We start from the raw sequence: 57,671 nt of genomic DNA on the forward strand, positions 1-57,671 counted from the left end.
ATGAAAGATAAAGAAATGGTCGATCTTAGTTTCTCTGGAAGTTTTGTAGATGCTGATAGTAGTCACTCAGCTTCTGGTGATGTATTTACTGTAAATACAGATGATGGTGTATATTTACGTTTTGAAAATTTTGAAGCAACAAATGGTCCTGATTTATATGTCTATCTAGCTAAATCTGGTGAGGAAACTTCGGATGGTATTAGATTAGAGAAACTAAAGGGGAATGTTGGAGATCAGAACTACTTACTTCCAGCAGGGGTTGATTTAACTGAGTATGATAAAGTGGTTATATGGTGTAAAGCATTTGATGTAGATTTTGGTTATGCTGAATTATCCAAATCTTAATATTGGATGTGATATAAATGAAAAACAATTTTAATTGGTTTAAAATTCCTTATGGAAAAAAACTAAAAAATATTCATAAATGGAATGCTTGGGTTATATTGATTTTAGCCATCACCGGAGGGGTATTATATATCCCCTCCATCCGAGGTGATTTAGGGTTAGTTCGAACAATTCTCAAGGAGTTTCACATTTATATTGGGTTTATATCCATTTTGTTACTGGTGTTATATTTACCTTATCTATTTAAACATACAAAACAGCTAAGAAAAAAAATAAATCAGAAATTTAATTTAGCTGTTGTTTTATTTCTTATAATAGGATGGAGCATATCAGGATTAGTATTATGGCAATATAAAAATTTGCCGCCTGCATGGACAAATACAGCGTTGTTTTATCATGATTTATTAACTTGGGTTGGAATTCCATATGTGATCTATCATTCCATCACAAGGCTAAGATGGTTAAATAAAAAACGAACAATAACTAAGAAAGAAAATCAGGTTGTAAAATCAGATCAAGAAAATAAGGATTTGGATAATGATATTCAAAAACGCATTGCAGCTTGGTTAGAAAAATCCCCTATTTCTCGTCGCAGCTTCATAAGAGTCTCTGTAAGTACATTGTTAGTAATAGGAATTGGTCCATCCTTTTATCGTTGGATAAAAAAAACGTTGGACACAGGAGGTTCGGATTTAACTGAATTCAATGCTGGAGATGGTAATCGAATGCTACCAGCACCTAGACCACTACCTGATTCTCAGAAGGTAATTGGAGGAGGAAGTCAGGGGAATTACAGAGTTTATACGGTTACAGAAATTCCATCATTTTCATCAGATACATGGGCTTTTACAATAACAGGATTGGTTAATAAAGAACTTACATGGAACTGGGAACAGTTTCTGAAAATATCAAGAAAAGTCCAAGTGAGTGACTTCCACTGTATAACTGGATGGTCTGTTTACAACAATACATGGGAAGGGATACCACTATCTCAATTGTTAAATTTAGTAGGTGTAACTAAAAAAGCAAAATACGTCAAGTTATATTCAGGAGATGGAGTATATACAGATGCACTATCTTTAGAACAAGCTAGATTAGATGATGTGATGGTAGCTGTTTTATTGGATGGAAAACCAATTCCACAGAAATTAGGTGGTCCTGTGAGGTTAGTTGTTCCTCAAATGTATGCATACAAATCAGTGAAATGGCTTCAAACAATAGAATTAATAGAGGAAGAACATCTTGGATATTGGGAAGTAAGAGGATATGAAAATGACGCGTGGGTGAAGGGTATAACTTGATTTGTTTTTAAGTTATATCCTATTATTGTGGCATTTTTGTGATTCATGAAAATGACATGAGGTGATTTTCAAATCACAGAAATGCTATAATATTAAAATTGGAAGGTTTAAGAATGATGTGAATGATAAATAGAAAGGAGAGGATGTTTGTATTTTTGAAAAAAAACTACCCACGCAACCTCAGGAGCGATTGGTTATTTTAGACATTCTAAGAGGATTTGCTATTTTGGGGATATTAATTTCAAATATGCCTTATTTTCAATCTCCCCAACTATACAATGATTTATTAGTGGATCAAGTATGGACTCACGTTTTAGACCCATACATAGATAAAATATATGTTGTATTCATTCAAGGAAAGTTTTATACCATGTTCTCCTTTTTATTTGGAATAGGGTTTATAATATTTATGAATCGAGTAGAGCAATCAGCAAATAAACCAACACTTTTATATAGTCGAAGATTAATTGCTTTATTAGTGATTGGAATTATTCACGCTTTGTTTATTTGGTGGGGAGATATACTTGTTACATATGCCTTTCTTGGTTTTATATTATTGTTATTTAACAATCTGAAACCAAATCTATATTTGACATTTGGAATTGGTTTGGTAGCCGTTTTTAATTTTCTTATGTATTGGTCCGCTATGATTATGGGTCAATATGGAAATGGAAAAGGTGGAAGTGATTACTCATCATTAGAAATGATAGAAATTCAAAACAAGATCAGTACTTCAGTACTTCATTATGGAGAAGGTACGATTTACGAAATTATTTCACAAAATGTCTATGACTGGTTTTATGTTGCTCCATTAGGTATAATATCTTCATTATTTTTAATTTTCCCCATGTTCTTAATAGGGGCATATTTTGGCAAACAAAATATTTTTACTAAAATGAGTGATCATGTTAACCTTTTTAAAAAAATATGGATTTGGAGTTTCATATTTGGTTCTATATTACAGATTGTGAAGTTATGGGCATATCCTCATATCAATGAGTTGCCATTTTCTGTTTACACTTTCTGGTATTATTTAGGAATTTCGGTCGGTGACCCTTTATTTAGTTTCTTTTACCTAACATCTATTGTATTATTATTTCAGAGGAACTTTATTAAAAATATATGGATTCATTTAAGCAGAGTGGGACGAATGGCATTAAGTCATTATTTGTTTCAATCTGTTATTTGTGTCTTTATATTTTATAATGTTGGATTAGGTCTTTATGGAAAAATTGGATTTGCCCTGGGATTATTATTAGCAATTATCATATATAGCGTTCAGGTATGGTTAAGTGCAGTATGGTTCAAAAAATTTCGATATGGTCCATTCGAATGGATTTTGAGAATGTTTACTTATGGTAGTAAGATCACAATAAGAAGGGGAAAATAGGATTTTAAATGACCTAATATACTTACATAAGGAGGATTTTGTAAATGAGCTTTAAACGTATTTCATTAATTGTGTTGGATAGTGTTGGTATTGGAGAAATGCCAGATGCAGAACAATTTGGAGATAAGGGTGCACATACATTACAGCATATAGCAGAACAGGTGCCTTCTTTTTCCATACCTAATATGGAGAGGCTTGGTTTAGGGAACATCACTCAAATGGAAGGTATTCATGCAGTGTCAAACCCTTTGGCACATTACGGGAAAATGGAGGAAGCTTCCGTTGGTAAAGATACAATGACTGGACATTGGGAAATCATGGGTCTAAAAGTAACCATTCCTTTTAAAACATATCCAGATGGATTTCCAGAAGAATTGTTAAAACAATTTGAAGAAAAAACTGGCAGAAAAGTCATTGGGAACAAACCAGCTTCTGGTACAGAAATATTGGATGAGTTGGGCGAACAACAAATGAAGGAAGGGGCTTGGATCGTTTATACTTCTGCAGATAGTGTATTTCAAATTGCTGCTCATGAGGATGTAATCCCATTAGAGGAATTATACAAAGCATGTGAGATTGCAAGAGAGTTGACTTTACAAGATGAATTTGTAGTTGGAAGAGTCATTGCCCGTCCGTATATAGGTGAACCAGGGGATTTTAAACGTACTGCCAATCGTCACGACTATGCACTTAAACCACCTGCCCGTACAGTAATGAATGAGTTAAAAGATGCAAATAAAGACAGTATAGCGATTGGGAAAATAAATGATATTTTTTCTGGTGAAGGTGTGACCGAAACTTATCCAACTAAAAGCAATCTAGATGGTATTCAACGTACAATTGAAGTATTGAAAAAGGATTTTAATGGCATGGTCTTTACGAATTTAGTTGATTTTGATTCACTGTATGGTCATAGACGAGATCCTGCTGGTTATGCTAAGGCATTAGAAGAATTTGATACTTATTTACCAAAAATCATGGACGAAATTGGAGAAGAAGATTTGTTGATTATAACAGCAGATCATGGAAATGATCCTGTTCATCATGGTACTGATCATACTAGGGAATACGTACCATTACTAATATGGAATCCTACATTTACAGCTGGAAATTCACTAGGTATTCGCTCAACATTTTCTGATATTGGTGCTTTGGTAGCAGAGAATTTTAATGTTAAAAAACCAGAAAACGGAACATCATTTTTAAATGATTTGAAAGCTTAAAATAAAAATTTTGAAGAATTTGAGGGGGACGTAAGGTATGGGTAATGAAATAAGAAACTTTAGTAGTGAGTATATTAAAGAATCGGCAGAGTTTATCAAAGGAAAACTAAAGGATTCACCCGAAATCGGATTAATTTTAGGTTCTGGGTTAGGTGTGCTTGCAGATCAAATTGAGTCTGCGATTGAGATTCCATATGAAGAAATTCCTCATTTTCCTGTTTCAACAGTTGAAGGTCATGACGGTAAGTTAGTAATAGGTTTGCTGGAAGGGAAAAACGTCCTAATGATGAAAGGTCGCTTTCATTTATATGAAGGGTATACTGATGAAGTAGTTACATTTCCAATTAGAGTTATGAAAGCGTTGGGGATTAACACACTTGTTGTGACAAATGCTGCTGGGGGAGTTAACACTTCATTTGAACCAGGTAATCTTATGTTAATTGAAGATCATATTAACTTTACAGGTAAAAATCCGCTGATTGGACCAAATGATAATGAATTAGGGGCTCGATTCCCTGACATGTCTGAAGCTTATAGCAAGAGGTTAAGAGCGATTGCAGAATCAGTGGCAAGTAATTTACAAATTAATATACAACAAGGTGTTTACATCGGCTTACTTGGCCCTTCCTATGAAACTCCAGCTGAAATTCGCATGCTGCGTATATTAGGTGCTGACGCAGTTGGAATGTCCACAGTTCCAGAAGTGATAGCTGCTAAACATGCTGGCATTGAGGTGCTTGGTATTTCCTGTATTAGTAACATGGCTGCAGGAATCTTAGATCAACCATTATCCCATGATGAAGTAATGGAAACAACGGAAAAAGTAAAAGAGCAGTTTTTAGGCTTAGTTAAAGGCATCCTTCCTAAATTGTAATAAAGATAAAAATGATAAATTCCCTCAAAATGACCAAAAATAAAATTTAAATGCAACTTTTTACATGGAAAAATCGTACAACTATAATAAGTGAAATGATATTCATAAAATATGTAAACATAAAGATGCAATTACTAATGTAACCTGGTTATGGAGAGGGAAACAAATGAAAAATAAAGAAATTGAAGACAACAAGAATAAAGAGAAGGTCAAAAATAAAAAAAAATTTTATATTCTAATTTTAGCTTTAGTTTTCATTATTAGTTTAATTGGTTGGTGGTTATTTCCTACACAAGAAACAAAACCACCTCAAACTCAAACAGAAGATGAGGAAAGTCTAATGGGGACCCTTCCCCTACCTTTCCCTTTTCCAACAGGTGAACCTCTTCCAAACAACCACCCGATACAACCAGAACACAATTTAGATGTATTTGAATCAAGTAACATCATCTATGATGGGAGCGATACATATTTCAGGAATGAATTAGATGATTGGAAATTATACGTATTACATAATGGAGAGCAAGAGCCAGAAAAAGTAATGGATGAAGCAGTTTATTATATGACGAAAGTAGAAGAGAAAATACTTTATACGCAATCAAACGAGCTTGGTATCTTCATGATTGATACAGATGGATCGAATAAAGAACAAATTACAGGTGATTCTACTCATCAGTTTATCGTACAAGATTCATGGGTTTATTATGTGGATGCTTCAGATCGGAATAGATTAACCAAAGTTAAGTTAGATGGAACTGATAAAGTAGTATTATCAGATGATGAAATACACAGCTTTTTGATTCAAGAAAATTGTATCTATTATGTAAATCGTTCAAATGAATTAAATCTATATAAGATGAAAACGGATGGTTCATCTAGATTATTAGTGTCTAAGGATTCTGTAACAAATCTTAAAATTTTAGATGACTGGATTTATTATTTATTTGAAAACAATATTTATAAAATAAATAAGGATGGATTGGAGCTTGATATCGTTTCTAATGAATACATTCAGTTTTTCCAAATCTCCCAAGACTGGATTTATTATCGTACAGAAGGAATAGGGGGGAATTTATGGAGAATGAAGCTTGATGGTACCAATAAGGAGCAAATTTCCATTTCAGGATATGATCTTGATTTTATAGAAATTTGGGATGATTGGGTATTTTACTATAGTGCTTTCCTAAATAAAGAGCTGTATCATTTGGACGGAGAAACTAAAAAGATCTCAGAAAAAGACATAAGTAACTTGTTTGTACATAACAATTTGTTATTTTATTTAGACAACAATGATTTTAATAAGTTATATCAAATGGATTTAAACGGTGAAAATATAAACAAAATAGTTGATTCAACCGTTACAGAATATGAAATTTATGATAACAAGATCTACTACAGAAATGCACTTGATGAAAACAAGCTGTATGAGACGGAATTATTGGGTGAAAATAATGTAAGAGTAATTGATCAAAGGTTATTACAATATGAGATGTACAATGATCAGTTGTATTTTATTGAAGATAGTGATCAACAGAGATTGTTCCAATATGATATGGAAACTAAACAATTGACTAAAATTACAGATGAACAAGTTTACCAATTTTATATTTTAAATGAAAAAATATTTTATACTTCCCAAGAGGGTTCAAACATAGTTAATTTAGATGGAACTGATTTGCTTAAATTAACAAGTGACATAGAGAACCCTAAGATTTTAGGTGATTGGATTTATTATGTTGGATATGGTGAACATGAAAATTTATACCGTATAAAACAAGATGGAAGTGAGCAGACCAAACTCACTACAATAAACACAAATAATTACATGATTTTAAACGATTGGATTTATTATATTGAAGATTGGAAGCTCCATAAAATAAAACTGGATGGCTCAGAAAAAGTAAAAATAAGTGATAAATCTGTTAATTTACTATTATCAATAGAAAACGATTGGATATATGCTTCATCTTCCTTAAACGCAAGTCCTATCAGTGTTTACACTACAGTATTTAAAGTTAAAACAAATGGAAAATCATATGAAGAACTAATCAATGGGTACATTGAAGATTTAGAAATAACAGATAAAGGCATTTTGTTTACAGAAAATCAAGAAAGCTATCGAACATTTAAAGTTAATATAGATGGTTCTAACGAAAGTGTTTTATTTACACCAACACCATAACAAAGGAGATATACTAACATGAGAATGGTTGATTTAATTTCTAAAAAAAGAGAAGGTTTATCTTTAACTAGAGATGAAATTCAATACATGATAAAAGGGTATACGGATGGAACCATCCCTGATTATCAAATGTCAGCTTGGGCGATGGCCGTATTTTTTCAAGGATTAGATGCTAACGAAACTTCACAATTAACAATGGAAATGGCACGTTCTGGAGATCAAGTTGATTTGTCAGGAATAAAAGGAATTAAAGTGGATAAACATTCAACTGGTGGTGTAGGAGATAAAACAAGTTTAATCGTTGTTCCATTAGTAGCATCAGTAGGTGTTCCGGTTGCAAAAATGTCAGGCAGAGGACTTGGTCATACAGGAGGTACGGTTGATAAATTAGAGTCTATTGAAGGATTTAAGATCGAGTTGACTAAAGAGCAGTTTTTTAATAATGTAAATGATTTTAAAATGGCACTTGTTGGACAAAGTGGAAACTTAACACCAGCAGATAAAAAGTTATATGGATTAAGAGATGTTACAGGAACGGTGAACTCGATGCCTTTGATAGCAAGCTCCATCATGAGTAAAAAAATTGCCTCAGGTGCAGATGCTATTGTGTTAGATGTAAAGGTTGGAGCAGGTGCGTTCATGAAATCTTTAGAGGATGCCAAGGAATTAGCAAAAACGATGGTTTCTATTGGAAATCATTTAAACAGAAAAACGATAGCAGTAATCACCGATATGAATCAACCGTTAGGTTTTGAAATAGGAAATGCAAATGAAGTGAAAGAAGCAATTGAGGTTCTAAAAGGCAAAGGAGAAGAGAGATTAACAAAAGTTTGTTTGACACTTGCATCTTATATGGCTGTAGCCGGACAAGTATACCCTGATTTTAATACAGCTTATAAGCAGTTTGAAGAAGTATTAAAATCAGGACAAGCTGTTGAAACTTTTGCAAAATTTGTTGAAGCACAGGGTGGAGATTCAGAACTAGTTACTCAACCTGAAAAATTACCTCAGTCCAAGTATCATATCAATGTAATTGCGGAACAAGCAGGGTATATTCAAGACATTAATGCAGAATCTATAGGTTATGCGGCCATGTATCTGGGTGCTGGCAGAAAAACAAAAGAAGATCAAATTGATTATGCTGTTGGCATAACATTAAAGAAAAAAGTAGCCGATGAGGTTTCTATTGGTGAAGTAATTGCAGTGATACATAGCAATAATAAAGAAGTTCAAGATAGTTTAGACTTAATACAGCAGTCAGTGAAAATATCTGCAGCAAAAGTGGAAGAATTACCTATTATTTATGAGGTAATTGAATAACAAGAAATAATAAAGGAAAAGAAGGTTGTAATCTCTATAGAAATAAAATGCACCTTCTTTTTTTATTTTTTATAATTATATCAAATGAATAATTTAGAAAGATCCTGTAAAGGGGGTTCTAATCCCCGATAATATCTAATCTTACCTCTTAGAAAATATAATTCATCATCTGAACCCTCACTCAATATTGAAAATGGGAGTGTCAAAAATACGAAAACCATTATCATCCCTATTGCAACATATTTTTTCAAATAAGCCCTCCTAAACATCAATAAACCCGTAAAGAAAATCTATGGAATCCTACAGCATCTTAGATGTTTATATCTTAGATTGCTGTGAGTCGCTTGATTTTTAGGGATGATGAACTGTGGGAGTTAAAAAAAGAAATAAAATCACTAACTCTAGCATCTTGAGTAAATCGCTTTTCACGTATTTAATTTTATTTATATCACCTGTACTCCTCGAGCTGTTGGAAGTGCAAAATACATTCCATTCATTGAGAGAGCATTAGAAACGGTTTTTATGACTGGATTCTCTGCAATATCCCTAGCAACCCGATACTCAGGATTACTTATTCTTAAATCTTTTAAAAGATCATCAATCATCTGAATTAACATGTTAATAGCATGAACTTTTTCTTCATTCATAACTTTCTTTCCAACTTTCTTCAATATCGCCAAAACGGTCTTTTGCCGCAGCTATTATTAACTCCAGAGGTATACCTGAGTCCTCAATTGGTTTTATTTCGGATTCTACAATTTCTTCTATAATTTCCTCTGTTGTTTTATTCTGACTATCAATGTTGTACACTTTTGCTATTCTCTCTAACTCCTCAAAAGATAATTGGCTAAACCTCTCCTTGGAAGCAATTCGTGTTTCTTCTAAGAAATTTTCATATTCCACATCGGACATTTCTTCGATATCCAGTCCATCTATCCAAGTTTCAAATTGTTTTGTTTCAGCTTCTATAATCTCTCCTATAATTTCTTCCGTTGTTTTATTCTCACTATCAATGTTGTACACTTTTGCTATTCTCTCTAACTCCTCAGAAGACAATTGGTTGAGATGCTCTTCTGTGGAAGTTCGTTGTTTCTCTACGTATTTTTCTAATTTTTTATCTAGCGAATCGTTATTTATACTTTCAACTAAATCTGTATTAGTGATCCCTATTATTCCTACCCCTATTAATAGTGCTACTAGTGTAACTCCAATTATTATTTTTTTCATTGTGTATGCCTCCTTTTAAACTGAAATTTGAATTTCTCTCTCAACCCTATTCTAAGTTGTTTGATTAGACAAAAATAGTACTATCTTTTGCTAGTACCATTTCAAGGGCAGCTTGACATGGAACCTCTGCGGGCATAACTTTTACACGAAAGAGTGAAGCAGCAATAAACGAAATTTTATAATTTACATAAAATAAAATATTTTCTCTAAAGTTTATATAATAAGTAATTTTACAGGTACGTACCCCCCGAAAAAAAAGACTATAATTACAGATGTTCCTCAACGTACTTTAAGTAGAGTTATATCTTTTTTAAGAATAACGTAATAATGATCTCACACTAATAAAAATGTACTTATTTTAAAATAAAGTACATTTTTTCTGGTTATCAACATAATAATTATGATATAATATACTTATACTAAAAATAAGTATATTTTATGAATTTAAGGAGGAGAGATTGATGAGTGCAATTTCCACCAAGAATTTAACGAAGTATTATGGAAAACATAAAGGAGTTTCTAACATTAACTTAGATGTAAAGGAAGGAGAAATTTTTGGGTTTATTGGACCGAATGGAGCTGGAAAGTCTACTACAATTCGCATGTTAATGCAGTTGATAAAACCAACATCTGGTGAAATTAGTGTATTAAATAAACCACTTACTACTGAGCAGCATACTTTGAGGAATAAGATAGGGTATTTACCTTCAGAAATTAATTATTATAAAGATATGACAGGAAAACAAGTATTAGAATTTGCTGCTAGAGCGAACGATATTCAATTAAAAGATACTTCTACCAACCAATATGCTGAACTCTTAAATTTTGATATGTCTAAAAAAGTGAAATCCTATTCTATGGGTAACCGAAAAAAATTAGGGATTTTACAAACTTTATTGCACAAACCTAAGTTGTTGATTTTGGATGAACCGACATCAGGTCTAGATCCTTTAATGCAGCATTCCTTTTTTGATTTATTGAAAGAACTAAATAGATCAGGCATGACAATATTTTTCTCTACTCACGTTTTGTCTGAAGTGGAAAAAGTGTGTGATAGAGTTGCAATTATCCGAAATGGTGAAATTATTCGCACTTCCAAAGTGAGTGAAATTCAAGAATCAAAAAAACGCTCCATCGAGGTACAATTTATGGAATCAGGAAACTTGATTGAAAAATATGGTTTGCAGCAAATGGACTCTGCAGTAGGCTTTAAAAATGGGATTCATTATCTAACGGTACAAAAAGAAATTCATAACGTACTCAAGCACATTTCTCAATATCCTATACAAGATATTTCAATTCACAAGCCTACTTTAGAGGAGTTGTTTATGGAATATTACGAAAAAGAAGAAGGTGAAGAGCAATGAAAACAAACCTAATTAGAAACGAATTATTTTTAAATCGACGCAGCTTTTTAATCAGTGGAGCGGTTATTTTATTATTTAGTGCAATGTTTGCAGGAATGGCCGATATGTATCTTAGTAATGAACTTATGGTTGAATTGTTAAAAACGATGCCTCAAGGTTTGTTAGATGCTTTTGGTATGGATGCTGAATTAATGACTACATTTGAAGGATGGATGGCAGGAGAGCCATTTATGTTTACCGTTTTATTATTAGGTGCATTCTCGGGAATATGGGCTGCTTCCAGTATATCTAAAGAAAAAGATCAACAAACAGGTGAATTTTTATTTACTTTGCCATATAGCCGCACTAGTATTTTTTTGCATAAAGTATTAGCTCAATTTATTCAAATTACAATCATTTCCATCGTGAATTTACTCATAGTATTATTATTTGGTGCTTTATTTAGTGATATTGATTCAGTAAAAACGATCATGCTGTTAATGCTTGGTGCCTATTTCATTAGTTTAGCTTTTGCAGGTGTAGGATATGCTATAACTTCAATTTTATCTTCTGAACGTGCTGCCATTTCGTTAGGGGTAGGGATCGTACTTGTATCCTTTTTATTAAATATGCTTTCTTCGTTAAATGAAGAGTTGAATTGGATGGCAGACTTCAGCCTATTTTCAGTATTTGAAACGAAACAAATTGTGCTGGAATCAAGTTTGACAATGCCAGGCATATTGATTACATTAGGCATCTATTTTGTAGGTATTATATTAGGTAATATAATATTTGTACGAAGAGATATTACGATGTAACAACAAGAGAAAGTTAAAAGTCCCCTTTGAACACATAGTAATAGGAGGAAACCTTCATTGAGTCGTAAAAAAGATCAAATTCTTAAAACAGCAAAAGAGCTTTTTATGGTGCAGGGATTGCAAGAGACTAGCTTGGAACAAATTGCAGAAAAAGTTCCTGCTTCCAAAATGACTATATATAAATATTTTCTAAATAAAGAAGGTTTAATCGAGCAAGTATTAAACGAAATCGTTGATGAAATCATTCAGGATTTTTACACGATGCTTGATCATGCTAAAGATAATCCGTTAGAAGGCTTGATGGAATTACAGCAATATGAAGGTACAGACAAAATATCTCAAGTCTTCATTATGGATCTCGTCAAGTATTATCCACAACAATCTCAAAGATTACTAAGTTATCAAAGAGAAGAAATTATCCCAAGGTTTGAGCATTTTCTCTTTGAAGCACAGAAAAAAGGTCAGATTCGTAAAGACATTTCACCTCATGTGCTCACATTATTTATTATGAGTATTAAACAGTTTTTTGCAAAACCAGAAAATTTAGTTGGAGTCACTGATATCAACGCAATTAGAGATCAATTTATGACTTTATTATATTATGGGATTATTTCACCTGATCATAGAGAGGAATGATGTAATCACTTGAAACAAACTTTGTTAGAAATCAACCATCACTTTTTTATAAGAAGTGATGGTTTTTTTTGGAATAATTAAGAACTTAGGTACTACAAAAAGATAGTACTTATGAGCAAAAGCCTACTATGATAATATCATCCATAATACAAATTTGGTGTTTAAAATGATGTTAAAAGGATGATAGTTATGAAACATTTTTCTAAAAAAGAACGAAATGAAATATTTAATGAAGAATTAGACGTCTTACATGATGAAAAATATATTCAAGATGAGGTATATGAAAATGTGAAAAATGCTCATCAAAGATATGTTTCAACAGGTCATTTTAACAAACTAAACAAAACTACAGAAATGGGTTCAACTGACTTGGATAAAACTTTAGATTCTTCTGAATTAACAAATCATTCAGTTCAAGTTCAGCCAATCTCAAAACCACAAAAGCCTAAAAAAATAAAGACACCTGATCAAAAAAGAGATCAGAACATTACTTGGACATTAATCTTAGGTGTTATTTTACTACTGATAAGCGGATTATATGTAGCTACAAGCAATTGGAGTTTAATGGCGAGTTTTGTGAAAATGATGTCTATAGCCTTTGTATCGGTTTTGTTTTTTGTCATAAGTTGGTTTTCATATAGAGTCCTCAAAATTGAAAAAACTGCTTTTGCTTTTTTAACATTAGCCAGTTTGTTTATTCCAATTATTATCTTATCAGCAGGGTATTTTCAATTATTAAATGAGTGGTTTTCTTTAAAAGGGGAAGGTAAATATTTATTTCTTTTTACAGGTTCATTCCTTTGTATACCTCTTTATATTTTTCTTGCACAAAAATTTAAATCCAGGATGTTTGCATGGATTAGTTTTATCACTTCATCGTTATGTATTGGTTTCTTATTAGCTTCGTTTCAATTAACTAATGATGCTTTTTATTTTGGGATCATGCTGTATAATGCGATGTTATTATATGTATATCACAAATGGAACAAGCGAGACAAATATCGATTATTTGTTAAAGAACTGCCGAATTATGCTCAATTAAATTTAGTTTTAAGTACATTTTTGATGTTGATGATATTTGAGAATGCTATATTTTATAGTTTTAACGTGATATTAACTGCGGTTTTATATATATCTATGGTATTTGTATATCAAACCAAACAATATCATTTTGTATTTAGTGCCTTATTGGTTTATGGTTTATATCAATTCATTGAAAATTCTTTTTTACTACAATTTAATGTTATTTTCTTTGCACTCATAGGGTTTTTGTTTATTGGCTTACAGATTCTTTTAAAAGAAGATCAATACTTAAAGAAAATGTTTGAATATACGAGTGCGATGATTTCATTTTGTGCATTTATTTATATTAGTTTTCAAGGTATATTGCTTCAAATATACCAACCATCAGCATTTATGTTTTTGGCATATATACTAATTTCATTAAATTACTTGTTTCTTGCTTATAAGACGAAGCTGAAACTGTTTTCATATTTGACGTCTATATTTATTATTGTTGCTGGTTATGAATCATTTGAAATTGTATATGATCTTTTCTCTTTTAAGTATTTTGAGTGGTATATGTTTGGGTATGCCTGCTTAATATTTTCAGTTTTATATTTTTTTAATCAGTGGATTTTAGTTTCAACCATTAAAATAAGTAGCCTGATCATTTCTATTCTAACGATGATCATTGTGATGGGAGTGGATTTAGTTCAAGAAGATTTTACTGAATTATCTTTAATGTTGTTTATTTTTGGCTTCATCATATTTGCAGTCTATAAATCAAATCAAAATATACTTGTTTTAAAAACTACATCGTATATAGTCCCTTCTGTTTGGTTGTTAAGTGGGTTATTTAGTTATGATCTGTTGACTAATAAAATTGAAGAGTATGAACACATTTTGGGATACCCTTTTCATTTTAACTTTATTGCGATTGCTTTAATAATGATCCAATGGATTTGGAAAAATCTGAAGGAAAATGAATTAGGTTTTACTACATTTGTCTTCTCACAAATCTCATATACTATTGGGTTATTTTTGTTGCTCCATATAGAAGTAGAAGAGATGTTTATCAGACCTGTTATGTTATTCGTAGGTATAGGCATGTATATTTTATTAGCGATTAGATTGAAAAAAATAAAGGAGTTATGGTTGTTTTCTAGTGTTACAAGTGTACTCTTTTTGTTGTCATTGCTATCCACCTTTGATTTTAAAAACGGGTTATTTATATCCACATATTTATTGATGATTCCGATAATATTATTAAGTATTTACGAGTGGGCAGGGAGAAAATATGTTGTCATTCAACCTTATTATTTTTGGACAGCACAGCTTTATTTGCCAGTTGCTCTTATTGCAAGCATTCTGTTGTTAACCTTTAATCAATTAAATCCTAATGTGCTTTTCATAGGGATATTGGCTTATATTTATAGTACATTGACCTCTAAGAAAGAATGGACACGAAAGCTCTTTTTATATATGTCCTTTACCGTTGTTCTTTTACTTGTCGTTTGTAATATTATTTATTTTGACTTTTCAATTATTCCATTGGATTTTGCTCTCTTTATTACTAGTATGATGATTGGGGTTTCATGGTTGATCGCAAACATGGATTGGAGAAAGAGAATTGATTATTATCTAATCCCTATATCTATGATCGGAATTGTGACACTTATTGATGCAAACATGGAATTGCTTAACGTTGTGATTGGTATGATATATATTTTATTTACACTTTATTTGCTTCATCAACGAAAATGGACTTTATTAAATTTTATTCCATTACTGTTATCGGTTTTTATTTTAGTACAGTACAAGATACAGTTTAATGAGTCGATCATGATTGGTGTTTATGTCATTGGATTTGTATTATTAAAAACGATAGGAGAATTTTGTTACAAGAGGATCTTAATATTCAATGGGAATAAAGATATACGTTTAGATTGGTACACACTCATATCAGTATTTTATATTATTATGACTTATCAATTTATTAATTTTAATGATCCACTATGGATACAGTTAATACCAGCAATATTAACAGTCTATTGGGTCTTTTCTCAAAATAAAAGAGTGAATCTTATTCTTACAAAAAAAATAATAAAAACTTTGTCATTAGTAAGTCTTTTATATCCATATTACATTTTAATTCTAAATGTTAAACTTCCTAAAATAATTGAAATGGAATGTTATGTATTACCTTGGATCGTGTTGACTGTAGTATTATCTAAAATAACTTGGCAGCAAAATCATCACCATATGAAATGGGTTCAAACTATAACATTACTGATTGTATCTATTATTTTAGTAGTTGATGCTCAGTTAAGTTATACGATGAAAGACGCGATTATTTTAGGAACATTATCTCTCATTTCACTAATAGCTGGTTTACATTATAAAATGAAATCTTATTTTTTCATTGGAAGTGGAGTATTATTGTTAAATTTATTTATTCAAACAAAACCTTTGTGGGGGAACGCACCTTGGTGGGTCTATTTATTAGTAGCCGGTATGAGTCTTATTGGATTTGCCAGTTATTATGAATGGCAAAAGAAAAACAGAGGAAAAGATCGAAACTCAAACATGGGAAACATTAAAAAAATGGTAGATAAACTTAAAGAGTGGGACTAAAATAGTTTTTCTATCCCAACCCCAATTATGATTAAGGAACCTTAGATGGAGTAGAATCCTTTCTAAGGTTCAGGCTTTTTGAGTTCCCCCCTATGTAATAAGATCTTCTATTTGTTTAATGGAAACTTCTCATCCAACCTGGTTCCGTGTTTTTCAATATATTCATCAAGAATTCCTTGTGAGGTCTTGTTTTTAGTCCATTTCATTAGTGTATCTCTATCCCCGATATAATCCATGATTGGAACACCGAATCCACAGCTAGTTTGTACCGCTTCAATTTTAATTTTAAAAACCTGTCTTGCTGATTTTGGATCAATTTCTGGAAAATGGTTCTGTAATAAATTAGCGTATGTTTCTGTATGTTTTTCAAACACTTCACCATATCCGTAAATGCGTAATATCAATGGTTTTTGATCAAAACTATTCCACATGAGTGTAATTTTTTTATTGTCTTTTAAATGATTTGCTGTTTCGTTACCGCTCCCCGCATAATCCATGTAAATGATAGATTGGTTGTTTTCAATTTTTAAACAGTCATAACCTTTTGGTGATAAATTAATCCTCCCGTTGTCTGAAGGTGCAGTTGCAGTGAAAAACATATGTTGATTGTGAATAAATTTAATTAACTCTTCATTTAGTTCTGTTAGAAATTTGCCCATAGTTTCTCCTCCTATATAAAAACTATAATTAAAAACGCTATATACTATTTTAATTTATATTTATTATGTCTAATTATTCCTTAAATTTCAATAAACCTTTAACAAAATATGAAGTATAATATGCACGCTACTAGACTAGTTGAGATGATATGATTCTAAATATTTGATTAAATATTTATTTTTTAATGGAATAATTTGCATAAGATTAGTAAACACTGTATACAAGTAATTCATGCTAGGAGGAGACATGTAATGTACAGAAAACACCTAATCTATTTTTTAAGTACAGTATTAATTATAAGTTTGATATTTCCAACTCAATTGATTGCAAATGAACCTGAAGAACAACAGATAGATTTAGCGCCAAGTTCACATTCTGCCATTTTGATAGATGCAGATACGGGTACGATTATTTTTGAAAAAAATGCTCATGACCGTTTACCTCCCGCTAGTATTACAAAAGTGATGACCATGTTGCTTATAATGGAAGCACTTGATAGCGGAAAAATACAAAAAGATGAAATGGTTCGAACTAGTGAATACGCAGCATCCATGGGAGGATCACAAATCTTCTTAGAAGAAGGAGAAGAGATGAGTGTTGAAGATATGCTGAAAGGCATAGCGATGGCGTCAGGTAATGATGCATCTGTAGCCATGGCTGAAAAAATAGCAGGATCAGAAGAAATGTTTGTTCAGATGATGAATGATCGAGCAAAAGCACTTGGTTTAGAGAACACTCATTTTGAGAACAGTAATGGTTTACCTTCGTCAGAACATTATTCAAGTGCACATGATATTGCGATCATGTCAAAAGAGTTATTAAAGCATGAAATGATCACTCAATTCACAAGTAAGTATCAAGATTATTTACGTAAGGATACGGATGATCCTTTCTGGTTGGTGAACACGAATAAGTTAGTTAGATTTTATCAAGGCGCAGATGGACTGAAAACAGGATACACGAGTGAAGCCAAGTATTGCCTTGCAGCAACTGCAAAGAGAAATGATATGCGTGTGATTGCTGTTGTATTAGGAGAACCTACTACAAAATCCAGAAACTATGAAGTATCTAAGCTTTTTGATTATGCTTTTTCTCAATACACAAATTATCCTATTTTTAAACCTGGTGAAATGATCGGTACAATTCCTATTGAAAAAGGAGATGTGCGAAATATTGAGATTGTAGCAAAACAACAATACAGTGTGTTAATGAAAAAAGGGGAGTCCAAAGAAAATATTAAACATGAGATTGAATTAGAATCAGAAATAAAAGCACCAGTTGCATTAGGACAAACCGTTGGGAAATTAAAGATCTATCAAAATGAAGAAAAAATTAAAGAAATTGATCTTGATTCACCTATAGAAGTGAAGGAAGCAAGTTATTGGCAAATATTAAAAAGAACGATAGAAAAAGTACTATTTATTCAAAAAAAAGATGAACAGGAAACAGAAAACGAGTCAAATCATTTAGAAGAAAATTCACAAGAATAAAAAAGAAAATGTCAAATAAACGAAGTTCTCTTCTAGTTTTGTCGAAGAGCAGGAATTGTAAGATGTTATGTAGAAATGCTTCATCATCAGTTTATAAGGAGTGAAGAACTATGAGTCTGCACGTGCAGATATCTAATCAAGGTGAGGCATTGATTGTTAGACTTCAGGGTGAACTTGATCATCACACATCAGAACTGCTGCGAACAAAAATGGAGAGTGCAATAGAACAGGAAAACAGTAATCATATCGTTTTAGTACTTAAGGATCTATCTTTTATGGACAGCTCCGGTTTAGGGGTTATATTAGGACGATATAAACAAATTACAAATAGAGGTGGAAGGATGGTTGTTTGTAACGTCAACTCTTCAATCTATCGACTGTTTGAAATGTCAGGTTTGTTTAAAATACTAACTATTGAAGAAGATGAAGAACAAGCTCTTTCCAGTCTGGGGGTCGTATCATGAAAGTAAATAATTATATGGCTCTTCAATTTATGAGTAAATCAGAAAATGAAGCTTTTGCAAGAATTACAGTGGCAGCATTTGTCTCACAGTTAGATCCACAAGTAAACGAATTAACAGACATTAAAACAGTGGTTTCTGAAGCTGTTACGAATTCAATCATTCACGGTTATGAAAATAAACCAGAGGGTATGATTTCCATCACTGCAAAAATAGAAGAGGATACGGTTTATATTACTGTAGAGGATGAAGGTTTAGGCATTGAGAATTTAGACGAAGCTATACAGCCTCTATTTACATCTAAACCTGAATTAGAGAGGTCAGGTATGGGTTTTACAATTATGGAAAACTTTATGGATGAAGTTGAGATCAATTCTACCTTAGGAAAAGGAACTAAGGTAACAATGATGAAGCGGATTGAATCAAAAAAAGCTTTATACAATTAGGGGTATGAATATGGATGTGGATTTGAATAACAAGACACATAAATATCTAAAGGATAATGAAGTCAAAAGATTGATTGCTTTAAGTCAAACAGGTGATATGGTAGCACGAGATACTTTAGTGAATAATAATATTCGTTTAGTATGGTCTGTCGTACAGCGGTTTTTAAATCGAGGATATGAACCAGATGATTTGTTTCAAATTGGATGTATAGGATTATTAAAATCAGTTGATAAATTTGATCTATCTTACGATGTCAAATTTTCTACTTATGCAGTACCTATGATTATAGGTGAAATACAGCGTTTTCTCCGGGATGATGGAACCTTAAAAGTAAGTCGTTCCTTAAAAGAAATGGCAAATAAAGTGAGAAAAATAAAAGATGAACTTACTAAAAAATTAAATAGAATACCCACCATATCAGAAATAGCAGAAGAACTAGAAGTAACCCCAGAGGAAGTGGTATTTGCACTTGAAGCCAATAAACCTCCTTCATCCATCCATGAAACCGTCTTTGAGAATGATGGAGATCCGATTACACTCATGGATCAAATATCTGACGATTCACAGGATAAATGGTTTGAAAACATTGCATTAAATGAAGCTATTCAATCATTAAGTGAAAGAGAACAGCTCATCGTTTACTTAAGATATTATAAGGATCAAACCCAATCAGAGGTTGCACTTCGATTGGGAATATCACAAGTACAAGTATCCAGATTAGAAAAGAAAATATTACGAACGATTAAAGCTCAGATAGCATTATGACTATCTGAGCTTTTTTACGTACATACTATAAGGGATGTTTAGTAAAGTGAATGGAGCTTTTTTATATTGAATTATACGAGCCCCAAAGAAAAGTATTAGGATGTTACATCAATGAATGACTTCACTTTTTAAGGTACATAGGGGGTGGTGATGATGAATAACAATCAGCAGATATTATATTTAAGGTTAAGAAAATGCATAAAATTAACAAAAGGAAAACCGATTTATTTAGGACAAATTGCTCAAATTATCATTGATCCTGAATGGGAGATGAAATTAAAGAAACTATTGATTAAGCAACCAACAGATGAACGGAATTTAGTGATTGACTTAATGTTGATTGTAAAAAAAGTTAAGGAAGTCCTTCCAGATGTCACCATTGAATATTTTGGGGAGCCACATGTATTTGTTGAATTTGAGGAGAATAAACCTTCCCCTAATTTCATACTTATCGCTTTAGTATGGTTGTTATTATTTGTGGGTTCAGGTTTAGCCATTATGAACTTTCATGCCGATGTAAGTATGGAGGAAGTTCATCAAAAAATTTATACATTTGTGACTGGGGAAGAAACTGATTCACCCTTACTTCTGCAAATTCCATACTCACTTGGGTTAGGCATCGGGATGATATTATTTTTTAATCGGTTATTTAAGAAGAAGTTTAGTGAGGAGCCTTCACCCCTTGAATTAGAGATGTTCATGTACAAAGAAAGTTTAAATCAGTTTCAAATTACAAAACAATTTCAAAAAAATGAAAAAAGAAATGGTTCAGATGATGGATCTGTTTCTTAATATAATAGTTATTTTTATAGGGGTATCTGGAGGATTGGCAGTAGGTAGCGGTTTAGTTGCTTTTTTAACTGTCCTGGATGTTGTCCCGCGTTTAACACAGCTTACTAAATCCAATAAGTTTTTGTATTTATATGAATCAGCAGTTGTGATTGGAGCAGTATTCTGGACATTTACTGATTTTTATAAATGGAATTTTCACCTTTTCCCTTTAAGCAGTATAATTTTTGGGTTATTCGCTGGTGTTTTTATTGGTATGATAGCAGCTGGTTTAACTGAAGTTTTAAATGTTTTACCTATATTAGCGCAAAGAATGAATATGTCAAAGTACATTATTGCTTTATTAATGGCTATGGTTTTGGGGAAAATCATTGGATCACTTTTTCAATGGATAGTATATAGAACATTGTAAAGGCAGCATGAAAGGAAGTAGACAATGGCAGAAGGAAAAAAACATAAGTTACCTATTCCAAAGGATATAGAAAAAGTTAAAGAAGCTTTAAATGAACATATTGGATTAGATACTAGCTTTGATGTTTTGTTAAGGGAAATGGAATTTGGAAGAAAGAAGACTGGATTGTTATATATTAATGGCTTTGCCAAAGATGATGTGTTAACAGAAATTTTAAAAAGATTAAGTTATTTAAAACGGGAAGAGATAGTACCCAAAGTATTATCAAGCTTTTTAGATAAATATATTTCTCACATCCAAGTTGAGGTTGAAGATGATTTAACAAAAGCTATTAATAGTGTGCTCGCTGGAATGTGTGCATTTTTTATTGATGGAGAAACGAGTGCAATTGTCATTGATGCTAAAGTTTTTCCAATCAGAGGCATTGACGAACCTTCTTTAGAAAAAGTAGCACGTGGTTCTAGAGATGGTTTTGTTGAAACTATGCTTATCAATGTAACATTAGTTCGACGTAGATTACGTGATCCAAAATTGAAGTATGAAGTTATGAACGTTGGAAAAAGAACGAAAACAGATGTGTGCATTGGATACCTAGATGATATTGTTGATAAGAAGTTATTGGAATCAATTAGAGATAAAATAAAAAAAATCAAAGTTGATGGTATTCCAGTTGCAAATAAGCAGTTAGAAGAAATTATTTTTGGGAATGGTTGGAATCCATTTCCGATGGTCCGATATTCTGAACGTCCTGATGTAATAGCTGCACATTTATTAGATGGACATATTATTTTGTTTGTAGATACATCACCAAGTGCTATGATTTTGCCAGCTACCCTTTTTCATCATGTGCAGCATGCAGAAGAGTATACAGATGCACCTGTTGTAGGGACATATTTAAGATGGGTAAGGTTCCTTGCAATTTTTGCCTCGATTTTTGTATTGCCCATTTGGTTTTTATTTGTAGTTGAACCAGGTCTTAAACCAGAAGCTTTAGAATTTTTGGGTCCCAAAGAAACAGGTGAACTTCCAATTCTTTTGCAATTTTTCTTTGCAGAGATTGGTGCAGATCTCATGAGAATGGCGTCTATTCACACACCAACTCCTTTTGCAGTTGGACTAGGGTTAATATCAGCAATCATATTAGGAGAATTTGCTGTTCAGACAGGATTATTCGTTTACGAAGTCATCTTGTATTTATCATTGGCCATGATGGGTATGTATGCCACCCCAAGTTATGAATTAAGACTTGCCAACCGAATGACAAGATTAGTTTTATTAATCTTAGTTGCTTTGTTTAAAGTACCAGGGTTAATCATAGGTACAACAGTGATTATTATAATCTTAGCTTTCACAAGATCCTTTAATTCACCTTATTTATGGCCTTTTATTCCTTTTAATGCAAAAGCGTTTTTCACTATCGTACTAAGAAGACCCATTACAGAAGATAATAAAAGACCAAGCATCGCAAATCCTCGAGATCATACTAAGCAACCAACATAAAATAGGAATATAATACCAGATCATTATTGAACTGGTATTTTCTTTATTTTAACAGTTGAGGTAAACTTCTTAGACATATATCCTCATTTGCTAAGATTACAGTAATGCCGTATTGTTTTCTACTCCTTGATATGATAATTTATTATTAACCTTTATTATTTATATGATGATTTTATTTCAGAAGAGGGGAAAATAGACAATGTATTTACATGGTACAAGTAGAGTTAATAATAATGGACATTTAGAAATAGGTAGATGTGATACTACGGAATTAACTAAACAATTTGGCACACCTTTATATGTAGTAGATGAAGAACTAGTTCGACAAAGATGTCGTGAATATATGGATTCTTTTCGTGAATCTGGTTTAACATTTCAGGTTGCTTATGCAAGTAAAGCCTTTTGTGTGAAAGCAATTTGTCGTGTGATGGATGAAGAAGGTTTATCTTTAGATGTTGTGTCTGATGGTGAATTATATACTGCACTTGAAGCAGGTTTCCCTCCTGAAAGAATTCATTTCCACGGAAATAATAAAACACCTTTTGAAATTGAAATGGCACTCGATGCAAATATAGGTTGTTTCGTGGTGGATAATTTCGTGGAATTATATTTATTAAATGAGCTTGCTGGTCAAAAAGGAAAGAAAGTAAAAGCTTTATTCCGTGTAACACCTGGTGTTGAAGCTCATACTCATGAATTTATTTCAACTGGTCAAACTGATTCAAAATTTGGCTTTGACATAGGTAATGGTTCAGCTATAAAAGCGATGGAGGAAGCATCTAAACTTAATCATATTATTATTTTAGGAGTTCATTCTCATATTGGTTCTCAAATCTTTGAAGTTGAAGGGTTTAAATTAGCTGTTGAAAGAGTAGCAGATTTTGCCGTAGAAGTACGTAAACGATTAAATATAGAATATGATGTGATTAATCTAGGAGGAGGCTTCGGGATTCGTTATTCAAATGAAGATACACCTCTTCCAGTACCAGAATATGTAGAAGCAATCACAGATGCTATAAAAGACAACTTTACAAAAAATGAATATCCAATGCCTGAGATTTGGGTAGAACCGGGTAGAAGTATTGTAGGAGAGGCAGGTTCTACGTTATATACAGTAGGTACACAAAAAGATATACCTGGGGTAAGAAAGTATGTAGCTGTAGACGGTGGAATGACAGATAATATTAGACCTGCACTTTATAACTCTCCTTATGAAGCGATGTTAGCAAACCGTGCAAACGAGAAAAATGAAGAAGTTGTTTCCATTGCGGGAAAAGCATGTGAAAGTGGAGATATGTTGATCTGGGATTTGGAATTACCTAAAATAAATTCTGGTGATATTCTTGCAGTTTCATGTACAGGAGCATATAATTATGCAATGGCAAGTAATTATAATCGTATTCGCAGACCTGCTGTTGTTTTTGTTAAAGATGGTGAAGCGGATTTAGTTGTAAATAGAGAAAGCCATGAAGATATTGTTGGTAATGATGTGATTCCTGAACGTTTACGTAAACAAGAGGCGATCAAATCATAAATGTATGATTAATTTATAAAATAGGAGTGATATTAATGGACAAACAAGCAAAGATTAAAATGGAAGATGGTGCAGAGATTCTTATCGATTTATTTGAAAAGGATGCACCTAATACGGTAGCTAATTTTGAAAAACTAGCAAACGAAGGATTTTATAACGGCCTCACATTTCATCGGGTAATTCCTGGTTTTGTTGCACAAGGAGGTTGTCCAAATGGGACAGGTACAGGTGGCCCTGGATACCAAATTAATTGCGAAATTAATCCAAATAAACATGAACGTGGATCATTAGCTATGGCTCATGCTGGACGTAATACAGGTGGAAGTCAGTTTTATATTTGTTATCAACCTCAGCCTCACTTAGATGGACAACATACTGTTTTTGGAAAAGTATCAAAAGGTATGGAGTTTGTTGATGTTATTAAACAAGGTGATAAAATGGCTGAAGTAATGATTACTGAAAAGTAATAATAAATTTATAAAATAATCAAGCCCTATAAGAAGTTGGTGAAATTTCTTATAGGGCTTTTAGTCAGTAATGCTATATCCCACTTGTGTGATAAGGCTTCTAATGTTTGTATTTTATTCTTTGTTATTCATTCAGTGTTGAATTTAATTTACACTGGAAAATATTTTTTTTCTAAATTTTGAAGGTGAATATCCAGTAGATTTTTTAAAAACAGTTGAAAAATAAGCTGTGCTATTGAAACCATGGTTTAGAGCTATTTCAGTAATGGTTTGATTTGTATCCAACAGTGCCTCTCTTGCTTTCGTTAAACGGACTTCCTGTAAATATTCGAGTGGTGTCTTTCCTGTATGTTTTTTAAATGTGCGAAGCAAATGATAAGGGTCAATTGCGATTGCAGCTGCAATTTGATTTAGCTGGACCTCATCTTGGAAGTTTTGTTTTATAATAAAGATTGCTTTATTAGAAATTTCTTCTGATGAATCAACCCATGATCTATCAGTTGGACAACATCTTTTGCATGATCGAAATCCGTTTCGTTCAGCCTCCACAGCAGTTTTATAAATATGGACATTTTTTTGTATCGGAATTTTAGATTTACAGGATGGACGGCAAAAGATTCCTGTGCTCTTAACAGCATAGAAAAACACGCCGTCAAATGATTTGTCATTATTAATAATTGCATCCCAATATGAAGTTTCCATCATTGTATCCCACCTTTAAAGTAAGTATATCTTAATGGGAAAAATACTTAAAGAGATTGAAATTTAAAGTCAATATAATGAAATTAATCCTCAGAACAATTTCTTTATACATTTGAAGAAGTATAGAAATTATCTTTTTCAAGTTTCTTCCCTTGTTTTTTTAAAACAAGATGAACAAAACCAAACATTGCAGAGAAAATCAATAGAATTCCTGATAGAATATATATTAACTTAACACCTATTAGATCAGTTAAAATACCAACACCCATTATGGAAAAAATAAAAATTAATTGCACTAAAGAGGATTTTGCAGCAAGTACTTTTGTTAATGTTTTCTCGTCAGCACTATTTTGATACATTGTTTCCTGTGCTAAATCTCTAATCTGAAAAGAAGGTCCCATAATAACAACTAATAAAAGTGCTACATAAGCATTTGTATTTAGACCATAAACTATAGTTAAGATACCAAATATAAATGAACCCGTTAACATAAATGTTGTTAAATGCCCCTTCATAATATTTGATAGACGATAGACGAATAATCCCCCTATAAGCGTTCCGAAATAGTATCCGCCATTAATATACCCCCACCAAGCTTCTCCTTTTCCTAGAACTTCCTGTACAAAAGTTAAAGTGACAGCTCCTATCCAAATCGTACCTACCCATGATTCCATGATGTCCATTAAGACCAATACTCTTAACCCTTTATTTTTCAGTAAATATTTCCAACCATAAGTAAATGTTTTGAACAATTTTTTTTGTTCTTGTGTCTTTGTTATATGTTTTTCTACCCTAACTATAAATAAGCTGATCATCGATAATAAAGTGAGGAAAAAAGTAAACATTAAAGTTACTTCTTTTCCTAATAATGACAACATTAGTCCACCTAATGTCCAACCTGCAAATAAAAACGTTTGATCCACCGTTGCAATAAAGCTATTTGCTTTCACTCTGGTCGATTCTGGAACAATGGACCGGACGATAGAACTTTTTAAAGGAGAAAAAAAACCATTTAAGAAAGATATGCAAGCTAATAACAGAAAAAATAATATATAAATGCTAAAAGATAGTTTTTGAAAAAACAAACTATATAAACCTACTAATATAAAAATTTGAGCCAGCTGGGAAACCTTCAAAATCGTTGTTGATTTGTATTTATCAGATATTAAAGGTAAGTAGATGCTGCTAAACATATGAGCAGTTATACTAGTTAAAGTTACTGCTGCGGATAATGTTGTTGATCCTGTTTCATTATACAAATACATTACAACAGTCATTGTGTACAATGCAAAAGCAAGGTTTGTTGCTGTTTGACTTACCACTAAGGCATAAAAAGATCGATTCAATTTGTTTACCTACTTTCTAAATAAAAATGTATAATATGAGCTATGATTTTCATATTAATCCAATTCTTTTGTTTGCACATTAGACAATATCTTTAGATAGTCCTACAACTTTAGTTGTAAGAAGTTAAATATGAAACTTATGAAATAAGAAATGATAGAGAAAGTCATAAAATTCTCTCTATTGAATTTATTATAGTAATGAAATACTAAGTTAAAGCATTAATGCGTTATAAGCTATTGATTCGTGAATATGTTAACATGGTAATACTAGGAGGTGGTGACATTGTTAATGCTTACATTCTTCTTTCACCCAACATAAATAAGAGAGAAGATTGAATAGAATGTAATCATAATTAGACAATTATGGTTAATTAATTATGCTTTTTTATTTATATTTACTAGATTACACTTAATTGGAGGTTTATACATGTTAAAAAAGAAGTTATTCCCTCTTTGTATGTCAATGGCATTAGGTTTTAGTATTTTTGCAGGATCTGTTTCTCCTGGAGTGATTGCAACAGACGTACAAGACTTACATTCTACTTCCGGCGCTTTTGATATGTCAATTGCGGATGATGAGAGATTAATAGAAATGTTAAAAGATAATGGAACCATCCCTGAGGGTGCAAGTTCAAGTGAAGCTCAAAAAGCTTTATCATCTTATTTAAGCAAACGCTCTCAAGCTGCTAAAGATCAAGCGGGTGAGTTAGATGAATTTGAGAAAAAGCGTAATGCTACTTTAAAGAATAAAGCTTCAAAAAACGGATTGTTAAATGGAAAAGGAAATAAATTAGGTCAGCAAGTCCATGTTGATCCAGTTGAACTTGAAACTTGGGATGGAGAACAAAGAAAAGATAATGTTCTTATCCTACTTATAGATTTTCCAGACTTCCCACACAATAACATTCAACCAGAAGAAACAGATATGTATTATGAGGATTATAGTGTAGAACATTTTACAAATATGGCTTTTGGTGACAACGGATACGTTGGACCAAATGGAGAAACTTTAATCTCCATGAAGCAATTGTATGAACAGCAATCTGGTGGGAGTTATACAATTGATGGTCAGGTTGCAGGCTGGTATACTGCAAAAAATAATGCAGCATTTTATGGTGGTAATAATGCAAATGGTAATGATTCAAATCCACGAGAGTTGATAAGAGAAGCATTATTAGCAGCAAGTGAAGATCCAACTATAGATTTAAAAGAGTATGATCAAGAAGACCGTTATGATTTAGATGGTGATGGAGATTTACGTGAGCCTGACGGTTTAGTCGATCATCTTATGATCGTACATGCTAGTGTAGGTGAAGAAGCAGGTGGAGGTAGTTTAGGAGAAGATGCGATTTGGTCACACCGTTGGAACTTAGGTGGTGTATTTACAATGCCTGATACAGATGCAGATGCACCATACTGGGGTGGACTAATGGCAGCTTATGATTATACGATCCAACCAGAAACAGGAGCTACAGGTGTATTTGCTCATGAATATGCGCATGATTTAGGATTGCCAGACGAATATGATATTCAATACACTGGTCAAGGTGAGCCTGTTTCCTATTGGTCTATCATGTCAAGCGGAAGCTGGGCAGGTTTAGTTCCAGGAACAGAACCAACTGGATTTAGTCCTTGGGCTAAAGAGTTCTTACAAGCTACAATGGGTGGTAATTGGTTAACAGGGACAACATTTCATATCGATGATATTGACGAAAATGGAGTTGAAGTGTTACTAGATCAAGCAAGCTCAAAAGGGACAAATGACGATGCTGTGCGTATTGACTTACCTAATAAAAAAGTAACATTTAATGAACCATTCAGTGGGGAGTTTGAGTTTTTCAGTGGAAAAGGTGATGAATTAAACAATTCAATGACTACATCATTAGACTTAACATCAGCTTCAAGTGCATCACTAAACTTTAAAACATGGTATCAAATTGAATTAGACTGGGATTATGCTTCTATTCAAGTAAGAGAAGAAGGTACAAATGAATGGGTTTCTGTTCCAGGTAATTTAACAACAGAATATGATCCTAATGAACAAAATCCTGGTTTTGGAATTACGGGTCATTCAGATGGTTGGGTTGATGGAGTTTTTGATTTATCTGAGTTTGCAGGGAAATCAATTGACTTGCGTTTCAACTATTGGACAGACGTTGCTTACATTGATCCTGGATTCTATGTAGACGATATATCTATTGAAGTTGATGGAGAAGTTGTATTGTTTGATGATGCAGAAGGAGATACTTCTTTTGAACTAGATGGATTTGACGTAAATGATGGAACGAATGAGTATAAACATTATTATCTACTTGAATGGAGAAACTATGATGGAGTAGATGAAGGTTTATCTCACATTCGTCGTGGTGATAGTGTAATGAAATTTGAGCCAGGTTTATTAATTTGGTATGCAGATGAATCATTTGATGCGAATCTAGTTGGTAATCACCCAGGTGACGGTTTCTTAGGTGTAGTAGACGCTGATCAGCATGTAGTTAATTTTAGTGATAATACACCTGCTATCACAAGATACCAAGTTCATGATGCTACATTTGGTCTTCAAAAAGATGAAAAAATGTTCTTAGAATTATCTGATGGTACAATTAAGGATAATCAAACTAAGGTTCATCCAATGTTTGATGATAGTGAATCATACATCAGTTCTCAAATTCCAGACGCAGGACGTAATGTTCCTGAGCATGGTTTGAAGATCCGTGTAATTGGTGAAAGTGATGATTTAAGTGCTGCAAAAATTATCATTTTTCGTGACTAATTAAGATTTGCAATGAATGAACTATTAGAATGAACCAACCTAACCTCCTGGGGTAATTACCTCAGGAGGTTTTTTTTACACTTAAGGATTTATAATTAGTGAGATTTAATTTTTCTTTATGACTTGCAAAATCAAATTAAACATGTTACTATAAAGTCACTTAATAAATGTGACCTAAAAGTAACCTAATATAAGGAGGATGTGTAGTAGTTATGGACGATCAAGATTTAACTCTTATGTTCAAAGCACTTGGTCATCCTATTCGTAGGGATATTCTTGATTTGCTGAAAGGTAAACCAAAAACAACAAGTGAATTAACAGGGTATTTTAAAAATGTAAGCAGATATGCGGTAATGAAACATTTAAATATATTGGAGCAAGCAAACCTTCTGCTAATTAGAAGAGAAGGTAGAACACGAGTTAATTATATTAATATTGTTCCATTACAGCAGATGTTGAATCGATGGTCAACACGTTACCAATCCAATTTTGCAAGTGCAATTGTCTCTTTAAAAACAAAAATTGAAGGGAGTAATAATGATATGAGTTTGGTACATGATAGTTTTCAAATTGAACAAGAAATCATAATTAATGCTAACCGTGAAAAAGTGTACAATGCAATGACAAAGGGAATAAATGACTGGTGGACATATCGACTATGTGGAGATGGATCCATACTAACATTAGAACCAAAGGTCGGTGGTAAATTTCTAGAAGCAAATAAGAATGGGAAAGCTGCCCTTTGGGGTACTGTCATTAAGATAAATCCACCTGAAGAAATTCGCTTAAGTGGGTTATTAGGAATGGAAGGTGCAGTGAACAGCTCTTATTCTTTTAAATTAGAAGAGAAAGGTTCATCAACGGTATTAAAACTTTCTCATCATGCTGTTGGATTATTAAACCCTGATTGGCAACATTCTCATAATGAAGGTTGGAAAGAACTTCTTGGTGATTTTCTTAAAAACTATGTTGAGAAAAATGAACTTCCTAAATCAAATAAATAATATATATTTCAAGTTATAGTGTTTTAAAATACATTCATGTTTGAATACTACCTTCAAGTAAAAAAGTCACATTTAATTACGTTGTAATTATGTGACTTTTATATATAAGAAAAATAATAATATGAATTTTTATAAATATTCTTTTTTTTTAAAATGAACGAGATATGGTAGAAAAATAAAAAGAGATGACAAATGAAGCATCACCTTCATTGTGTCACCTAGCATAAAAGGAAAAAAATGATTAGATTTATTTTAACATGATTGATGGACGAAATCTACATGTTTATACTAATAATATTATTTTTATTCATTTATAATATCTTTATCTTTACCAATAAATCATTTTTGAAAGGATGTTTCAAAATATCTCTATTAAAAGAAAATTTTAAAATAAAAGGATATCGGTGCTTTATTATTGATGTATGTTTTTGTTATCACACAAAAAAAAGAAATTTATCACAATTATTCGAATATTATTGGTATACTAATGATATAAAAAGGAACAACAAAGAGCTTCATCATTAAACATCTTGCATTAATTTTAATTAAGTGATAGTATTTTTAAAGTAAGTGAGTTTTTTAAACTGAATAATATTTCCTTCGGGGTCGGGTGAAATTCCCAACCGGCGGTGATACTTTTTACAGGAATAAAAAGTTCAGTCCGTGACCCGTGTTATATTTGAATTATTTCATATAACCGGTGGATCTGGTGCAACTCCAGAGCCGACAGTAAAGTCTGGATGGGAGAAGGAAGGCGTAAAAGGCTTTTAGGTTAATTTATTAACTCATAGTTTGAGCTCTAATGAATTACCTAAATACGTTGTGAAAATTGGAATTTGAGGATTTGGGATACTTTCTGTTGTGTCTCCATGTACTTTTTTTCACAAAGTTGATGAGTTTATTTGTGTTTCCTAATTACACATATAAATTTATTAAAGTCATTATAGCTTTCATATACCATTAAGCCCCTTGTATAAAAGGGGCTTTTCGTTTTTTATAGGCGTTTTGTTTGAATCAACTGCTTGATTTTTCTTTATTATGGAGGTGACTGAACATTATGTTTACTGGAATTATAGAGGAGATTGGAACAATTAAAAATATCTCTAAACAATCACAAAGTATGATTATTTCTATTAATAGCAAAAAGATGCTTGAAGATATTCACCTTGGGGATAGTATTGCTATTAATGGAGTTTGTTTGACTGTCACTCAATATGATCAATCCTCATTTACGATGGATGTAATGCCAGAAACATTTAGAAAAACAAATTTATCACAATTATCCGCTGGTTCTAGAGTGAATCTAGAAAGGGCAATGGCAGCAAATAGTCGATTTGGAGGTCACATTGTTCAAGGTCATGTAGACAGTATCGGTGTAATAAAAAACAGGGAAAGTGAAGAGAATTCTGTTATGTTTACAATAGAACCAAATCAACAGGATATTTTTAAGTACATTATTCCACAAGGTTCCATTACATTGGACGGTATTAGTCTCACATTAGTGAATGTTACCAATTCAACTTTTAGTGTATCGATTATTCCTCACACATTAGAACAGACAATTTTACAGCAGAAATTCACAGGGGATACGTTGAATATTGAAGCTGATATTTTAGGAAAATACATTCATCATTTGTTAAATGGAAATAAACAACAAAACAGTGAAAGAAGCAATAATATTTCCAAACAGATGCTGATGGAAAATGGATTTATCTAAGAATAGGGGGATGTAAAATGGGAGATCAAATTAAGTTAGATAAAATTGAAGAAGCCATATATGATTTAATGTTAGGTAAAGTTGTCATTGTAGTTGATGATGAAGATCGTGAGAATGAAGGAGATTTTATTGCATTAGCTGATAAAGCAACTCCAGAAGTCATTAATTTTATGATTAAGGAAGGAAGAGGTCTAGTATGTGTACCTGTTACACAAGAAAGAGCTCAGAAATTAGATTTACAACCTATGGTGGAACAAAATACGGATTTTCATGGAACTGCTTTTACTGTCTCTGTTGATCATACTGATACCACCACTGGAATTTCTGCACATGAAAGGTCAAGAACGATTAAAGCGATAATTGATCCTAAGGCTAAACCACAAGATTTTCGCAGACCAGGCCATATCTTTCCATTGGTTGCTAAAAAGGGAGGAGTACTAAGAAGAGCAGGTCATACTGAAGCTTCCATTGATTTGGCTCGCTTATGCGGAGCATCACCAGCTGCTGTCATTTGTGAAGTGATTAAAGAAGACGGAACTATGGCAAGATTACCAGATTTAAGAAAAATGGCTGAAAAATTTGACTTGAAGTTAATTACAATCAAAGATCTTATTCGATACAGGAACGAAAAGGAACAGCTTGTTAATCGTGAAGTAGAAGTGAAAATGCCAACTGATTTTGGTATGTTTAAAGCCGTAGCTTATTCAAATCTTGTAGATCAAAAAGAACATGTAGCATTGGTTAAGGGAAATATTGATAGTGATCAGCCTGTAATGGTGCGTGTGCATTCTGAATGTTTGACTGGTGATGTATTTCATTCACATCGTTGTGATTGCGGATCACAACTTGCCGCTGCATTAAAGCAAATCCATGAAGAAGGCTCAGGTATTCTTTTGTATATGAGACAAGAAGGTCGTGGCATTGGATTAATAAACAAATTAAAAGCGTACGAATTACAAGAGCAAGGTTTAGATACAGTGGATGCTAATTTGAAATTGGGTTTTGCTCCTGATTTAAGAGATTATGGAATTGGGGCTCAGATTTTAAAGGATCTGGGTGTTCGAAAAATTCGCTTATTAACAAATAATCCAAGAAAAATCACTGGGTTAGAAGGATATGGGATGGAAGTTGTCGAACGTATTCCTTTACAAGTAGAAGAAAATAAGGAAAATACTAATTACCTGCATACGAAGCAAAGTAAATTAGGCCATTTATTAAAATTCTAAATTATTAACATATTAAAAACTATAGGAGATGGGACTATGACACATATATATGAAGGACATTTGGTATCAGAAGGCTTAAAATACGGAATAGTAGTTGGGCGTTTCAATGAATTCATTACATCTAAATTATTATCTGGTGCTCTAGACGCTCTTAAAAGGCATGGGGTAAAAGACGAAGAAATTGAAGTTGCATGGGTTCCAGGTGCATTTGAAATTCCTCTTATTGCACAGAAGATGGCACAAACGAACAAATACGACGCAGTTATAACGTTAGGGACAGTTATTCGTGGATCGACTCCACATTTTGATTATGTTTGCAGCGAAGTATCAAAAGGGGTTTCTGCGATTAATTTAAAAACAGGTGTGCCTACGATTTTTGGAGTACTAACAACTGATTCAATTGAGCAAGCGGTTGAGAGAGCAGGAACAAAAGCAGGAAATAAAGGTTGGGAAGCTGCTGCAACAGCGATAGAAATGGCTAACTTGAGTAAACAAATTGAAGGGTAAGATAAAACTTGTCTGTACAATATAAATTAGAAAAATTTGAGGGTCCACTTGATTTATTACTTCATTTAATCGATAAATCTGAAATTGATATATATGATATTCCAGTGAAGCAAATAACTGAACAATATATGGAATATTTAAAACAGATGAAGAAATTTGAATTTGAAATTACTAGTGAATTTCTTGTGATGGCAGCAACACTTTTATCAATAAAAAGTAAAATGTTGCTTCCAAAACCTCCACCAACAGATTTGGATTTAGAAGATCATGTTGAAGATCCACGTGAAGAATTAGTAAGAAAATTAATTGAATATAGAAAGTATAAAACGATTGCTGATCATCTAAGAGATCAAGAATTGGAACGAAGTTTGATATTTTCAAAAGAACCTGATGATCTTAGCCATCTTATTTCAGATAAAATGGAAAGTCCTGTTGAAGGTTTACATCTTGCTGACCTGATCATCGCATTTAGCAAAGTAATTAAAAAAGTGGAAAAAAGAAAATCAGTTGCAACTATTCGAAGAGATGAAATTTCTGTTAAAGATCGGATTCTTGAAATGATGGGTTATTTTAAACAAAGTGAGAGTAAAATTCTTTTTTCCACTTTGTTTAAGAATGAATCGAGCAGAGAATTTATCATTGTTACATTTTTAGGTTTGTTAGAATTAATGAAAATGAAAAAAATAATTAGTTATCAGAATCATTCATTTGATGACATAGTAATTGAATACGTAGATAAGGAGGAAGTACATGAACTCAACACAGATGAAATCGATTATTGAAGGATTGATATTTGTATCTGGAGATGAAGGCATTGATGTCAAACAAATTGCAAAAGTACTTGAACAAGATGAAAAAGTGATAATCGATGTGTTGAAGAACATGAAACAAGATTATGAAAAGAAAAAAAGGGGGATTCAGATCCTAGAACTTGCTGGTTCATTTCAGTTTACTACTCGACCTGAACATTCTCCTTACTTTCAACGTTTGGCCCAATCCCCTTCAAGAGCGACTTTATCTCAGGCGGCCTTAGAAACATTAGCTATTATTGCATATAAACAACCAATTACTAGAGTTGAGATAGAAGATATTCGCGGAGTGAAATCTGATCGTGCCATTCATACTCTGGTTGTTAAAGGATTAGCACATGGAGTCGGTAGAGCGGAATCATTGGGAAGACCTATATTGTACGGTACAACAAAACAGTTTTTAGACTATTTTGGTATTAATAGTTTGAAAGACTTACCTGATCAAGATACATTTGAAAATCATGACAACTTAGAGGAAGAAACTAAAAAGTTGCTTGAAAAAATGGGAATGCAGCAAATGACAATGAATGATTTAGAATAATTACAATTATTAATAAAGAACTCTAACTTATAAAAGGTTGGAGTTTTTTTTATGGTTTAAATTAACTCAAAGTGCATGAATTTTATTTGGAAAGATATACTAAACATATTAGAAATAGGAAGATCTATTTTCGGGAGGTATACCTCATTATGTTGTGGGTATGGGGATTATTATTCATACTGTTTGTTTTATGTTTATGGGTTATGATTAGTTTTATAAAAATACAAATTTCTTTAAAACGAATTCATAAAGATGATCGATTCTCTGTTGATGTCTACTTATTTAGACGATTATTTCATTATCAATATGAAATATCACTTGTTGAGTTTAGAAATGCTTTTGATGGTGTAGAGTTAAAATCTAAGAGTTCAAAAAAACTTGCTAAATCAGATTCAGATGGGGAGTCACTTATTACTCCAAAAAATATTTGGGATTATTTAAAAGATGCAAGAGAATTAGTTACACATTTTATTGGCTTCTCCAAATGGTTATCTCAATCAATGACTTATATTCATTGTACTCATTTAAAATGGAAAACAAGTGTTGGTATTGGAGGAGCACCAGAAACTGCAATGTTAACTGGTATAATTTGGGGTGTGAATAGTAATATTATTAGTTACTTTATAAATAAAATCAAAATGAATGTCAGACCTGAGTTAGAAGTTCATCCTTTATATAATAAAATAGATATTTATATTGATGCGGAGTGTATACTTAAAATTCGTATAGCACATGCTATCTATATTGCAATACATTTTATGATTCGTTTGCTAAAGGCAAAAGGAGGGTTCAAAACATGGAAGAGCATCCTATCCAAGGGTTAATGATAACAGCAATGGAAAATATTAAGGAAATGGTTGATGTAAATACCATTATAGGTGATCCAGTTGAAACACCAAGCGGAAGTATCATTTTACCTGTTTCAAGAGTAGGATTTGGATTTGCAGCTGGGGGTAGTGAATTTGTTATACAAAGAGATGCAAATTCTGATGAATCTGAATCTGAATCAAACGCAAAAATGCCATTTGGCGGTGGATCCGGTGGTGGAGTTTCCATTGTTCCAATTGCTTTTTTAGTTGTTGACAAAGCAGGGGTACAACTTGTTTCGTTGGATAATCAAACTCACTTACTTGAAAGAATTATTGATTCAACACCTCAAGTTATGGATAAAATTCAATCATTGTTTAAAAAAGATGAAAAAAAAGATGAGATTAATGATCATTCACATGAAAAAGGGCCAATGATGTAAGTGTAGTGTCCGAGATATTAGTGAAAAAAGAACCTCCAAATTACTTAGTCAATTTGGAGGTTTTGAGGTTAATAAATATCTTTTTAATTTAAAATGGTTTTGAAATTGTGAAAAAATATTCTATTCTAAATCTTCTAATAAAATGCTTTTCCAAGATTTATCAAATTGATCAGCAAATATTAATTTTGGTTCTGGTTCATTTATAATTTGATTTGTATAATATTCAGGTTCAATTTTAACTCGTATAAAATCTCCATCATTTAAATTGTATATAATAAGCTCATTTTCACTGGGGCTAGAATGAACTGAAAAATAGAGTTTGTTGTTTTTATATAGCAAATTCCCTAGATTATTGTAATTTTGATGGAATATCGTTTTTACTTTATTCGTTTCTAAATTGATTTGTAAAACTCTATAATCTTGTAATAAATAAATGATTCCATCTTCTTCATCTAAATAATATGAACTTTCTCCATATATTTGCATCCTGTAAGTTTTGTCATCTCTTGGAAAGAAAATCGTGTTTGCCCAATTTCCACTTTTATCAAATAAAATGACTCTGTTATCAAATAATATAATAACTTGTTTTTTATAAGAAAGTATCCTTGTTTTAGCGTGATCAGCGTATCTATGACCGATATATAAATTTCTGAATTGCTGAGTGCCTGGTTTATGCTGAAATAATCCATAATCATAAATCCAAATCATATCGTTCTCAAGATCATGATAGTAAAGATCTGTTTCAATGTTCCTATTCTCTAGTAATCCTTCTTCAAAAGTTTGAAAGTTTTTTGAATTTTGGCTTAAAAAATTTAAATTATCATCTAGAAGGGTATATCCCTCAATACTTTCAATTTGAATAGATCCATCATCATTTACACTTATTTTTTCTGGTAAATTCAACGCATACTGAGATATGATTTCTAACTTTTTATTTAATTTTATAATCCGATTTCCGTATGTATCTGCTATAATCCAATAATTTTCGATTTTTGTAAAATCATTTGCTGTGTATATGACAACAGCTGACCCATAAAGAACAAAATATGATTTTGAAATCGGCAGTTCACCTATTTTATTTAACTTTTCTCCTTGTAACTTATATAATATATTATCACGAATGATATGCCACTCATTTGATATATTTTTTATGGTTAAATCGCTTATTATGTCACCAGATTCGTCTTTGAATAATTCTTCCCTTTTCAATTCCTTAGGAATTTGACTCTCATCAGATGTCTTAAATCTGTTTATTGGGAGATTAACTTCTATCTCATCTGCCTTACTTTTGTCCTTAATATTAGTTTCCACTTCCATTTGTATATTTAAATCGTGAACCCACATCGAATGATTTTTATTTATTTGTTCATTTAGAGGCAAGACATTTTTTGATAGGTCATATAACGATAAGTGTTTAGTTTCATCTTTGAGCTCAAACTCTAATAATGTTTTGTATTGTTTAATAAATTTAGCATCTTTTATAACATACGAAATGGATTCGTCTTTAAATGTATCATCTCTATGATTGTAATTGTAACGGATGATCTGTAACTCATTATTATCTATTTTATAAAAAGAAATGTTGTCATAGTGAGGTCTAATTAATCTCCAATCATTACTATCCCAAAGAAGTGAATTAGAGTGTAATTTGGCTTCATTTTCCGTTGGTAAAATATAAAGTTTTTTATCATTAGGATCAGTGAAGTGTCCAAATGGATAAGATTTATTATTCGCATCAAAAATCATTTTAAAATCATTTATTTTAAAATCAACAAATCTCTTTATATACGGCTTTCTGTTCTCTTTTTTATAATAAACGATAGTTCCTCTCTCATCTTCAAATGTAAATAAGTCAGTATTATTTTCTGGGAAATGATATTTATTTATGTTGTTAAAATCAACAGGGGTCTCTTGAGCTTGCGGTTTTCTGTAATCATATTGCTTTACAAAATCATTGTAGTTATCTTCCCTTATATGCTGAAATTCATTATTTACGTATTCAAAATTAAAAGTACCAGGTTGATAAATGATTTCTCTAAAACTAGAATTTCCATCAAGCACCATGAAAAACAGATTAGGTTCAATGACATAAGTCATAGTTAGCACCTGATCAGCTAAATAATTCAATTCAGATATTTTAAATACTTTAGGAATTGAGGGCCCTCCCTCTTCACTCGAAAATGAAATTCCATACCATGCAGGTTTCAGATCTCCATCACTATATCGTTCTTTCCGTTCCCCACCCATTAAAATGGTTTGATTATGTATCCAAAAATGCATTTGATCTGTCACTTCATCAAAAGAAAGCAACCTTTCCAACTTCATTTCTTTATTAGATTCAAAAACAAACTTCAGTTCACCGTTTTGAACAAAAAGTATCCCTTCTTTGTTCTGTTTATTTTTGTATAAGACGTAGGGTTCCTTTGTAGATGGTTTAAAAGTATTTTTATTTGCACTCTTCCATTGGTTAATTTCCTCCCAGCTTAAAAGGAGATCATTATGGTTTGATTCCACTTGATTTTCTAGACTTATATCATTTTTTTGATTCATTTCTCCCCAAAACCATATGCAAATTGCACCTAGTAAAACAAAGAGGAACATAGTTATCAATATGGACATCTTAATATTCAACCTTTATCACTCCTCTCAATGAACTTATTTTACCATAAATTTGAAAACATAACCTATTAGAACAAGCATATACATGTACAAATAATAGTACAACCATCGGATAGAGAAATGGAGGCAGTTATGAAAGGGTTAAATGAATTTTTCAGATGGATATTAATACTTACATTGATGTTTCCAATCTTTTCAATTACAAGTGATGCAGAATCAGGTGTCCCAACTTCAGCTGAAGCATTCGCATTAATTGATGTAGAATCTGGGAGAATTATTGAGAGTAAACAAGGGGACGAACAAATGCTTATTGCAAGCATTACTAAAATTATGACAGCCATAGTTGCAATTGAAGATGGGGATCTGTCTAGTGAGGTGACTGTAGGCAAAAATGCCTATAGAAAAGAAGGCTCCTCCATTTATTTGCATTTAGGTGAAAAAATGAATTTGGAAAATATGATTTATGGTTTAATGCTTCGTTCTGGTAATGATGCTGCAACAGCAATTGCAGAACATGTCGGTGGTTCTATAGAAGGTTTTTCCTTTTTAATGAACAAAAAAGCAGATGAGATTGGAATGAAGAATTCTAATTTTGTGAATCCACATGGGCTAAATGAAGAAGGACATTATTCTTCAGCAAATGATATTGCCAAATTAACGGCCTATGCATTAAAAAATCCTATATTTCAGGAGATCGTCAGGACTAAGGTTAAAAAAGTACCAAATCCTCATGAGGAATGGGACTATACTTGGTACAACAAAAATAAGATGCTTGCACTTTATGAAGGTGCGGATGGTGTTAAAACAGGTTACACAAAAAATGCAGGTCGTTGTTTGGTTTCATCAGCTACAAGAAATGGTCAACAACTAGTCGTTGTTACTTTAAATGCTCCACAAGATTGGGCAGATCATAGTCGATTGCTTGATTTTGGATTCGAGACGTATCCACATCACTACATTATACAAGAAGGGGAATCAATACAGGGACAGCCATATATAGCAAGTAGATCTTTTAAGTATCCTCTTACAGAAGAGGAACGTTCAAACGTGAAACTAAAATTAAAACTCATTAATCCAGAATCAGTAGATTATAGACTTGGAGATAGAGGGAAATTGGAGTTTATATTAAATGATATATGGATTGGGTCAATACCTGTAAATGATGTAAAGGTAAAGGATACTCTAAGTGTTAATTCTCATGTATACTCCAAAAATGTTATGGATTTTCATATACGGTCTTATATAACAACTTTAAAAAATATAGTGAAGGATCTATTCACATGGTAAACTTAATCTGGTTATTTTTTATCTTAATTGGATTTATAGTTGCAGCAGTCCAAGGAAATATAGAAGTTTTTTCTGAAGCGGTATTTGATGGGGCAAAAACGGGTGTAACGATTTGTTTTAGTTTAATTAGTGTATTGGTTCTTTGGCTTGGTTTAATGAGAATTGCAGAGGATGCAGGATTATTAAAAAAACTTTCAATTTTACTTCGTCCTGTTGTTCGATTTTTATTTCCTACCATTCCAAAGGATCACCCTTCAATCGGATACATTATGTCAAATATGAGTGCCAATATGCTTGGATTAAATAATGCAGCGACACCTATGGGAATCAAAGCAATGGAAGAATTGCAAAAATTGAATTTAAATAAAGATACTGCTAGTCCAGCTATGTGTACACTATTAGCATTAAACACTTCCAGCATTACGATCATACCAACTACTATTATTGCAATTCGTATGGCGAATCAATCGATGGACCCGTTTGAAATCGTAGGAACAACATTGATGGCTACAGCGATATCTACAACTGCTGCAATTGTTGTAGATAAATGGTATCAAAGAAAAGCTTTGCGAAAAGAATGAGTTGAATAATATAGTTTATCTAGTGAAGGTGATAATATGTATGGACTTATAACTGCTATATCTCTCTGGGCTATTCCTGTGATAATCGTATTTATCTCATTATATGCTTTTTTCAAAAAGGTTCCTGTTTACGAATCCTTTATAGATGGGGCTAAAGATGGATTTGATACGGCGATAAAAATCATTCCTCATCTTGTGGGAATGATGGTAGCGATTAGTGTTTTTCGGGCATCAGGAGCAATGGATTTCATGCTAGGATTGCTCCATCCAGTATTAAATTTAATTGGTGTTCCAAGTGAAGTCTTTCCCTTAGCAATATTAAGACCCATTACAGGGGCTGGCTCACTTGCTTTTACAACTGATCTCATCCAAGAGCATGGACCAGATTCAATGATAGGGCGTATCGCTTCTACCGTTCAAGGATCTACGGATACTACACTTTATGTGCTAACAGTCTACTTTGGTGCAGTAGGAATTCGAAAAACCAGATATGCACTGAAAGTGGGTTTAATTTCTGATATGGTCGGTTTTGCGGCAACTATTATCATTTGTATGTTAGTGTTTGGTTAATAATTGATGTTCACAAAGAGTGAATTAACTTAAAGCTTTCTCTTTTTGGGGAAGCTTTTTACTTTTTCTCACCGGCAATCCTCAACCCTCATATAATGTAATTCACATGAATTGATTTGAGGTGAGTTATGGATTATCTAGGTATCGTTATACACCATTCAATTTGTCCATCCATTAATGGAAAAGGATATGATTATTACATTACTAAGGATTTAAGCATTATTCCTGCTCCAGATGCATTTGATAAAGAATTTATTCATATCTGTCTTGAAGGGGATTTTACAGAAGTGAAGGAACTGCCACTCGCCAATAGAGAACAGCTTTTTATATTGAAAAAACTCATATTGCGCCTATCTGCTTTACATGGTTTTTCTACTCATGATGTATATGGGCATACATTAGATTGTCCTGGTGGAGACTTTCCTTGGTATGACCTTGTGATTTCTTCGGATAATGTATATCATTAACCTTTGAGGTGATAAATCATGGAAAGACTGCAAAAGGTACTTGCAAATGCAGGAATTGCTTCCAGAAGAAAATCAGAAGAAATTATATTAGCTGGAAGAGTAGAAGTAAATGAGAAGATAATTAATACTTTAGGAGTAAAAGTGAATCCTGATGAAGATATAATTAAAGTTGATGGTAGACCCATTAAAAGTGAGAGTAAAATTTATGTGTTATTTCATAAACCTAAAGGAGTAATTAGCAGTGTAAAGGATCCTCAGGGCAGGCAGATTGTAACAGATTACTTGAAAAAAGTGAAACAACGTGTTTATCCCGTAGGTCGATTGGATTATGATACAGAAGGATTATTATTACTTACAAATGATGGGGAGTTCTCTAATTTAATGACTCACCCTAAACATCATATTGAAAAAACATATTTTGTTACAGTAAAAGGTGTTCCACACGGTTCTCAGTTGGATCGTCTGAAGGAAGGAATCGAATTGGACGATGGTAAGACGGCTCCAGCTGAAGTGGAATATCATGATGTAAATCCAGATAAAAATGAGTCGGTAATCTCTATTACCATTCATGAAGGAAAAAATAGACAAGTTCGTAGAATGTTTGAGGCTCTTTCTATCCAAGTGAAAAGATTGAAAAGGGTTCAATTCGGGTTCTTAAATCTTCAAGGTGTTTCTAGAGGGAAGTTTAGATATCTTCAAACAAGTGAAGTAAAAGAATTAAAAGATTTAGCATTGAAGTCACATAAAATTCAAAATAAAGACTAATTTTTGAAAAATGTTTCGATATAATGGAGTAGTATCATTACTGTAAAATGAAGTGATGCAGTTCATATTTTTTTGGAGTAAGAAAGCAAGGTGTTCTGATGAAAAACAATAAAAAATGGGTTCAGTATATCATTTTAATTTTGTTTGTAGTTATTGCTGGTGTAACGTTGTTTAGTGGTGTTCTTTCAACAGATGAAGTTCCAGAGGTGGGTAATTTTGCTCCAGATTTTTCTTTAAAGGGTTTGGATGGACAAGTTTATCAACTTTCAGACTTTGAAGGAAAACCAGTAGTTGTGAATTTCTGGGGTAGCTTTTGTGAACCTTGTGTTAGGGAAATGCCAGCTATTGAAGACATATATAACAAATATCAATCGAAGGACTTGATTATTCTTGGTGTTAATTTGGATGAACCAGAAGTTACAGTACAAAGTTTTGTTAATCAAGTTGGTGTTACTTTTCCAATCCTCTTAGATAAAAATATCGTTTCAGATCAATATGATGTCAGATATTATCCAACTACTTATTTTATTGATGCTAATGGTATTATAATGGAAAAGAAGATTGGTGAAATGAGCGAATCTTATTTAATTCAGACAGTGAACAAGTTAATAGCAGTAAAGGAGTAAAACAATGATTCAAAATACAAAGTGTGAATGCGGGCATCAAAATCCAGTGAATACAGTACTTTGTGAATCTTGTGGAAAACCTTTAATAGAAGATCAAAGTATGGAAACATTGGAAATGCGTTATGATGGTGCTGTTCGCCGGTCTCAACGTGAAAATAAAACAATCATTGACCGTGTCTGGAGCTTTTTTTCTTCTGTTAAAGTAGCGATATATTTAATATTTTTCACGCTTTGTGGAGCGTCTTTAGGGACGATATACCCACAAGAAAGCACTTTTATCAATATAGATCCCTCCACATACTATCCTGAGACGTATGGAACGATGGGTTCAATTTATTATATGTTAGGTCTTTCACATACTTATGAAACATGGTGGTTTAAACTGCTTTTAATTATGATTGGCACGTCGTTAGTTATTTGTAGTTTAGATCGAGTATTGCCCTTATATAGAGCTTTGAATAAACAAAAAATTCGAAAACATGATCAATTTATAAGAAGACAGAAAGTGGTCTATACTGGAGATATTAAGGAAATACAAAATGAAAAAGATGCTGAGCTTTGGGTAAATGAGTTTTCAGGTATTTTAAAGAAAAAATTTTATCGTGTCACAACAGACGGAAGATCATTATTAGCAGAAAAAAATAGATTTAGTCGATGGGGACCTTATATTAATCATATCGGACTCATCATATTTTTATTAGCCGTTTTGTTACGGTTAATCGTATCGCCATGGTATATGGAAGAATATATATCCGTTTTGGACGGAGAAATTGAACAAATTCCAGGAACTAATTATTATGTAGAAAATGAAAGGTTTATCGTTGAGTTTTATTCTGAAGATGAGTTATCTGAAAAAACAGTTGAAAAAGGGAAAATCATACCTAAATTGTTTGCAACAGAAGCTGTGTTATATGAATGTGTAAAAAACTGTAATGATCCTATAAAAGACCCTGTTTTGGAGGAAGTGAAAAAGCACTCCATTCAAGTAAACGAACCATTAGAATACGAAGGGTTATTAATTTATCAAATGGGTTATGAAGAAACACCTATATTAAATTCAGTAAACGCTACCTTGAAAAATAGAGAATCTAATGAGGAATATGGTCAATTTATTCTAGAAATGGACAATCCCAAATCAACATATGAAGTAGGAGATTATCAGCTAGAACTCATTGGTTATTACCCAGATTTCACGTTTATTAATGGTGAAGCTGGTACAAAATCTTCTAAACCTAATACACCTGCTTTTATTTTTTCTATTCATGGACCAGGAATGCCAGATAAAGGGGAGATTAATATGTATTTTCCTCTTCCGCAGCATAAGGTAACCTATCAAGAGGATCAAATTAATATAGCAGCCGGTAGCACGTTGGTAATTGATGTAGAATCGATGCAAGATGTTGACTTCTCATTATATACTAGTTTTTTAAGTGCGAGAAAAGATACAATATTGCCCATGATTTGGATTGGTCTTTCCATCTCAATGATTGGATTGATTTTAGGGTTTTACTGGAATCATCGGAGAATTTGGCTTAAATTTAATAAAAATCAATTGCTGTTAGGTGCACATTCTAATAAAAATTGGTTTGGATTAAGGAAAGAAGTGGCTCAAGCTTTGCACAAATCTGGTATAGAAGTAGAAGCTAAATCACTAGAAAATGAGGTGAAAGACAGTTGAGTTTAGAACAGATTAGTAATACGGCTCTAATTGCTGCATTTTTTATTTATATTATTGCATTTTTTATGTTTGTTATATCAATTACAGGGAAAAAATGGAGTAATCGAGATCCAGAAGCTCATATGAAACGTTGGAGTAGATTTGCATTTGGAGTTACAGTTCTAGGAATTGCATCTCAAATCATTTATTTTATTACAAGATGGATTTACTCTGGACATATTCCAAATGCTAACATGTTTGAGTTTATGACTCTTTTGTCTATGATGATTATTGTAGGTTTTATAATCATCTATATCATTTATCGCTCAGCTGGTACAGGAGTATTCGCACTTCCAGTTGCATTTATAGTACAAGCTTATGCTATGGTTTTTCCATGGGAAGCAGAACCTTTAATTCCTGCATTGCAAGACAATTGGCTTAAAATTCACGTCACAACTGCTGCTCTTGGAGAAGCTTTTTTTGCTGTAGGATTCGCTACAGGGTTAATGTATTTAATAAGAACAGTAAATTTCTCAGGCACTTCAAAAAAAGAACGTCGATCCATAAAAGGTGTGGAATTCACCATTTTTGTTATCCTTGTTGTAGTAGGATTTATCGGTTCAGTTTTCCTTTTTAATGGTATGGATTATCATGCAGAATTTTCAAAGGACGTCATTGTACCTGCAGAAGAATCAGAGTTAGAATTAGAGCAAGTGACTACAGAAAATGTGGAATATACGCTGCCTCCAATTGTAAAACCGTACAACAGTGAAATAGTATCAATGGATTCTTACTTTGGAATTCAAAAACCTTTATTCGAAGCACCATTTTGGATGCAGGGCGTAAATGCAGGGCGTAAATTAAATACAGTGGTTTGGGCATTTATTATAGGTACATTGCTTTATTATACTTTGAGGTTAATTTTACGAAAACCGATAGGTGCAAGTATACAACCTATATTAAATGATTTAGACCCAGATGATTTAGATGAAATTAGTTACCGTTCCATTGCACTCGGCTTCCCAATCTTTACTTTAGGAGCTTTAATATTTGCTATGATTTGGGCGCACATTGCGTGGGAAAGATTTTGGGGTTGGGATCCAAAGGAAGTATGGGCATTAATTGTATGGTTATTTTATAGTGTATATCTACACTTACGTTTATCTCGTGGCTGGCAGGGTTCAAAATCTTCTTGGTTATCCGTCATCGGATTTTTAATTGTGATGTTTACGTTAGTGGGAGTTAATTTAGTTATAGCTGGATTACATTCTTACGCAGGAGTATAATATATATATCCGAAACAACTTTAATAACAAACACCTAGTGTGCACAGAAGTGTAAACAGCTTAGAATCTCGCCAATTCGTGGTTAAATATATGTAAAGGTTATTTTTATTGATTGGAGTTGAAAATAAGATGTCAGAAAAAAGTGTAATTTTGGTAGTAGATGATGAAGAAAGAATACGTAGACTTCTTCGTATGTATCTTGAAAAAGAAGGTTGTGTTGTTGACGAAGCAGAGGATGGGGAAACTGCTTTAGAAATGGCACTTGAAAAGGATTATGATTTAATTCTGTTAGATTTGATGCTTCCAGGCATAGATGGAATTGAGGTTTGTGAGAAACTTAGAATTCAAAAAGCAACTCCTGTCATCATGTTAACCGCAAAAGGAGAAGAGGCAAATCGAGTGCAAGGTTTTGAGGTAGGTACAGATGATTATGTAGTTAAACCATTCAGTCCGAGAGAAGTTATTTACCGTGTTAAAGCGATTTTACGACGCTCCTCTGCGACTGCTTACCTAACAAGTGAAGATAGTTCAAGTAATAATATTGTTTTTCCAAATTTAATCATCGAACATGATGCTCATCGTGTCACTGCTAACGGACAAATTATTAGTTTAACACCAAAAGAATATGAACTATTACATTACTTAGCTTCATCTCCAGACAAAGTGTATTCTCGTGAAGAATTATTAAAAGATGTTTGGAATTATGAGTTTTTTGGTGATCTAAGAACCGTGGATACACATGTTAAAAGACTTAGAGAAAAATTAAATAAAGTTTCACCTGAAGCAGCTTCCATGATTCATACTGTTTGGGGAGTAGGGTACAAACTAGAGGTGCCAAAATAAAGTGAATATTTGGAAAAGTGTAGTAGGTAAACTGTGGATTACGATTATCCTCCTAGTTGCTTTTGTAATCACATTTTTAGGTTTGTTTTTATTAGTATATATTGATGTGAATTTTGATAAAAATTCACAGGAAATTAGTTGGTTATTTGTATACACAGGAATTATTGGATTTTTGTTAACAACTTTTTTTGCATTTTTCTTATTTACGAAAATTACTCAGCCTCTATTACAATTAAAAAAAGCAACAGATTCCATTACTGTTGGAGAATATAATACTCGTGTTGAGATTCGCTCCTCTGATGAAATTGGACAGTTGGCTAATAGATTTAATCATATGGCAGAAAAGCTGGAACAAACCATTAGAGATTTAAATCATGAAAAAGAGCAATTAGGTAGTATTCTTCGAAGTATGACCGATGTGGTTATCACTTTTGATGCCGAGGGTACTATTTTATTAGCAAATCCACAAGGTGAGAAACTTATAAAGCATTGGGCTGCTATTTCTTGGGAAGATGGTCCAGAAATTGCTTTAAATCATACTCCAGAACCCCTTCAACCTTTATTTCAATCTGTAGTATCAAACAATAAAGAGTTGACGTCGAAGTTATATGTTCTAAATGATGTATGGTCAGTTGTGATTACCCCTCTTTATGCTCAAGATATGGTACGTGGTGCCGTTGCCGTATTGCGTAATGTTACTGAAGAGGATCGTTTAGAAAAATTACGTAAAGATTTTGTAGCCAATGTGTCTCATGAATTAAGAACTCCACTATCGATGTTGCAAGGGTATAGTGAAGCACTATTAGATGATATTGCAGGTTCCATTGATGAAAGAAAGGAACTTGCACAGATTATTTTGGATGAATCTTTACGTATGAGCAGACTAGTTAAAGACTTATTAGACTTGGCTAAAATGGAAACCGGGCATATTGATTTGAATTGTGACCGGGTGAACATGACAACATTAATTAGCAGAGTTATCCGTAAATTTTCTGCATTAGCTAATGAACATCATGGAGTAATTATAAAACAAAACATAGATAAAGAAGATTTATGGATAGAATGTGGTGATGAAGATAGATTAGAGCAAGTTTTAACTAATTTATTAGATAATGCATTAAGGCACACACCAAAAGGAGCCTTTATATTTATTCGTGCTCATTATAAAGTGAATGAAGATGCTGTAAATGTAGAAATAGAAGATCAAGGAGAAGGGATCCCAAACGTGGATTTACCTTATATATTTGATAGGTTTTATAAAGCAGATAAAGCAAGAACACGTATTTCTAAAGGTGGTACTGGTTTAGGTCTGTCCATTGTAAAAAATATTGTAGAATCACATGATGGTATGATAGAAGCTAAGAGTATTGTTGGAGAAGGCACTACTTTTTCATTTGTGATTCCATGTAATAGAACAAGTGAGTAGAATGTGATATTTATTAAAATCAAGAGCTTTACTTTTAACATAACTTAAAGGTAAAGCGCTTTTTTTCTAAAACATTTTTAGAAAGGTTGTAGATCTATGGAAATAGATTATTTATATCATCCTTATCCATCACAAAGAATGACAGTATTTGCAAAGAGGGGAATGGTTGCAACATCACAACCGATTGCTGCACAAGCTGGTTTAGATATTTTAAAAAAGGGAGGCAACGCTATTGATGCAGCTATTGCTACTGCTGCTTGTTTAACTGTTGTTGAACCAACATCAAATGGTATTGGTGGGGATGCTTTTGCTTTAGTATGGAACAAGGGAGAATTACATGGGCTTAATGCAAGTGGTCCTGCCCCAAAGAAGATATCAATTGATGCTGTAAAAGAAAAGGGATATAGAACTATGCCTGATTATGGGTGGTTACCAGTAACAGTACCAGGAGCACCTAGTGCATGGGCAAATCTATCAAATCAGTTTGGTAAGCTTTCTCTAAAAGAAGTATTAGAACCAGCCATTTATTACGCAGAGAATGGGTATCCTATCTCTCCTGTTTTAGGTCAGTATTGGCAAATAGCATACAATAAATATAAAAAGAACCTCATTGGTCCTGAATTTAAACCTTGGTTTGATACTTTTGCACCTAATGGAAGGGCACCAAAAATAGGCGAAATGTGGGGATCTATAGGGCATGCAGAGACACTTAGATCCATAGCTGAAACAAATGGTGAAAGTTTTTACAGAGGGGAATTAGCACAAAAAATAATATCATTTTCAAATTCAAATGGGGGTTTTCTTTCTGAGGAAGATTTAGGAGAATATCATGCAGAATGGGTAAAACCAATTTCCATAAACTACCGTGGATATGATGTGTGGGAGATGCCTCCAAATGGACAAGGAATTGTTACCTTAATGGCTCTGAATACTTTAAAAGATTTTTCGTTTGCAGAAAAGGAAAGTGTAGATACATATCATAAACAAATTGAAGCAATGAAGTTGGCTTTTTCTGAAGGGAAAAAATATATAACAGATTCTAATCATATGACAACTACAGTAAAACAACTGTTATCAGAAGAATATGGAGATCAACATGCGAAATTAATTAGTAATCGTGCGTTAGTTCCTGAGTTAGAAGCAACTGGTAAAGGTGGGACTGTTTATCTTGCAACAGCAGATGACCAAGGAAATATGGTTTCTTTTATCCAAAGTAATTATAGTGGTTTTGGTTCAGGTTTGGTCGTTCCTGGTACAGGGATAGCACTGCAAAACCGTGGTTCTGATTTTTCATTGGACCAAAGTCATGAGAACAGTTTACAACCAGGTAAAAGAACGTATCATACGATTATTCCAGGATTTATTACAAAAGGTAATGAAGCGATAGGACCTTTTGGTGTTATGGGTGCATATATGCAGCCTCAGGGGCATTTACAAGTTGTAATGAATATGATTGATTTTAATTTAAATCCACAATCTGCCCTTGATGCACCTAGATGGAGGTGGGTGGAAGGAAAAAGAATTAAAGTTGAACATAACTTTCCGCATCATATTGCAAAACAATTAGCTTCCAGAGGACACCAAATAGAAATGACCCTAGACCAAGGAGGATTTGGTCGAGGCCAAATCATATGTCGAGACTTACAAACTGGAGTTCTTTCAGGGGGGACAGAATCGCGAACGGATGGTGCGATTTCAGCGTATTAGATCTACTTAGTCTTAAGTAGATCTAATATAAGCTGGTGTGATTTTAAAACAAAGTTGTAGCGTTTATAAAAAAGATGAATCGTTTAAAACAAAAGTTAAAGCGTTTAAAATAAAGTTGCACCGAAATATTATATTGAAACAGTTTGATCAAAACTTATGAATTAGAATGTGATTCATGAGTTTTTTGACTTTCATATTAGACAAAAGGGCCAGTTCGTATTATGAGGTTAGCCAGTTATATTTCTGGTTGACCTCATATTTTTATTGGTCTTATTCTTTAGGTAGCCGGGGTAGAACGTAAGGGCCAGTGGGACTTGATCTCGTCCGCAAAACTGTTCACCCTCTACTTGTAGAAACATGTGTGAGGCTGGTTGGGACGTAGATCTCGTATAACAAGCGAAGAAATGACACTACAAGGGAAATTAGAGGTACCGGCAATGAGATAGTGAGAGGGAGTGTTAAGCATGGATCCAGTCATTGGTCTGGATATTGCAAAAGGAGAAAGCCAAGTTCAAGCCTTTTTACAAAGGAAACATCCATACAAAAAGAGTTTTAAATTTGAACATCATTTAGAGGGTCTAGATGTATTTTACAAGTTTTATAAAGAGATAGAAGCAGAGACTGGAAAGGATCCGGTTGTCATTTTTGAGTCTACAGGTCATTATCATGAACCTATCGTGCAATTCCTTGAAAGGGAAAAGATCGTCTATATCATGGTGAATCCTATTATTTCTCATGGAGCTAAAAAATCGAGTATGCGGAAGGTCAAGACAGATGCTATTGATGCTTCCCATTTATGTGAGCTGTACTATAAAGAGGATTTAGAACCTTATCATAAGAAGAGTATTCAAGTTTTGAATCTACGTAATTTAACTAGGATGCACGATGCGATAACTAGCTCTTATGTGCAGATGAAGTTACAATTTCTAGCTACTTTAGATCAAGTATTTCCAGAGTACAAGAAAGTGTTTAGCGATACGTATTCTAGGGTTTCTTTAAGGACATTATATTTGTTTCCTACTGCAGAAAAGGTGTTAAACAAAGATGTTAATGACTTGGCTGAGGAAATGAAAGGGAATTGTCAAAAGAGGTCTTATAAATGGGCATTAAAAAAGGCTGAAGGGTTAAAGGAGGCTGCTTTAAAGGATCCTTTTCAAAAGAATCTTTATGACAGCAACTTAGTCAGTCTAAAAATGTATATTAATCTTTTATTAGAATATCAGGCGCATTTATCAAAGTTAAAAGACGAGATAGATACTTTAGCAAATGAAATAGAAGATTACCATATCATTCGTTCTATCCCCGGAGTAGGAGATAAGATTGCGGCAACAATCATCTCCGAAATTGGGGAAATAGAACGCTTTTCGCATCCGAAAAAACTAGTAGCCTTTGCAGGTATAGATCCAAGGGTTCATGAATCAGGCAAGTTTAAAGCAACATATAACCGAATAACTAAAAGAGGTTCAAGTAGACTACGGCAAATATTATATAGTGCTGTATTATGTGGTTTAAGGAATTCTCGAAATAGTAAACTAATAGCATTTTATCAGAAAAAGCGAGAAGAAGGTAAACCACACAAAGTTGCCATGATTGCTTGTGCAAATAAGCTCACTCAATGGATTTTCTACATTTTAAAACGTAAAGAGGATTTTAGATAAATATTTACTAAAAGACCATGATCTTCCAACAGTTTTAGGAAGGTCTATTTGGTATGATAAAAATTATTATAACACGGAAATTTATTTATTTTTAAATTAATTCTTGACCTCCTAGTAGCTGGTATTGTGAAACAACAATCTTTTTTGATTTATAGTGCGAACAGGGTGCTAAAGTAATAAAATTATTGATTTACACAAGTATATTTGGTATACTTACCTTCTTATTATAGAAGGGAGTGAGGGTAAATAATGACTAATTTAATGAGGATAACCTTGGGAATTCAATGTATTGCCTCTCACTCATGCGGATTAAGAAATTAAGCCTCCTTAGTTATATTAATGAAAAGAGCATGGCGTAAGTATATCTTTCGAAAAAGAACGTAATGGAAGTCACAAGGTTAATTTACATAACCTTGTGACTTTTTTATTTCTAAATGATTATTAATTCCCAGTTATTCCTCATAAATGTTAGTCTAATAATTTATATCTGGAGGAAAAAGAAATTTTTAACTAGGAGTTGTTATTCAATGGGAAATTTATATCAGAATGTATTATTTAAACAAGAAAAAGTTAATGAAATGGAATTGGCATTAACTCAATTTAACTCAAAAAGAGCACTTTCTCATGTTAATTCAAATTTAAAACTCAAAAATTTAGGTGATTGTACATTAATAATCGATTCAAATGCACCAAATTCAATTTATTACAACCGTATCAAGGGGTTTGGAAATCATGATATAGACAAAGTTGATTATATTTTGGATACGTATTATTCCGAACAAATAACACCTTGTTTCGATATGACTCCCAATAACATTAATTTTGAAGTATCTCAGGTATTAATGAATAAAGGGTTCTTTTGCTCTGAACAACTGGTATTCCTAGAACTAGAACCGTATTTTACGGAGTATGATAATCGAGAAATTGATATTGTTAGAGTAACTGAAAATAATGCAAAAGAATTTATTAATCTCATATTACTTTCAGATGGAAAGGAAGTAGAGAAAGATTTGATTGAAAAAAAATCGGTATATTTCTATCAGTCAAACTTTCAAAATTTCATAGCATATATAGGTGGAGAAGCTGTAGGAATGGGCTCGCTTTTTATAAAAGGTGAGGAAGGATATATTGCTAATGGATTTACCTTCCCATCCTACAGGGGTAGAAAAGTCCAAAAATCATTACTTCATTTTAGAATACAGGTAGCAAAAGAATTGGGATTAACAAAGTTATATACAGATGTAGAATTCGGTTCTATAAGTCACAATAATCTGTTAAAGGTAGGATTTGAATCAATACTCACGAGTTCCTTTTGGATGAAAGCTAAATAAAAATCATGTGAACTAAGGTGCTTTGTTTTAAAAGTTAACCAATATACGAGCTGACCTTTTTAAAAAGCTACTAAAATATAAGTGTTTTTTTAAAATGTAGGATCAATAAAATTTAATCGAATTTGTTCTTCAACAATTTGGAGCGATTATGGAATAACATGAGTTGAAAATGATCAAACTTTTTTAAAAAAATCAAATAATTAATCTCAAATCTAGAATCCATTTTGATCAATCTTTTTTTCAAAATGGATTCTTTTGTTTGCTTAGAATAACGGGTTTTCATGAAGTTTGTGATCAAGCTTTATTTTAAAGTTACAGCTGGTGCAGTTTTGTAAAAAAAATTTTAAATCACTTTTTATACTTAATGATTGTACCCATAATAAAGTCAATCAAAAAGTGTGCAATAATTGGTACCCAAAGAGTTTCTGTCTGAATATAAATCCAACCTAATCCGTAACTAATACTAAAAACTAGCCCCGTCATTAACCAATGCTGTAAATATCGAATGTGAATGGCCGCAAATAAAATACTTGTCCAGTAAGGTCCAAGTGCATGTTGGATCGCTCCTCTGAATAAAAGTTCTTCACAAATAGCTACAATCATTGAGATTAAGAATATATGCCATAGAGGGCGATTTTTAAATATCCTTTCATTAATGCCACCGTCATCTGAAACATCGTCAGGAACCCACCTAGATATTAGTAAATCAAAAGCGAGAACTACTAGAGCAAAGCCAGCCCCCCATGTTAATGCTGTAACATAGGACTTAGGAAATTGTAAAACCTCTAGAATACTTCTTTCTTGAAAAAAAATTATAATGAGACCGATAAAAAGTGTAAGTAATTGAGTGAAATATAAATTATATAGCAACATTTTATCACTCATTTTATCTATGTTAACATTTTTAAACTGCAGTTTTATTTTTTTCTTCATTCTGTCCCGCCTTTTAGTATGATGTTAATCATCATTAGTCATATTGAAATCCTTGTAGCATAGAAACAGCAGAAATTCCTCCTTTGACATTTTTAACATGATCAAAACCATTTTGAATCAGGTATTGGCAAACATGTTGGCTTCTAATTCCATGAGCACAAAGGATATACAATGTTTTGTCCTTAGGAAATTCAGATAACTGCTCAGGGATTGTATTCATAGGATAAAGCAAACTATTTTCTAGATGATAATACTCCCATTCAAATTTTTCTCTAACATCAATGATTATACCATCAAGAGTTTTGTTTTTTAAATGCTGATTGAAGTCTTCAGCTGAAATTTCATATGAACTCATAATTATTCACTTCCTTATTATGATTATAACTTTAGATTTGGCTTTAAAATAATTTACATTAGAAGAATAACGAAAATTCAATATTTATTCAATAAAAAAGATTGCATTTATATTAGTAGTTGCTATAAAATAGAAATTAACAATTGGATCTTTAAAAGAAATATGTTATCAATTAATATTTGAATTGACATGCTATTATTCACATGATACATTATGAGTTATTAATATCATTACATGCAATGAAGGAATTAAGCATAGTAAAATCTTCAGAGAGCCGTTGGTTGGTGTAAAGCGGTGATGAAAACTATGTGGAGCACTCCTGAGTTATTATACTGAAACTTTATAAAGTAAGTATAGTCGGCAAAAACGCCGTTATCCATAAGGTCAATGACCATAAAGATTACTTATGTAAATAAGTAATGAAATAGGGTGGTACCACGAAACTAACTCTCGTCCCTATCATACACATCGTATGAGGATTGAAGGGTTTTTTTGTATTTACAATGACTTTAATTCTGTATAACTTTACTGTGTAATTAAATCATGAATTACACGTTAAGGATAAATAAAAAAAGAAATAAACTAAGGAGGAGTACCATACATGTTTAAAGTATTAGTATCAGATCCAATTAGTGATTTAGGAATTCAAAAGCTTTTTGATGCAAATGATGTTAGCGTTGTTAAAGAAACAGGATTAAATGAGGATGAACTTATTAAAATCATATCAGATTTTGATGCACTATTGGTGCGTAGTCAAACTAAGGTTACAAGAAAAATTATGGAAGCTGCTACAAAATTAAAGGTAATTGGTCGAGCAGGAGTTGGTGTAGACAATATTGATTTGGATGCAGCTACACAAAGAGGGATTATCGTAATTAATGCTCCTGATGGTAATACAATATCTACTTGTGAACATACATTTGCTATGATGATGGCCGTAGCTCGAAATATTCCTCAAGGTTACAAAAAAACAATTACAGGGGAATGGGATCGCAAATCTTTTGTAGGTGTTGAGCTTAATAACAAAGTTCTAGGTATTATTGGTATGGGGAGAATTGGAACAGAGGTAGCCGAGAGAGCAAAAGCTTTTAACATGAAGATCATTGGTTTTGATCCATTCCTGACAGAAGAACGTGCTGAGAAACTTGGGATTGAAAAAGGCAGTGTGAATGATATAGCTCAAAAAGCTGACTTTATTACTGTGCATACTCCATTGACGAAAGAAACACGTCATATGATCGCAAAACCACAGTTTGAATTAATGAAAAAAGGAGTTAGAATTATTAATTGTGCACGTGGTGGAATCATAGATGAGTATGCATTGGTTGAGGCAATTGATCAAGGCATTGTTTTTGGTGCAGCGTTTGATGTATTTGAGTCTGAGCCACCTCAAAAGGACCACCCATTTTTAAATCATGATAAGGTTATAGTTACCCCTCATTTAGGAGCTTCTACACAAGAAGCACAAGAGAATGTAGCAATAGATGTTTCTGAAGAAGTACTGAACATCCTTTTAAATAAACCATTTAAAAATGCCGTAAATATGCCTCATGTTCCATCAAGTGTACTAAATAAACTTCAGCCATATTTTGAATTAGGTGAAAAATTAGGTAGTTTCTTAACTCAACTCACTAAAGATTCCATTGAGGAAATTCATATTAATTTCTCAGGTGAATTGGCAGATGTAGATACTGCACCTTTATCACGTATTATTATAAAAGGTGTGTTGGCACATTATCTAGATTCTGAGGTAAATGTAGTAAATTCAATGCATCTTGCAGAGACAAAAGGTGTAAAAATTGTTCGTCAGAGATCTTCAAGCACTAAAGGATTTACTAACCTCATCACATTAACTTTAAAAACAAAAAGTGGAGAGAAAACAATAGCTGGAACATTATTAAATGGATATGGACCTAGGATTGTTCAGATTGACCAATACCCTGTTGATATATCTCCTGAAGGTATTTTCATTTATATTTCTCATCAAGATAAACCTGGTGCAATTGGAAAAATTGGTACTTTATTAGGACAGAATGATGTTAATATTGCAACGATGCAGGTTGGAAGAAAAATAATTGGTGGTGATGCTGTAATGATTCTTACAGTAGATAAACAGCCATCAAAAACGGTGAGAAAATTATTAACAGATACTTCTGAAATTGTTTCAGCAAAAGAAATTATTCTGTAGGTACCTACAATAGTGAGTTGAAGTGGATATAAAACAAAAAAGCTCTATTCTTTAAGGAATATGAGCTTTTTTATTTGAAGTGATTATTGCATATTGTTTTGTTGATTTTGATTAGTTTGTTGGGCTTGTTGCATATTGTTTTGTTGAGCTTGATTGGTTTGTTGAGCTTGTTGAACTTGCTGTTGAGCTTGTTGTAACTGCTGTTGAGCTTGTTGAATTTGTTGTTGCTGTTGAGCGTTGGCAGCTGCATTTTGCTGAGCTTGTTGTAACTGTTGTTGTGCTTGTTGAACTTGTTGCTGCGCTTGTTGAATTTGTTGAGGTGTTGCATTCATTTGAGATGCTTGTTGTGCAGCCTGTTGAGCTTGCATAGCAGCTTGTTGAGCTTGCTGTGCAGCTTGTTGTTGGTTTTGTTGTGCCATAATGTATAGTATCCTCCATATGTGTTATATTTATGAACTAACTTGAGTCCATCAAATATTAAATTTAGCCAAATTAAACTAAATTATTCATAATGTTTCACGATTAACAATATTTTTATGATAAAATTTACATATATTGATAAATATCCACATAAAAGGAAAGTGTAAAGGTCAACAAAACGGTTATTATGTTGTCATCTTAAGTCATTTTATTCAGGTATATAATTTATATCAATTGCTCTTGGATCAACAAATC

53 protein-coding genes, 1 riboswitch and 1 other annotated feature (1 of these 55 running past the window's edge) are annotated in these 57,671 nt (G+C 32.6%); of the genes, 43 read left to right on the forward strand and 10 right to left on the reverse strand.

Features of this window, described 5'->3' with window-relative positions:
• The 7 genes from ERL59_RS15810 to ERL59_RS15840 form a co-directional block, all read left to right on the forward strand.
• On the forward strand, window positions 1–345 hold a 345-nt coding region (locus ERL59_RS15810), incomplete at its 5' end, for a DM13 domain-containing protein (protein WP_160647205.1).
• A gap of 17 nt (window positions 346–362) precedes the next feature.
• Window positions 363–1,646, forward strand: a complete 1,284-nt coding sequence (locus ERL59_RS15815; protein ID WP_160647206.1) for a molybdopterin-dependent oxidoreductase — start codon at window positions 363–365, stop codon at window positions 1,644–1,646.
• Between the two features lie 226 nt (window positions 1,647–1,872).
• On the forward strand, window positions 1,873–3,036 hold the full coding sequence (locus tag ERL59_RS15820; protein ID WP_160647207.1) for a DUF418 domain-containing protein: 1,164 nt from the start codon (window positions 1,873–1,875) through the stop codon (window positions 3,034–3,036).
• A 44-nt stretch (window positions 3,037–3,080) separates the two neighbouring features.
• A complete protein-coding gene (gene deoB / locus ERL59_RS15825) occupies window positions 3,081–4,259 on the forward strand; it encodes a phosphopentomutase (protein WP_160647208.1) in 1,179 nt (392 codons plus the stop codon).
• 37 nt (window positions 4,260–4,296) lie between these two features.
• Entirely contained in the window at window positions 4,297–5,133 is an 837-nt protein-coding gene (locus tag ERL59_RS15830; protein ID WP_160647209.1) for a purine-nucleoside phosphorylase, read from the forward strand.
• Between the two features lie 166 nt (window positions 5,134–5,299).
• On the forward strand, window positions 5,300–7,315 hold the full coding sequence (locus ERL59_RS15835; protein ID WP_160647210.1) for a DUF5050 domain-containing protein: 2,016 nt from the start codon (window positions 5,300–5,302) through the stop codon (window positions 7,313–7,315).
• Between the two features lie 18 nt (window positions 7,316–7,333).
• Complete coding sequence (locus tag ERL59_RS15840) at window positions 7,334–8,635, forward strand: pyrimidine-nucleoside phosphorylase (protein WP_160647211.1); 1,302 nt, start codon at window positions 7,334–7,336, stop codon at window positions 8,633–8,635.
• A 443-nt stretch (window positions 8,636–9,078) separates the two neighbouring features.
• Here ERL59_RS15840 and ERL59_RS15845 read toward each other — a convergent pair whose 3' ends face one another.
• Both ERL59_RS15845 and ERL59_RS15850 read right to left on the reverse strand, forming a co-directional pair.
• Window positions 9,079–9,282, reverse strand: coding sequence for a hypothetical protein (locus ERL59_RS15845; protein WP_160647212.1), 204 nt, complete (start codon window positions 9,280–9,282; stop codon window positions 9,079–9,081).
• The gene (locus tag ERL59_RS15850; RefSeq protein WP_160647213.1) at window positions 9,275–9,862 is read right to left on the reverse strand and encodes a hypothetical protein; all 588 of its coding nucleotides are present in this window, start codon (window positions 9,860–9,862) and stop codon (window positions 9,275–9,277) included. The genes ERL59_RS15845 and ERL59_RS15850 overlap by 8 nt, the downstream gene beginning before the upstream one ends.
• A gap of 461 nt (window positions 9,863–10,323) precedes the next feature.
• Here ERL59_RS15850 and ERL59_RS15855 point away from each other — a divergent pair, with 461 nt between their 5' ends.
• The 4 genes from ERL59_RS15855 to ERL59_RS15870 all read left to right on the forward strand — a co-directional run bounded on the left by ERL59_RS15855 (window position 10,324) and on the right by ERL59_RS15870 (window position 16,298).
• Window positions 10,324–11,229 (forward strand): ABC transporter ATP-binding protein, encoded by a 906-nt coding sequence (locus ERL59_RS15855; protein WP_160647214.1) that lies wholly within the window; start codon window positions 10,324–10,326, stop codon window positions 11,227–11,229.
• Complete coding sequence (locus ERL59_RS15860; protein WP_160647215.1) at window positions 11,226–12,026, forward strand: ABC transporter permease subunit; 801 nt, start codon at window positions 11,226–11,228, stop codon at window positions 12,024–12,026. The genes ERL59_RS15855 and ERL59_RS15860 overlap by 4 nt, the downstream gene beginning before the upstream one ends.
• A gap of 57 nt (window positions 12,027–12,083) precedes the next feature.
• A complete protein-coding gene (locus tag ERL59_RS15865) occupies window positions 12,084–12,662 on the forward strand; it encodes a TetR/AcrR family transcriptional regulator (protein WP_160647216.1) in 579 nt (192 codons plus the stop codon).
• 189 nt (window positions 12,663–12,851) lie between these two features.
• Window positions 12,852–16,298 carry an SCO7613 C-terminal domain-containing membrane protein gene (locus ERL59_RS15870; RefSeq protein ID WP_160647217.1) on the forward strand — a complete coding sequence of 1,149 codons (3,447 nt, stop codon included), beginning with the start codon at window positions 12,852–12,854 and terminating at the stop codon, window positions 16,296–16,298.
• A 107-nt stretch (window positions 16,299–16,405) separates the two neighbouring features.
• Here the strand turns inward: ERL59_RS15870 and ERL59_RS15875 are convergent, their stop codons facing one another.
• The gene (locus ERL59_RS15875; protein WP_160647218.1) at window positions 16,406–16,957 is read right to left on the reverse strand and encodes a pyridoxamine 5'-phosphate oxidase family protein; all 552 of its coding nucleotides are present in this window, start codon (window positions 16,955–16,957) and stop codon (window positions 16,406–16,408) included.
• 252 nt (window positions 16,958–17,209) lie between these two features.
• Here ERL59_RS15875 and ERL59_RS15880 point away from each other — a divergent pair, with 252 nt between their 5' ends.
• The 9 genes from ERL59_RS15880 to ERL59_RS15920 all read left to right on the forward strand — a co-directional run bounded on the left by ERL59_RS15880 (window position 17,210) and on the right by ERL59_RS15920 (window position 24,823).
• The gene (locus tag ERL59_RS15880; protein WP_160647219.1) at window positions 17,210–18,448 is read left to right on the forward strand and encodes a D-alanyl-D-alanine carboxypeptidase family protein; all 1,239 of its coding nucleotides are present in this window, start codon (window positions 17,210–17,212) and stop codon (window positions 18,446–18,448) included.
• Window positions 18,449–18,558: 110 nt separating this feature from the next.
• Entirely contained in the window at window positions 18,559–18,912 is a 354-nt protein-coding gene (gene spoIIAA / locus ERL59_RS15885; protein ID WP_160647220.1) for an anti-sigma F factor antagonist, read from the forward strand.
• Window positions 18,909–19,355 carry an anti-sigma F factor gene (gene spoIIAB, locus ERL59_RS15890; protein ID WP_160647221.1) on the forward strand — a complete coding sequence of 149 codons (447 nt, stop codon included), beginning with the start codon at window positions 18,909–18,911 and terminating at the stop codon, window positions 19,353–19,355. The genes spoIIAA and spoIIAB overlap by 4 nt, the downstream gene beginning before the upstream one ends.
• A 10-nt stretch (window positions 19,356–19,365) precedes the next feature.
• Window positions 19,366–20,121, forward strand: a complete 756-nt coding sequence (sigF, locus tag ERL59_RS15895; RefSeq protein WP_160647222.1) for an RNA polymerase sporulation sigma factor SigF — start codon at window positions 19,366–19,368, stop codon at window positions 20,119–20,121.
• 153 nt (window positions 20,122–20,274) lie between these two features.
• Window positions 20,275–20,913: a stage V sporulation protein AA gene (locus tag ERL59_RS15900; protein WP_328699961.1), complete on the forward strand. Its 639-nt coding sequence runs from the start codon at window positions 20,275–20,277 to the stop codon at window positions 20,911–20,913.
• Window positions 20,897–21,322: a stage V sporulation protein AB gene (locus ERL59_RS15905; protein WP_160647368.1), complete on the forward strand. Its 426-nt coding sequence runs from the start codon at window positions 20,897–20,899 to the stop codon at window positions 21,320–21,322. Before ERL59_RS15900 ends, ERL59_RS15905 begins: the two co-directional genes overlap by 17 nt.
• Before the next feature lie 24 nt (window positions 21,323–21,346).
• Window positions 21,347–22,822, forward strand: a complete 1,476-nt coding sequence (locus ERL59_RS15910; RefSeq protein ID WP_160647224.1) for a spore germination protein — start codon at window positions 21,347–21,349, stop codon at window positions 22,820–22,822.
• A gap of 199 nt (window positions 22,823–23,021) precedes the next feature.
• Window positions 23,022–24,356, forward strand: a complete 1,335-nt coding sequence (gene lysA / locus ERL59_RS15915) for a diaminopimelate decarboxylase (protein WP_160647225.1) — start codon at window positions 23,022–23,024, stop codon at window positions 24,354–24,356.
• A 35-nt stretch (window positions 24,357–24,391) separates the two neighbouring features.
• Complete coding sequence (locus ERL59_RS15920) at window positions 24,392–24,823, forward strand: peptidylprolyl isomerase (RefSeq protein ID WP_160647226.1); 432 nt, start codon at window positions 24,392–24,394, stop codon at window positions 24,821–24,823.
• Between the two features lie 144 nt (window positions 24,824–24,967).
• Here ERL59_RS15920 and ERL59_RS15925 read toward each other — a convergent pair whose 3' ends face one another.
• Together ERL59_RS15925 and ERL59_RS15930 are read right to left on the reverse strand one after the other, a co-directional pair.
• A complete protein-coding gene (locus tag ERL59_RS15925) occupies window positions 24,968–25,528 on the reverse strand; it encodes a bifunctional transcriptional activator/DNA repair enzyme AdaA (RefSeq protein ID WP_160647227.1) in 561 nt (186 codons plus the stop codon).
• 101 nt (window positions 25,529–25,629) lie between these two features.
• Window positions 25,630–26,871, reverse strand: coding sequence for an MFS transporter (locus ERL59_RS15930; RefSeq protein ID WP_160647228.1), 1,242 nt, complete (start codon window positions 26,869–26,871; stop codon window positions 25,630–25,632).
• A 427-nt stretch (window positions 26,872–27,298) separates the two neighbouring features.
• Between ERL59_RS15930 and ERL59_RS15935 the strand changes: the two genes are divergently transcribed.
• The 9 genes from ERL59_RS15935 to ytfJ all read left to right on the forward strand — a co-directional run bounded on the left by ERL59_RS15935 (window position 27,299) and on the right by ytfJ (window position 36,697).
• On the forward strand, window positions 27,299–29,644 hold the full coding sequence (locus ERL59_RS15935; RefSeq protein ID WP_160647229.1) for an immune inhibitor A domain-containing protein: 2,346 nt from the start codon (window positions 27,299–27,301) through the stop codon (window positions 29,642–29,644).
• Between the two features lie 212 nt (window positions 29,645–29,856).
• Window positions 29,857–30,648, forward strand: a complete 792-nt coding sequence (locus ERL59_RS15940) for an SRPBCC domain-containing protein (RefSeq protein ID WP_160647230.1) — start codon at window positions 29,857–29,859, stop codon at window positions 30,646–30,648.
• 592 nt (window positions 30,649–31,240) lie between these two features.
• Window positions 31,241–31,404: riboswitch (FMN riboswitch) on the forward strand.
• A 301-nt stretch (window positions 31,405–31,705) separates the two neighbouring features.
• A complete protein-coding gene (gene ribE / locus ERL59_RS15945) occupies window positions 31,706–32,365 on the forward strand; it encodes a riboflavin synthase (protein ID WP_160647231.1) in 660 nt (219 codons plus the stop codon).
• 17 nt (window positions 32,366–32,382) lie between these two features.
• Window positions 32,383–33,591: a bifunctional 3,4-dihydroxy-2-butanone-4-phosphate synthase/GTP cyclohydrolase II gene (locus ERL59_RS15950; protein WP_160647232.1), complete on the forward strand. Its 1,209-nt coding sequence runs from the start codon at window positions 32,383–32,385 to the stop codon at window positions 33,589–33,591.
• Between the two features lie 36 nt (window positions 33,592–33,627).
• Window positions 33,628–34,098 carry a 6,7-dimethyl-8-ribityllumazine synthase gene (gene ribH / locus ERL59_RS15955; protein WP_160647233.1) on the forward strand — a complete coding sequence of 157 codons (471 nt, stop codon included), beginning with the start codon at window positions 33,628–33,630 and terminating at the stop codon, window positions 34,096–34,098.
• Window positions 34,099–34,106: 8 nt separating this feature from the next.
• Window positions 34,107–34,880, forward strand: a complete 774-nt coding sequence (locus tag ERL59_RS15960; protein WP_160647234.1) for a segregation and condensation protein A — start codon at window positions 34,107–34,109, stop codon at window positions 34,878–34,880.
• Entirely contained in the window at window positions 34,849–35,448 is a 600-nt protein-coding gene (gene scpB, locus ERL59_RS15965; protein ID WP_160647235.1) for an SMC-Scp complex subunit ScpB, read from the forward strand. The genes ERL59_RS15960 and scpB overlap by 32 nt, the downstream gene beginning before the upstream one ends.
• Before the next feature lie 149 nt (window positions 35,449–35,597).
• A complete protein-coding gene (locus ERL59_RS15970) occupies window positions 35,598–36,272 on the forward strand; it encodes a DUF2953 domain-containing protein (protein WP_160647236.1) in 675 nt (224 codons plus the stop codon).
• Window positions 36,245–36,697, forward strand: a complete 453-nt coding sequence (gene ytfJ, locus ERL59_RS15975; RefSeq protein WP_160647237.1) for a GerW family sporulation protein — start codon at window positions 36,245–36,247, stop codon at window positions 36,695–36,697. Before ERL59_RS15970 ends, ytfJ begins: the two co-directional genes overlap by 28 nt.
• Window positions 36,698–36,817: 120 nt before the next feature.
• On the opposite strand, the gene ERL59_RS15980 is transcribed toward ytfJ, so the two are convergent.
• The gene (locus ERL59_RS15980) at window positions 36,818–39,328 is read right to left on the reverse strand and encodes a hypothetical protein (protein ID WP_160647238.1); all 2,511 of its coding nucleotides are present in this window, start codon (window positions 39,326–39,328) and stop codon (window positions 36,818–36,820) included.
• Window positions 39,329–39,448: 120 nt separating this feature from the next.
• Between ERL59_RS15980 and ERL59_RS15985 the strand changes: the two genes are divergently transcribed.
• The 13 genes from ERL59_RS15985 to ERL59_RS16045 all read left to right on the forward strand — a co-directional run bounded on the left by ERL59_RS15985 (window position 39,449) and on the right by ERL59_RS16045 (window position 53,520).
• Complete coding sequence (locus ERL59_RS15985; RefSeq protein ID WP_160647239.1) at window positions 39,449–40,603, forward strand: D-alanyl-D-alanine carboxypeptidase family protein; 1,155 nt, start codon at window positions 39,449–39,451, stop codon at window positions 40,601–40,603.
• Entirely contained in the window at window positions 40,597–41,184 is a 588-nt protein-coding gene (locus ERL59_RS15990) for a nucleoside recognition domain-containing protein (protein ID WP_160647240.1), read from the forward strand. The genes ERL59_RS15985 and ERL59_RS15990 overlap by 7 nt, the downstream gene beginning before the upstream one ends.
• Before the next feature lie 36 nt (window positions 41,185–41,220).
• A complete protein-coding gene (locus ERL59_RS15995; RefSeq protein ID WP_160647241.1) occupies window positions 41,221–41,754 on the forward strand; it encodes a spore maturation protein in 534 nt (177 codons plus the stop codon).
• A 128-nt stretch (window positions 41,755–41,882) separates the two neighbouring features.
• Window positions 41,883–42,221, forward strand: a complete 339-nt coding sequence (locus ERL59_RS16000) for an N-acetylmuramoyl-L-alanine amidase (protein WP_160647242.1) — start codon at window positions 41,883–41,885, stop codon at window positions 42,219–42,221.
• An 18-nt stretch (window positions 42,222–42,239) separates the two neighbouring features.
• Window positions 42,240–42,986 (forward strand): pseudouridine synthase, encoded by a 747-nt coding sequence (locus tag ERL59_RS16005; protein ID WP_160647243.1) that lies wholly within the window; start codon window positions 42,240–42,242, stop codon window positions 42,984–42,986.
• 98 nt (window positions 42,987–43,084) lie between these two features.
• The gene (locus tag ERL59_RS16010) at window positions 43,085–43,612 is read left to right on the forward strand and encodes a redoxin domain-containing protein (RefSeq protein ID WP_160647244.1); all 528 of its coding nucleotides are present in this window, start codon (window positions 43,085–43,087) and stop codon (window positions 43,610–43,612) included.
• Window positions 43,613–43,616: 4 nt separating this feature from the next.
• Window positions 43,617–45,290, forward strand: coding sequence for a cytochrome c biogenesis protein ResB (resB, locus tag ERL59_RS16015; protein WP_160647245.1), 1,674 nt, complete (start codon window positions 43,617–43,619; stop codon window positions 45,288–45,290).
• Window positions 45,287–46,555: a cytochrome c biogenesis protein CcsA gene (gene ccsA / locus ERL59_RS16020; protein ID WP_235929923.1), complete on the forward strand. Its 1,269-nt coding sequence runs from the start codon at window positions 45,287–45,289 to the stop codon at window positions 46,553–46,555. Before resB ends, ccsA begins: the two co-directional genes overlap by 4 nt.
• Before the next feature lie 129 nt (window positions 46,556–46,684).
• A complete protein-coding gene (locus tag ERL59_RS16025; protein ID WP_160647246.1) occupies window positions 46,685–47,398 on the forward strand; it encodes a response regulator transcription factor in 714 nt (237 codons plus the stop codon).
• A gap of 1 nt (window position 47,399) precedes the next feature.
• Entirely contained in the window at window positions 47,400–48,824 is a 1,425-nt protein-coding gene (locus tag ERL59_RS16030; protein ID WP_160647247.1) for a HAMP domain-containing sensor histidine kinase, read from the forward strand.
• 96 nt (window positions 48,825–48,920) lie between these two features.
• Entirely contained in the window at window positions 48,921–50,531 is a 1,611-nt protein-coding gene (locus ERL59_RS16035) for a gamma-glutamyltransferase family protein (RefSeq protein ID WP_201763590.1), read from the forward strand.
• Between the two features lie 464 nt (window positions 50,532–50,995).
• A complete protein-coding gene (locus ERL59_RS16040) occupies window positions 50,996–52,189 on the forward strand; it encodes an IS110 family RNA-guided transposase (RefSeq protein ID WP_160647248.1) in 1,194 nt (397 codons plus the stop codon).
• A gap of 527 nt (window positions 52,190–52,716) precedes the next feature.
• A complete protein-coding gene (locus ERL59_RS16045) occupies window positions 52,717–53,520 on the forward strand; it encodes a GNAT family N-acetyltransferase (protein ID WP_160647249.1) in 804 nt (267 codons plus the stop codon).
• 348 nt (window positions 53,521–53,868) lie between these two features.
• On the opposite strand, the gene ERL59_RS16050 is transcribed toward ERL59_RS16045, so the two are convergent.
• Both ERL59_RS16050 and ERL59_RS16055 read right to left on the reverse strand, forming a co-directional pair.
• On the reverse strand, window positions 53,869–54,453 hold the full coding sequence (locus ERL59_RS16050) for a type II CAAX endopeptidase family protein (RefSeq protein WP_160647250.1): 585 nt from the start codon (window positions 54,451–54,453) through the stop codon (window positions 53,869–53,871).
• Between the two features lie 34 nt (window positions 54,454–54,487).
• The gene (locus ERL59_RS16055; protein ID WP_160647251.1) at window positions 54,488–54,808 is read right to left on the reverse strand and encodes a rhodanese-like domain-containing protein; all 321 of its coding nucleotides are present in this window, start codon (window positions 54,806–54,808) and stop codon (window positions 54,488–54,490) included.
• Between the two features lie 230 nt (window positions 54,809–55,038).
• Window positions 55,039–55,269, forward strand: a binding site (T-box leader).
• A gap of 140 nt (window positions 55,270–55,409) precedes the next feature.
• Between ERL59_RS16055 and serA the strand changes: the two genes are divergently transcribed.
• The gene (gene serA / locus ERL59_RS16060) at window positions 55,410–56,996 is read left to right on the forward strand and encodes a phosphoglycerate dehydrogenase (RefSeq protein ID WP_160647252.1); all 1,587 of its coding nucleotides are present in this window, start codon (window positions 55,410–55,412) and stop codon (window positions 56,994–56,996) included.
• Window positions 56,997–57,079: 83 nt separating this feature from the next.
• On the opposite strand, the gene ERL59_RS16065 is transcribed toward serA, so the two are convergent.
• Entirely contained in the window at window positions 57,080–57,415 is a 336-nt protein-coding gene (locus ERL59_RS16065; protein ID WP_201763591.1) for a hypothetical protein, read from the reverse strand.
• A 209-nt stretch (window positions 57,416–57,624) separates the two neighbouring features.
• A protein-coding gene (locus ERL59_RS16070; RefSeq protein WP_160647253.1) for a polysaccharide deacetylase family protein crosses the window boundary here: on the reverse strand, window positions 57,625–57,671 show its 3' end. The gene runs 820 nt beyond the window's last position; only the last 47 of its 867 coding nucleotides appear in the window; the start codon falls outside the window, past its right edge — the gene reads right to left on this strand; its stop codon occupies window positions 57,625–57,627.

Origin of the sequence: Chengkuizengella marina (assembly GCF_009910845.1) — a bacterium.
Classification (GTDB): Bacteria; Bacillota; Bacilli; order Paenibacillales; family KCTC-33759; genus Chengkuizengella; species Chengkuizengella marina.

What these genes read in the sequence shown, in the direction of transcription:
- ERL59_RS15815 (WP_160647206.1), top strand. Translation starts at nt 363, where the DNA reads ATGAAAAACAATTTTAATTGGTTTAAAATTCCTTATGGAAAAAAACTA.
- deoB (WP_160647208.1), top strand. Translation starts at nt 3,081, where the DNA reads ATGAGCTTTAAACGTATTTCATTAATTGTGTTGGATAGTGTTGGTATT.
- ERL59_RS15830 (WP_160647209.1), top strand. Translation starts at nt 4,297, where the DNA reads ATGGGTAATGAAATAAGAAACTTTAGTAGTGAGTATATTAAAGAATCG.
- ERL59_RS15835 (WP_160647210.1), top strand. Translation starts at nt 5,300, where the DNA reads ATGAAAAATAAAGAAATTGAAGACAACAAGAATAAAGAGAAGGTCAAA.
- ERL59_RS15840 (WP_160647211.1), top strand. Translation starts at nt 7,334, where the DNA reads ATGAGAATGGTTGATTTAATTTCTAAAAAAAGAGAAGGTTTATCTTTA.
- ERL59_RS15845 (WP_160647212.1), bottom strand. Translation starts at nt 9,282, where the DNA reads ATGAATGAAGAAAAAGTTCATGCTATTAACATGTTAATTCAGATGATT.
- ERL59_RS15850 (WP_160647213.1), bottom strand. Translation starts at nt 9,862, where the DNA reads ATGAAAAAAATAATAATTGGAGTTACACTAGTAGCACTATTAATAGGG.
- ERL59_RS15855 (WP_160647214.1), top strand. Translation starts at nt 10,324, where the DNA reads ATGAGTGCAATTTCCACCAAGAATTTAACGAAGTATTATGGAAAACAT.
- ERL59_RS15860 (WP_160647215.1), top strand. Translation starts at nt 11,226, where the DNA reads ATGAAAACAAACCTAATTAGAAACGAATTATTTTTAAATCGACGCAGC.
- ERL59_RS15870 (WP_160647217.1), top strand. Translation starts at nt 12,852, where the DNA reads ATGAAACATTTTTCTAAAAAAGAACGAAATGAAATATTTAATGAAGAA.
- ERL59_RS15875 (WP_160647218.1), bottom strand. Translation starts at nt 16,957, where the DNA reads ATGGGCAAATTTCTAACAGAACTAAATGAAGAGTTAATTAAATTTATT.
- ERL59_RS15880 (WP_160647219.1), top strand. Translation starts at nt 17,210, where the DNA reads ATGTACAGAAAACACCTAATCTATTTTTTAAGTACAGTATTAATTATA.
- spoIIAA (WP_160647220.1), top strand. Translation starts at nt 18,559, where the DNA reads ATGAGTCTGCACGTGCAGATATCTAATCAAGGTGAGGCATTGATTGTT.
- spoIIAB (WP_160647221.1), top strand. Translation starts at nt 18,909, where the DNA reads ATGAAAGTAAATAATTATATGGCTCTTCAATTTATGAGTAAATCAGAA.
- sigF (WP_160647222.1), top strand. Translation starts at nt 19,366, where the DNA reads ATGGATGTGGATTTGAATAACAAGACACATAAATATCTAAAGGATAAT.
- ERL59_RS15900 (WP_328699961.1), top strand. Translation starts at nt 20,275, where the DNA reads ATGAATAACAATCAGCAGATATTATATTTAAGGTTAAGAAAATGCATA.
- ERL59_RS15905 (WP_160647368.1), top strand. Translation starts at nt 20,897, where the DNA reads ATGGATCTGTTTCTTAATATAATAGTTATTTTTATAGGGGTATCTGGA.
- ERL59_RS15910 (WP_160647224.1), top strand. Translation starts at nt 21,347, where the DNA reads ATGGCAGAAGGAAAAAAACATAAGTTACCTATTCCAAAGGATATAGAA.
- lysA (WP_160647225.1), top strand. Translation starts at nt 23,022, where the DNA reads ATGTATTTACATGGTACAAGTAGAGTTAATAATAATGGACATTTAGAA.
- ERL59_RS15920 (WP_160647226.1), top strand. Translation starts at nt 24,392, where the DNA reads ATGGACAAACAAGCAAAGATTAAAATGGAAGATGGTGCAGAGATTCTT.
- ERL59_RS15925 (WP_160647227.1), bottom strand. Translation starts at nt 25,528, where the DNA reads ATGATGGAAACTTCATATTGGGATGCAATTATTAATAATGACAAATCA.
- ERL59_RS15935 (WP_160647229.1), top strand. Translation starts at nt 27,299, where the DNA reads ATGTTAAAAAAGAAGTTATTCCCTCTTTGTATGTCAATGGCATTAGGT.
- ERL59_RS15940 (WP_160647230.1), top strand. Translation starts at nt 29,857, where the DNA reads ATGGACGATCAAGATTTAACTCTTATGTTCAAAGCACTTGGTCATCCT.
- ribE (WP_160647231.1), top strand. Translation starts at nt 31,706, where the DNA reads ATGTTTACTGGAATTATAGAGGAGATTGGAACAATTAAAAATATCTCT.
- ERL59_RS15950 (WP_160647232.1), top strand. Translation starts at nt 32,383, where the DNA reads ATGGGAGATCAAATTAAGTTAGATAAAATTGAAGAAGCCATATATGAT.
- ribH (WP_160647233.1), top strand. Translation starts at nt 33,628, where the DNA reads ATGACACATATATATGAAGGACATTTGGTATCAGAAGGCTTAAAATAC.
- scpB (WP_160647235.1), top strand. Translation starts at nt 34,849, where the DNA reads ATGAACTCAACACAGATGAAATCGATTATTGAAGGATTGATATTTGTA.
- ERL59_RS15970 (WP_160647236.1), top strand. Translation starts at nt 35,598, where the DNA reads ATGTTGTGGGTATGGGGATTATTATTCATACTGTTTGTTTTATGTTTA.
- ytfJ (WP_160647237.1), top strand. Translation starts at nt 36,245, where the DNA reads ATGGAAGAGCATCCTATCCAAGGGTTAATGATAACAGCAATGGAAAAT.
- ERL59_RS15985 (WP_160647239.1), top strand. Translation starts at nt 39,449, where the DNA reads ATGAAAGGGTTAAATGAATTTTTCAGATGGATATTAATACTTACATTG.
- ERL59_RS15990 (WP_160647240.1), top strand. Translation starts at nt 40,597, where the DNA reads ATGGTAAACTTAATCTGGTTATTTTTTATCTTAATTGGATTTATAGTT.
- ERL59_RS15995 (WP_160647241.1), top strand. Translation starts at nt 41,221, where the DNA reads ATGTATGGACTTATAACTGCTATATCTCTCTGGGCTATTCCTGTGATA.
- ERL59_RS16000 (WP_160647242.1), top strand. Translation starts at nt 41,883, where the DNA reads ATGGATTATCTAGGTATCGTTATACACCATTCAATTTGTCCATCCATT.
- ERL59_RS16005 (WP_160647243.1), top strand. Translation starts at nt 42,240, where the DNA reads ATGGAAAGACTGCAAAAGGTACTTGCAAATGCAGGAATTGCTTCCAGA.
- ERL59_RS16010 (WP_160647244.1), top strand. Translation starts at nt 43,085, where the DNA reads ATGAAAAACAATAAAAAATGGGTTCAGTATATCATTTTAATTTTGTTT.
- resB (WP_160647245.1), top strand. Translation starts at nt 43,617, where the DNA reads ATGATTCAAAATACAAAGTGTGAATGCGGGCATCAAAATCCAGTGAAT.
- ERL59_RS16025 (WP_160647246.1), top strand. Translation starts at nt 46,685, where the DNA reads ATGTCAGAAAAAAGTGTAATTTTGGTAGTAGATGATGAAGAAAGAATA.
- ERL59_RS16035 (WP_201763590.1), top strand. Translation starts at nt 48,921, where the DNA reads ATGGAAATAGATTATTTATATCATCCTTATCCATCACAAAGAATGACA.
- ERL59_RS16040 (WP_160647248.1), top strand. Translation starts at nt 50,996, where the DNA reads ATGGATCCAGTCATTGGTCTGGATATTGCAAAAGGAGAAAGCCAAGTT.
- ERL59_RS16045 (WP_160647249.1), top strand. Translation starts at nt 52,717, where the DNA reads ATGGGAAATTTATATCAGAATGTATTATTTAAACAAGAAAAAGTTAAT.
- ERL59_RS16050 (WP_160647250.1), bottom strand. Translation starts at nt 54,453, where the DNA reads ATGAAGAAAAAAATAAAACTGCAGTTTAAAAATGTTAACATAGATAAA.
- ERL59_RS16055 (WP_160647251.1), bottom strand. Translation starts at nt 54,808, where the DNA reads ATGAGTTCATATGAAATTTCAGCTGAAGACTTCAATCAGCATTTAAAA.
- serA (WP_160647252.1), top strand. Translation starts at nt 55,410, where the DNA reads ATGTTTAAAGTATTAGTATCAGATCCAATTAGTGATTTAGGAATTCAA.
- ERL59_RS16065 (WP_201763591.1), bottom strand. Translation starts at nt 57,415, where the DNA reads ATGGCACAACAAAACCAACAACAAGCTGCACAGCAAGCTCAACAAGCT.